This window comes from Lentisalinibacter orientalis, from assembly GCF_040706535.1.
Lineage (GTDB): Bacteria > Pseudomonadota > Gammaproteobacteria > Steroidobacterales > Woeseiaceae > Lentisalinibacter > Lentisalinibacter orientalis.
This window is the reverse complement of the sequence record NZ_JAPDRJ010000001.1, coordinates 1473441-1531111: the sequence shown is the minus strand read 5'-3', so window position 1 is coordinate 1531111 and position 57671 is coordinate 1473441. Positions and strand designations below refer to the sequence as shown.

41 protein-coding genes, 1 tRNA gene and 1 riboswitch (2 of these 43 cut by a window edge) are annotated in these 57671 nt (G+C 69.8%); of the genes, 12 read left to right on the top strand and 30 right to left on the bottom strand.

Features of this window, described 5'->3' with window-relative positions:
• Positions 1-1159, top strand: partial view of an RNA polymerase sigma factor RpoD gene (rpoD, locus tag ACJMK0_RS06755; RefSeq protein WP_405236736.1) — the 3' portion only. It extends 659 nt beyond the left edge of the window; the window shows 1159 of its 1818 coding nt (coding positions 660-1818); its start codon lies beyond the left edge, outside the window; it ends in the stop codon at positions 1157-1159.
• Between the two features lie 93 nt (positions 1160-1252).
• Here the strand turns inward: rpoD and ACJMK0_RS06750 are convergent, their stop codons facing one another.
• Both ACJMK0_RS06750 and ACJMK0_RS06745 read right to left on the bottom strand, forming a co-directional pair.
• The gene (locus ACJMK0_RS06750; protein ID WP_405236734.1) at positions 1253-2173 is read right to left on the bottom strand and encodes an endonuclease/exonuclease/phosphatase family protein; all 921 of its coding nucleotides are present in this window, start codon (positions 2171-2173) and stop codon (positions 1253-1255) included.
• Positions 2174-2193: 20 nt separating this feature from the next.
• Positions 2194-2550, bottom strand: coding sequence for a YqcC family protein (locus tag ACJMK0_RS06745; RefSeq protein ID WP_405236732.1), 357 nt, complete (start codon positions 2548-2550; stop codon positions 2194-2196).
• Between the two features lie 122 nt (positions 2551-2672).
• Here ACJMK0_RS06745 and ACJMK0_RS06740 point away from each other — a divergent pair.
• A tRNA-Ile gene (locus ACJMK0_RS06740) sits at positions 2673-2749 on the top strand.
• Between the two features lie 21 nt (positions 2750-2770).
• Here the strand turns inward: ACJMK0_RS06740 and ACJMK0_RS06735 are convergent.
• The 6 genes from ACJMK0_RS06735 to ACJMK0_RS06710 all read right to left on the bottom strand — a co-directional run bounded on the left by ACJMK0_RS06735 (position 2771) and on the right by ACJMK0_RS06710 (position 7896).
• Positions 2771-3106 (bottom strand): hypothetical protein, encoded by a 336-nt coding sequence (locus ACJMK0_RS06735; protein ID WP_405236730.1) that lies wholly within the window; start codon positions 3104-3106, stop codon positions 2771-2773.
• A complete protein-coding gene (locus ACJMK0_RS06730; RefSeq protein ID WP_405236728.1) occupies positions 3103-4362 on the bottom strand; it encodes an MgtC/SapB family protein in 1260 nt (419 codons plus the stop codon). Before ACJMK0_RS06730 ends, ACJMK0_RS06735 begins: the two co-directional genes overlap by 4 nt.
• Positions 4363-4435: 73 nt before the next feature.
• A complete protein-coding gene (locus tag ACJMK0_RS06725) occupies positions 4436-5806 on the bottom strand; it encodes an SLC13 family permease (RefSeq protein WP_405236726.1) in 1371 nt (456 codons plus the stop codon).
• Positions 5807-5822: 16 nt separating this feature from the next.
• Positions 5823-6584 (bottom strand): hypothetical protein, encoded by a 762-nt coding sequence (locus ACJMK0_RS06720; protein ID WP_405236724.1) that lies wholly within the window; start codon positions 6582-6584, stop codon positions 5823-5825.
• Positions 6585-6598: 14 nt separating this feature from the next.
• On the bottom strand, positions 6599-7204 hold the full coding sequence (locus tag ACJMK0_RS06715; RefSeq protein WP_405236722.1) for a superoxide dismutase family protein: 606 nt from the start codon (positions 7202-7204) through the stop codon (positions 6599-6601).
• 65 nt (positions 7205-7269) lie between these two features.
• Entirely contained in the window at positions 7270-7896 is a 627-nt protein-coding gene (locus ACJMK0_RS06710; protein ID WP_405236720.1) for a rhomboid family intramembrane serine protease, read from the bottom strand.
• A gap of 180 nt (positions 7897-8076) precedes the next feature.
• Here ACJMK0_RS06710 and uvrA point away from each other — a divergent pair, with 180 nt between their 5' ends.
• The 3 genes from uvrA to ACJMK0_RS06695 all read left to right on the top strand — a co-directional run bounded on the left by uvrA (position 8077) and on the right by ACJMK0_RS06695 (position 16301).
• Positions 8077-13536 (top strand): excinuclease ABC subunit UvrA, encoded by a 5460-nt coding sequence (gene uvrA, locus ACJMK0_RS06705; protein WP_405236719.1) that lies wholly within the window; start codon positions 8077-8079, stop codon positions 13534-13536.
• Positions 13537-13643: 107 nt separating this feature from the next.
• The gene (locus ACJMK0_RS06700; protein WP_405236717.1) at positions 13644-14669 is read left to right on the top strand and encodes a MerR family transcriptional regulator; all 1026 of its coding nucleotides are present in this window, start codon (positions 13644-13646) and stop codon (positions 14667-14669) included.
• Between the two features lie 6 nt (positions 14670-14675).
• Positions 14676-16301, top strand: coding sequence for a hypothetical protein (locus tag ACJMK0_RS06695; RefSeq protein ID WP_405236715.1), 1626 nt, complete (start codon positions 14676-14678; stop codon positions 16299-16301).
• On the opposite strand, the gene ACJMK0_RS06690 is transcribed toward ACJMK0_RS06695, so the two are convergent.
• The 7 genes from ACJMK0_RS06690 to ACJMK0_RS06660 all read right to left on the bottom strand — a co-directional run bounded on the left by ACJMK0_RS06690 (position 16199) and on the right by ACJMK0_RS06660 (position 23553).
• Positions 16199-17365, bottom strand: coding sequence for a saccharopine dehydrogenase family protein (locus ACJMK0_RS06690; protein ID WP_405236713.1), 1167 nt, complete (start codon positions 17363-17365; stop codon positions 16199-16201). The two genes, ACJMK0_RS06695 and ACJMK0_RS06690, sit on opposite strands and share 103 nt — an antisense overlap.
• The gene (locus ACJMK0_RS06685) at positions 17358-17810 is read right to left on the bottom strand and encodes an MOSC domain-containing protein (protein WP_405236711.1); all 453 of its coding nucleotides are present in this window, start codon (positions 17808-17810) and stop codon (positions 17358-17360) included. Before ACJMK0_RS06685 ends, ACJMK0_RS06690 begins: the two co-directional genes overlap by 8 nt.
• Positions 17811-18051: 241 nt before the next feature.
• Positions 18052-19206, bottom strand: a complete 1155-nt coding sequence (locus ACJMK0_RS06680) for a DUF3570 domain-containing protein (RefSeq protein WP_405236709.1) — start codon at positions 19204-19206, stop codon at positions 18052-18054.
• A 10-nt stretch (positions 19207-19216) separates the two neighbouring features.
• Positions 19217-19450, bottom strand: a complete 234-nt coding sequence (locus ACJMK0_RS06675) for a DUF4266 domain-containing protein (RefSeq protein WP_405236708.1) — start codon at positions 19448-19450, stop codon at positions 19217-19219.
• A gap of 23 nt (positions 19451-19473) precedes the next feature.
• Positions 19474-20145 (bottom strand): outer membrane beta-barrel domain-containing protein, encoded by a 672-nt coding sequence (locus tag ACJMK0_RS06670; protein ID WP_405236706.1) that lies wholly within the window; start codon positions 20143-20145, stop codon positions 19474-19476.
• On the bottom strand, positions 20115-20858 hold the full coding sequence (locus tag ACJMK0_RS06665; protein ID WP_405236704.1) for an SH3 domain-containing protein: 744 nt from the start codon (positions 20856-20858) through the stop codon (positions 20115-20117). Before ACJMK0_RS06665 ends, ACJMK0_RS06670 begins: the two co-directional genes overlap by 31 nt.
• 4 nt (positions 20859-20862) lie before the next feature.
• Positions 20863-23553 carry an HzsA-related protein gene (locus ACJMK0_RS06660; RefSeq protein WP_405236702.1) on the bottom strand — a complete coding sequence of 897 codons (2691 nt, stop codon included), beginning with the start codon at positions 23551-23553 and terminating at the stop codon, positions 20863-20865.
• A 685-nt stretch (positions 23554-24238) separates the two neighbouring features.
• Positions 24239-24323, top strand: a riboswitch (cyclic di-GMP riboswitch).
• Positions 24324-24417: 94 nt separating this feature from the next.
• Between ACJMK0_RS06660 and ACJMK0_RS06655 the strand changes: the two genes are divergently transcribed.
• From ACJMK0_RS06655 to ACJMK0_RS06645, 3 genes are read left to right on the top strand one after another with little or no spacing between them, the layout of a single operon-like run.
• A complete protein-coding gene (locus ACJMK0_RS06655) occupies positions 24418-25626 on the top strand; it encodes a hypothetical protein (protein ID WP_405236700.1) in 1209 nt (402 codons plus the stop codon).
• Positions 25627-25640: 14 nt separating this feature from the next.
• Positions 25641-28109 (top strand): LamG domain-containing protein, encoded by a 2469-nt coding sequence (locus ACJMK0_RS06650; protein WP_405236699.1) that lies wholly within the window; start codon positions 25641-25643, stop codon positions 28107-28109.
• Between the two features lie 40 nt (positions 28110-28149).
• Positions 28150-29751 carry a hypothetical protein gene (locus ACJMK0_RS06645; protein WP_405236697.1) on the top strand — a complete coding sequence of 534 codons (1602 nt, stop codon included), beginning with the start codon at positions 28150-28152 and terminating at the stop codon, positions 29749-29751.
• A 68-nt stretch (positions 29752-29819) separates the two neighbouring features.
• Here the strand turns inward: ACJMK0_RS06645 and ACJMK0_RS06640 are convergent, their stop codons facing one another.
• Positions 29820-30743, bottom strand: a complete 924-nt coding sequence (locus tag ACJMK0_RS06640) for an alpha/beta hydrolase (RefSeq protein WP_405236695.1) — start codon at positions 30741-30743, stop codon at positions 29820-29822.
• A 34-nt stretch (positions 30744-30777) separates the two neighbouring features.
• Positions 30778-31599, bottom strand: a complete 822-nt coding sequence (locus tag ACJMK0_RS06635) for an SDR family NAD(P)-dependent oxidoreductase (RefSeq protein ID WP_405236693.1) — start codon at positions 31597-31599, stop codon at positions 30778-30780.
• A 53-nt stretch (positions 31600-31652) separates the two neighbouring features.
• Here ACJMK0_RS06635 and ACJMK0_RS06630 point away from each other — a divergent pair, with 53 nt between their 5' ends.
• The 3 genes from ACJMK0_RS06630 to ACJMK0_RS06620 all read left to right on the top strand — a co-directional run bounded on the left by ACJMK0_RS06630 (position 31653) and on the right by ACJMK0_RS06620 (position 34788).
• Positions 31653-32582: a peptidylprolyl isomerase gene (locus ACJMK0_RS06630; RefSeq protein ID WP_405236691.1), complete on the top strand. Its 930-nt coding sequence runs from the start codon at positions 31653-31655 to the stop codon at positions 32580-32582.
• Positions 32579-33781, top strand: a complete 1203-nt coding sequence (locus ACJMK0_RS06625; protein WP_405236689.1) for a HupE/UreJ family protein — start codon at positions 32579-32581, stop codon at positions 33779-33781. Before ACJMK0_RS06630 ends, ACJMK0_RS06625 begins: the two co-directional genes overlap by 4 nt.
• 95 nt (positions 33782-33876) lie before the next feature.
• Positions 33877-34788, top strand: a complete 912-nt coding sequence (locus ACJMK0_RS06620) for a haloalkane dehalogenase (RefSeq protein WP_405236687.1) — start codon at positions 33877-33879, stop codon at positions 34786-34788.
• Positions 34789-34794: 6 nt separating this feature from the next.
• On the opposite strand, the gene ACJMK0_RS06615 is transcribed toward ACJMK0_RS06620, so the two are convergent.
• The 8 genes from ACJMK0_RS06615 to ACJMK0_RS06580 all read right to left on the bottom strand — a co-directional run bounded on the left by ACJMK0_RS06615 (position 34795) and on the right by ACJMK0_RS06580 (position 47550).
• The gene (locus tag ACJMK0_RS06615; RefSeq protein ID WP_405236685.1) at positions 34795-35331 is read right to left on the bottom strand and encodes an SRPBCC family protein; all 537 of its coding nucleotides are present in this window, start codon (positions 35329-35331) and stop codon (positions 34795-34797) included.
• A 32-nt stretch (positions 35332-35363) separates the two neighbouring features.
• Positions 35364-36908 carry an acetolactate synthase large subunit gene (locus tag ACJMK0_RS06610; protein WP_405236683.1) on the bottom strand — a complete coding sequence of 515 codons (1545 nt, stop codon included), beginning with the start codon at positions 36906-36908 and terminating at the stop codon, positions 35364-35366.
• Between the two features lie 63 nt (positions 36909-36971).
• Positions 36972-40175 (bottom strand): efflux RND transporter permease subunit, encoded by a 3204-nt coding sequence (locus ACJMK0_RS06605; protein ID WP_405236681.1) that lies wholly within the window; start codon positions 40173-40175, stop codon positions 36972-36974.
• A gap of 4 nt (positions 40176-40179) precedes the next feature.
• Complete coding sequence (locus ACJMK0_RS06600) at positions 40180-41373, bottom strand: efflux RND transporter periplasmic adaptor subunit (RefSeq protein WP_405236679.1); 1194 nt, start codon at positions 41371-41373, stop codon at positions 40180-40182.
• Positions 41370-42800 carry an efflux transporter outer membrane subunit gene (locus ACJMK0_RS06595; protein WP_405236677.1) on the bottom strand — a complete coding sequence of 477 codons (1431 nt, stop codon included), beginning with the start codon at positions 42798-42800 and terminating at the stop codon, positions 41370-41372. The genes ACJMK0_RS06600 and ACJMK0_RS06595 overlap by 4 nt, the downstream gene beginning before the upstream one ends.
• Before the next feature lie 121 nt (positions 42801-42921).
• Positions 42922-44370: an energy transducer TonB gene (locus ACJMK0_RS06590; RefSeq protein WP_405236675.1), complete on the bottom strand. Its 1449-nt coding sequence runs from the start codon at positions 44368-44370 to the stop codon at positions 42922-42924.
• Positions 44371-44382: 12 nt separating this feature from the next.
• The gene (locus ACJMK0_RS06585; protein ID WP_405236673.1) at positions 44383-45708 is read right to left on the bottom strand and encodes a response regulator; all 1326 of its coding nucleotides are present in this window, start codon (positions 45706-45708) and stop codon (positions 44383-44385) included.
• A gap of 15 nt (positions 45709-45723) precedes the next feature.
• Positions 45724-47550, bottom strand: a complete 1827-nt coding sequence (locus ACJMK0_RS06580; RefSeq protein ID WP_405236671.1) for a sensor histidine kinase — start codon at positions 47548-47550, stop codon at positions 45724-45726.
• Between the two features lie 184 nt (positions 47551-47734).
• Between ACJMK0_RS06580 and ACJMK0_RS06575 the strand changes: the two genes are divergently transcribed.
• The gene (locus ACJMK0_RS06575; RefSeq protein ID WP_405236669.1) at positions 47735-48613 is read left to right on the top strand and encodes an NAD-dependent protein deacetylase; all 879 of its coding nucleotides are present in this window, start codon (positions 47735-47737) and stop codon (positions 48611-48613) included.
• A 103-nt stretch (positions 48614-48716) separates the two neighbouring features.
• Here ACJMK0_RS06575 and ACJMK0_RS06570 read toward each other — a convergent pair whose 3' ends face one another.
• From ACJMK0_RS06570 to ACJMK0_RS06550, 5 genes are all read right to left on the bottom strand, one after another.
• Positions 48717-51485, bottom strand: coding sequence for a TonB-dependent receptor domain-containing protein (locus tag ACJMK0_RS06570; protein WP_405236667.1), 2769 nt, complete (start codon positions 51483-51485; stop codon positions 48717-48719).
• Between the two features lie 133 nt (positions 51486-51618).
• Entirely contained in the window at positions 51619-53292 is a 1674-nt protein-coding gene (locus ACJMK0_RS06565) for a serine/threonine protein kinase (RefSeq protein ID WP_405236665.1), read from the bottom strand.
• Positions 53293-53565: 273 nt separating this feature from the next.
• On the bottom strand, positions 53566-54261 hold the full coding sequence (locus ACJMK0_RS06560; RefSeq protein ID WP_405236663.1) for a winged helix-turn-helix domain-containing protein: 696 nt from the start codon (positions 54259-54261) through the stop codon (positions 53566-53568).
• A gap of 86 nt (positions 54262-54347) precedes the next feature.
• Complete coding sequence (locus ACJMK0_RS06555; protein WP_405236661.1) at positions 54348-55859, bottom strand: efflux transporter outer membrane subunit; 1512 nt, start codon at positions 55857-55859, stop codon at positions 54348-54350.
• On the bottom strand, positions 55856-57671 hold the 3' portion of the coding sequence (locus ACJMK0_RS06550; protein WP_405236659.1) for an efflux RND transporter permease subunit. The gene runs 1334 nt beyond the window's last position; only the last 1816 of its 3150 coding nucleotides appear in the window; its start codon lies beyond the right edge, outside the window; it ends in the stop codon at positions 55856-55858. Before ACJMK0_RS06550 ends, ACJMK0_RS06555 begins: the two co-directional genes overlap by 4 nt.

Below are 57671 nucleotides of genomic sequence, written 5' to 3'. Positions count from 1 at the left end.
CAAGGTGATGACGGCGCTGGACAAGTACGGCAGCCGCGACAAGAAGACGAAGAAGGCCCGGGACGAGCTGACCGCCGAGCTGATGGAGCTGAAGCTCTCGCCGAAGCTGTTCGACTCGATGATCACCATCCTGCGCGACACGATCCAGACGATCCGCTCCCAGGAGAGGGCCGTCATGCAGATCTGCGTCAGGCAGGCCGGCATGCCGCGCAAGGACTTCATCGCGAGCTTCCCCAAGAACGAGACCAACCTGAAATGGGTGGAGAAGCACATCCGTGCCAAGCGCAAGCACTCCTCCACGCTGTCGAAGCTGAAGGAAGACATCCTGCGCGCCCAGCGCAAGCTGGTGCAGGTGGAAGAGGAGACCGGCCTCTCGATCGCCCAGATCAAGGAAATCAACCGCGCCATGTCCATCGGCGAGGCGCGGGCACGGCGGGCGAAGAAGGAGATGGTGGAGGCCAACCTGCGCCTGGTGATCTCCATTGCCAAGAAGTACACCAACCGGGGCCTGCAGTTTCTGGACCTGATCCAGGAGGGCAACATCGGCCTCATGAAGGCGGTGGACAAGTTCGAATACCGCCGCGGCTACAAGTTCTCGACCTACGCCACCTGGTGGATCCGGCAGGCCATCACCCGCTCCATCGCGGACCAGGCCCGCACCATCCGCATCCCGGTGCACATGATCGAGACCATCAACAAGCTGAACCGGATCTCCCGGCAGATGCTGCAGGAGATGGGCCGCGAGCCGACGCCGGAGGAACTGGCCGAGCGCATGGAGATGCCGGAAGACAAGGTGCGCAAGGTGCTGAAGATCGCCAAGGAGCCCATCTCCATGGAGACGCCCATCGGCGACGACGAGGACTCGCATCTCGGCGACTTCATCGAGGACGCCTCGGTGGAATCGCCCATCGACTCGGCGACCTCCGAGGGCCTGAAGGAGACCACCCACGGCGTGCTGGCGGGCCTCACGCCGCGGGAGGCGAAGGTGCTGCGCATGCGCTTCGGCATCGACATGAACACCGACCACACCCTCGAGGAGGTCGGCAAGCAGTTCGACGTCACCCGTGAGCGCATCCGCCAGATAGAGGCGAAGGCGCTCAGGAAGCTGCGCCACCCGAGCCGCTCGGATCAGCTCAGGAGCTTCCTGATCGAGGACTGATCCGGCCGGCCGGTGCAGAGAACGGAGGGCGGCATCCTGCGGGGTGCCGCCCTTTTTCGTGGGCGGCCGCGGCGTGCCGCTACGGAGAAGCCGTTACCAGCGGAACTCCGCCACCAGCGGGTAGTGATCGGAGCCCACATCGGGGCCGCTCTGCACCCGCACCGGCACGAGCCCGCCGCGGTAGACGCAGTGGTCGATGGGGACCCAGACCGGCAGCCAGCCGGCCGGGAAGGTGGCCGGGTAGCCCTGCCCGGCCGCGGCATTGGCCACGCCCGCACGCGCCTTGAAGGCGCGGAAGCTCGGCGAGAACGGCGTGTCGTTGAAATCCCCGCAGACCAGCGTCGCACCGCTCGACTCCCGGACGAGGTCGGCCACGGCGGCGAGCTGGGCGTTGCGCTCGTCCGTGTAGCCTGCCGAGATGGGCGAGCGGGGATGGATGCCCAGCACCCGCAGCTGCCGCCCTCCCGTGTCCAGCACGGCATCCAGCGCGGGACTGTCGATGCCGGCGGGCCGGATCACCCGGCCGGAGGCGATCGGGTGGCGGCTCAGCAGGGCGATGCCCCAGGCGCCGTCCCGGGGCGCTTCCAGGCGATGGGGATAGACCTCGGCCAGGGATTCCAATCGCCGCGCGGCGGCCGGCGTGTACTCGGGCAGCACGACGACGTCGGCCCGCACTTGCCGCAGCCAGGCCTCGGCGGCGCCGAGATCCGGGTTGCGCCAGTCGAGATTCAGGACCGCGGCGGTGAGGTCGGTGGGGGAAGCCTCCGCCGTGGCGAAACGGGGCAGTTGCTCGCGGGCCTGGAACAGGCATAGCGCCAGCACACCCGCGAACACCAGCGCCGGCACCCGCTGCCGGGCCGCCAGGGCGACGGTCAGGAGCAGCAGGCAGCCGGCGGCGATCTGCAGCGGGAAGTGCACCGGCAGGCCGAACACCCACCAGAGCGGCTCGGCGAGGGGCAGCGCGAGCAACGCCACGCTGCCCGCCGCCGCGGTGGTCAATACGCCTCTACTCATGTCGCCTGTTCACAGCCGCCTCAATGCCCGGGCCAGTCCCCGCCGGCCTCGCCCGCAGTGATCACCTCGTCGAACCGCCGGATCAGCGACAGCAGCTCGTCCGTGTCCCGCGGATCCTCCCGCAGGCACTCCTCGGCGTACGCGTGGATGCCGCTCTCGGACGGCATCCCGGCGCCGCCGGCAGCGAGTATGCGCTGCATCCGGGGCAGGAACAGCCATTGCAGCCACTGGTGAAAGCGCAGGGTGTCGAAACAGAACGGCTGGGCGCTGCCGAGGCGGCTGAGCGCCGGGCGTTCTTCCTCCCAGAGTTCGATGCGCCTCATTTCCGCCTCGATTCCATCGACGATTTCAGCCACTGTCTGCTGGAATCCGTCCATCCCTGCATTCTGGCATAACGGGGCGCCGGCGACGCGGGAGCGGTTCGCAGAACGGGGCGGGACGGGCCGGCCGTGGCCGTGATGACGAGACCGGTCTTCGTGGCTATACTGGCCCGCCCGACGGGCCCTTAGCTCAGTTGGTTAGAGCAGCGGACTCATAATCCGTAGGTCCCAGGTTCAAGTCCTGGAGGGCCCACCATCTCTCTCGCCGCCGCCGCCGCTATCGCCGCTTCCGCGCACCCAGCGCCACCCGATCCAGCCACCAGCCGCTGCGGAACGTGAGGTAGGCGAGCATCGCCATGTCCGCGACGGTGATCGCGAGCTTGTGAGAGATGCCCTCTGCCACGTCGATCACGTGCAGCAACAGCACGGCGATCACCGCCTGGACGATGATGAAGCGGAACCGCTCGATGGCGTCGCCGCCCAGGGTCTCGCTGAGGAGATTCCGCCGCCTGCGATAGCCGGCGATCAGATCCATGTAGAGACTGCGCAGGAACACCGCCGCGAACGCGGCGTGCACGGCCCAGAAGACGACGGGGTCGGTGTCGAGAGTCATGCCGGCCAGAGGAAGACGATCGCCGTGCCGAACAGGATCGACACGCCCATCGTCGCCAGCGCATAGGCGCCCAGCCGCCGTCCGCCGAGGACCACCGCGGCGCCGATCTTGAACGCCAGATTCGACAGGGTCGCGATCAGGATCGCGCGCCATGCCGCGTCGCCGGACAGCCGGCCCTGGGAGTACAACTCCGCCGTGGACAGCGTGAGGGCGTCCACGTCCGTCAGCCCGGAGATCACGGCCACGCCGTAGATGGCGGCGTCCTGGCCGAACTCCTCGCGCACGGCCGTCACCAGCAGCAGTATCACGGCGTACAGGACACCGAACACGATGGCGGTGCGGATCTGGGCCGGGTTTTCGAGATTCGGCGGCTGCATGTCGCGCGAATCGATCTTCAGCAGCAGGCCGACGCAGAGCAGCGCCATGAAGGCCATCATGACGGCCAGCGGCGCCGCGGCCTGGCGCAGAAGGTCCGGGGCGACCGCCCCCAGCTCGATGCCCACCCGTACGTAGACGATGGTGGAGGCGATCAGCACCACCAGCGCGGCGGCGGGGGCGGCGGCGGGGTTGCCGGCGCACTGCCGGGCGTAACTCACGGTGGTCGCGGTGCTCGAGATGAGGCCGCCCAGCACGCCGCCGGCCAGCGAACCGCCGCGCACGCCCAGCACCCGATAGGCCAGGTAGGCGGCCAGGCTGATGCCGACGATGAGGGTGACCATGAGCCACAGCGTGAAGGGGTTGAGGACGTCGTAAGGCCCGATGGTCTGGTCCGGCACCACGGGCAGGATCACGAGCGCCACCAGGACGAACTGCATCATGGCCGCGAACTCGCGTTCGCCGATGGCGCCGATCAGCCCGTGCAGCTTGGTCTTCCACTGCAGCAGCACGGCGGCCACGCCGGCCAGAGCGACCGCCGGCGCCTCGATGCCGCTGGTGAGCATCGCGCCCACGCCGAACATCAGCAGGCCGGCGACCTCGGTGGTGAGGCCGAAATGCTCCGGGTTGGTGCCCTCGCCGCGGGCGCGGAGGAGATTGCCGAGGATGAACAGGGCGGTGATGCCGAGCAGGCCGGCGGCGATCATCCAGCCGCCATAGTCCCGGGCCAGGATGCCACAGACGGCCCCGACCAGCGTGATGAGCGCAAAGGTGCGCACGCCGGCGATGCGGCGGTGTTCCTCGTCGCGCTCGCGCTGGCTGCCGACGAGCAGGCCCAGACCGAGCGCGATGGCCAGCGGTTCGAAGATGCCGAAATCCATGGATCCGTCGCCTGTCTGCTCGCTTCGAGGGTAACCCAGGCTCCCGGCGGCGGCGAGCCGGGACATGCCGCAGTCAGGCGAACAGCAGGTAGCAGCCGCCGGTGACGACCGCGGCGCCGATCAGGTTGAGGGCGAAGCCCTCCCTCGCCATCTGCCTCACCGTCAGCTCGCCGGAGCTGAAGATCACCGCGTTAGGGCCGGTAGCCACGGGCAGCATGAAGGCGAAGCTCGCGCTCATCGCCGCCGGCACCATGATGAGCCGATGGTCGAAGCCCGCGGTGGTGGCGGCCGCGGCGAGGATGGGCATGAGCAGCGTCGTGGTCGCGGTATTGCTGGTGACCTCGGTGAGGAAGGTCACGGTCAGGCAGGTCAGCAGGATCATGACCAGCACGGGCAGCACGTCGAGCGCGGCCACCATCTCGCCCAGCGAGGTACTGAGCCCGGAGCTCACGAACGCCTTGGCGATGGTGATGCCGGCGCCGAACAGGATCAGGATGCCCCATGGGATGCGCACGGCGGTATCCCAGTCGAGCAGGCGCCCGCCGCGTCCGTTCGGCACCAGGAACATCACGACCACCGCCAGCAGCGCCACGCTGGCGTCGTTGGCGCCGGGCAGGTCCAGCCACGCGCTCCAGCCGCCGAAGGGCTCGCGCCGGGTCATCCACAACACCGCGGTGACGGCGAAGACGATCAGCGTGCGCACCTCCTCGCTGCGCCAGGCCGCCACCGGCGGCATCGTGATGGCCCGCGCGTGGGACAGGCCGCGGGTGAGCCACAGCGCCGTCAGCGGAATCATCACCGCCACCACCGGCAGCGCCCAGGACATCCAGCCGAAGAAGGTCACCTCCCGGCCGGTGTTCTCCTGGTAGACCTCCATGAAGATCAGGTTGGGCGGCGTGCCGATGGGCGTGCCCACGCCGCCGACGCTGGCCGCATAGGCCACGCCCAGCAGCAGGCTCACCTTCAGCCGGTTGTCCTCGACCCGCTCCAGCACCGCCAGCACGATCGGCAGCAGCATCAGCGTGGTCGCCGTATTGGAGATCCACATGCTGAGGAAGGCGGCCGCCGCCATGAAGCCGAACACGAGGCTGCGCCCGCTCCTGCCACCGAAGGCGCTCACCATGCCCAGCGCGATGCGCCGGTGGGCGCCGCTCTTCTCCATGGCCGTCGACAGGATGAAACCACCCAGCAGCAGCAGGATCAGCGGGTTGCCGTAGGCCTCGCCCACCTGGGCGGGCGTCAGCACCCCGATCAGGGGGAAGACCGCGATGGGCACCAGGGAGGTGGCCGGGATGGGGATCGGCTCGAAGATCCACCAGACGGCACAGAGCGTGGTGACCGCCGCCGTCCAGGCCACATCGGCGGAGGCGCCGCGCGCCTGCAGCAGGAGGAAGACGGCGAGGGCGGCAAGCGGCCCGGCATACAGCGCGATCCGGCGCACCATGGTCGGGTCCGGGCCCTCAGTCTTCGGCGGGCAGCACGAAGACCTCTTCCGCCACCGGCTCGTTCACGCGGAACGCCTGCCAGTGGATCTCGTTCTGCTTGACGCCGTCGTAATACAGGCGCACCAGGCGAGGCTGGCGCCAGCCGGTGTCCTCGTCGGTGACGAAGTCGGAGTAGTAACGGTGATGCCAGCCCTTCGGTGTGTCGAAGCCCACCATGCGCACCGCGTAGTCGTCCCGGTCGATGCCGAAGATCGTCTCGGAACCGGCGGGGTCGCTCACGCGCACGAAGAAGGCGGGATGGCCTTCCACCGTATCGTCGGGCAGCCGCGTCAGGGTGAAGCCCTCGTCGAGGGCATAGCGGATGATCCCGAAGCCGAACGAGTTCTTCCACTGGGGGCTGGCCGCGCCGCCGGGGATCGGGCCGTCCGCGTTGTAGGCGGTCTCGCCGTCGAAGGCGATCCGGAACATGGTCGTGTCGCCCGTGAAGCTGTCGATGCGCACCTTGCCGTTGGCGAGATGGGCATCGGCGCTCTCGGGGGCATACTCGCGCCACATGCGGTAGCGGTCGGCCAGCACGCGGCTGTCTTCGGTCCCGTCCGGCCAGAAGACCCCGTAACCCTCGAGATACAGCGTCTGCGGCCGCCGCCACGTCTCGCCTCCGTTCGCCTCGTACACCGCGGCGATGATCTCCTCCGCCGACAGGCCGTCGGCGTCGGCCGCCGCGGCCGGCAGCGCCAGCGCCAGGCCGGCGCAGGCGGCCGCCAGGGCCGCGACCACTCGCGGCGCCGCGGTCACTGCAGGAGCTCGATCACTCCGCAGGCGATGCGTGCGCCGGCGGCGCCGGTGGGCTGGGTCTCGAAGTCGTCGGGCTCGGCATGGACGATCACCGAACGGCCGACGATGCCGGTCTCGCCCTCGAAGGTGAGCCCGTCGCCGAGCACCCGGTCGAAGCGGGCCTGGCCATGCTCGTCGAAGGTGATATTGCCGAGGTCGCCGGCGTGGTGCTGGCCGTCGGGGTCGTCGGGCGAGCCGTGCGGAGCGCCGGCGGGGTTGAAGTGCGGCCCGGCCGACGTGCCGTCCGGAGCGCTGCAGTCACCCACCTCGTGGATGTGGATGGCGTTGGTACCCGGCTCGCCGCCGTCCAGCACGCCGCCCATCACCATGGGCCCCTCGAAGGCGGTGAAGACCACGGCGCCGCTCACGGAGGAACCGGATTTCGGCTCCATGCGGGCGATCGCCCTGAGGCTGCTGCCCGTCGCCTGACTGGCCCGGGGCTGTTCCGCGGCCGGCTCCGCGGCCGACTTCTGTTCCAACGGCGGCGGAGACTCGCCGCCGCAGGCAGCCAGCAGGACGGCGCAGGCCGCTGCCGCCGCCAGACCCTTCCGATACTCTCCCATGGATCGCTCCCTGTCGATTGAGATATTGATTCTATTGATGAATTCCGGCCGGCGACGTCGCCGCCTCAGCGCGCCCGGCGCCAGTATTGTATCAGCAGGAAGCCGAACAGCATGCCGCCGAGATGGGCGAAGTGGGCCACGCCGGGCTGCATGCCGGTGACGCCGTACGTCAGCTCCAGCACGCCGAACAGGATCACCAGGTATTTCGCCTTCATCGGTATCGGCGGTATCAGCAGCAGTATCTGCCGGTTCGGGAACATCAGGCCGTAGGCCAGCAGGATGCCGAAGACGCCGCCGGAGGCCCCGATGGTGGGATAGATCTCGGGCTGGAAGCTCGCCACCACCAGCTGCACGATGCCCGCGCCCACGACGCAGACCAGATAGTAGATCGCGAAATAGCGCGGGCCCCAGAAACGCTCGATATCGCGGCCGAACATCCACAGCGTGAACATGTTGAACAGCAGGTGGGTCAGGTCGCCGTGCAGGAAGCCGTAGGTGACGAACTGCCAGGGCGCGAAATACTCGGAGCCGGCCGGCCACAGCGCCAGCGACCCGAGCAGGGTCACGAACATCTCCCGGGAGGCGTTCTGGGCGGCGAAGGCCAGGCCGTTCGCTACCAGCAGCGTGAAGATGACCGTGGGGATGAGACTGTTGTTGCCGGGGGGTTGCGGCCGGATCCTGTAGGCACCCATGCCGACGTTATACAGGAAAGCCGGGGGCCGGGTCAGGCAGGGCCGGGCCGGGGACGAGCCGCGCCGGCCGCTGTCCCGCTCCTGTCCAACCGCGGTTGCGGTAACATCTCACCCAGCCCGGCGGGCCGCCATCGCGTTCGCGGCCCGCCCGTCCCCCACCCCACCCGGAACCCGGAGCTTATGGCTGCCGACAGCATCGTCATCCGCGGCGCACGACAGAACAACCTGCGCGACCTGGACCTGGAGATCCCGCTGAACGAGCTCGTCGTCGTCACCGGCGTGAGCGGATCGGGCAAGTCGTCGCTGGCCTTCGACACGATCTACGCGGAGGGCCAGCGCCGCTACGTGGAGACCTTCTCGCCCTACGCCCGGCAGTTCCTGGACCGCATGGACAAGCCGGCGGCCGAACGCATCGAGGGCATACCGCCGGCGATCGCCATCGATCAGACCAACCCGGTGCGCACCTCGCGCTCCACCGTTGGCACGATGACGGAGCTGAACGACCATCTGAAGCTCCTCTACGCCCGCGCCGCCACGCTGTACTGCAGCGGCTGCGGCCGGCCCGTGCGCCGTGACCATCCGGAGTCGGTCTGGGCGGAGCTGGGCGAGGCGTGGTCCGGGCACCGGGCGGTCATCACCTTTCCGGTGGAGCGCCCGGAGAACTTCAGCGAGGCCGAGATCCGCAGCTATCTCGAGGCGCAGGGCTATCTGCGGGTGCAGGAGACCGAGGGGCGCACCCTCTACGTGGTCGCCGACCGCCTGCGGGTGACGGACGACAACCGCAGCCGCTTCATCGAGAGCGTCGAGTCGGCAATGCGCCGGGGCGACGGCCACGTGCGCGTCTACGACCACGACGCCGCCGGCGTGCAACGCCGCTTCTCCGACCGGCTCCACTGCGCCGACTGCGACCTCGATTACCGCGACCCCCTGCCGAGCCTGTTCTCCTTCAACTCCCCGGTCGGCGCCTGCGAGACCTGCCGCGGTTTCGGCCGGACCATGGGCATCGACCGTGACCTGGTCGTGCCCGACGGCTCGCTCACCCTCGCCGAAGGCGCCATCAAGCCCTGGCAGAGCAAGAGCTACCGGGAATGTCAGCGTGACCTGGAGCAGCACGCGCGCCGGGCCGGCGTGCCGCTGGACGTGCCCTGGAACGAACTGACGGCGGCCCAGCGCCGCTGGGTGTTCGAGGGCGAAGGCAGCTGGGACGACGGCGTCTGGTACGGGGTGGACCGCTTCTTCGACTGGCTCGAGAGCCGCGCCTACCGCATGCACGTGCGCGTGCTGCTGTCCCGCTACCGGAGCTACGACCTCTGCAATGCCTGCGGCGGCGCCCGGCTGAAACCCGAGGCCCTGCTCTGGCGGCTCGGCGGCGATAACGTCGAGGCCGGCGCCTCCGGCGCACCGGGTCTGAACGTCCACGAACTGACCTGCCTGCCCATCGAGCGCACGGTGGCGTTCTTCGCCGGGCTGGCATTGCCCGCTCCGCTGGACGAGGCCACCGACCTCCTGCTGGCGGAGATCCGCACCCGCCTCGGCTACCTGCTGGAGGTGGGCCTGGGCTACCTGACGCTGGACCGCCAGTCGCGGACTCTGTCCGGCGGCGAGGTGCAGCGCATCAACCTCACGACGGCGCTGGGCACCTCCCTGGTGAACACGCTGTTCGTGCTGGACGAGCCGTCCATCGGCCTGCACCCCCGGGACATCGACCGCATCAACGGCGTGCTGCGCCGCCTGCGCGACGCCGGCAATTCGCTGCTGGTGGTCGAGCACGACCCCCAGATCATCCGCGCCGCCGACCGGGTTCTGGACATGGGCCCCGGGCCCGGCGAACGGGGCGGCGAGGTGGTGTTCTTCGGCACGGCGAAGCAACTCGCCCGCTCCCGGCGCTCGCTGACGGCGCAGTATCTGCGCGGCGAGCGGCTCGTGAACGCGGATCGCGCGGGGCGTCCCGTCGGCGACGATATCCCCATCCTGCGGGTGCGCGGCGCCCGCGCCCACAACCTGAAAGGAGTCGACGCCGCCTTCCCGCTGGGTCGGCTGGTGTGCGTGACCGGCGTGAGCGGCTCCGGCAAGTCCACCCTGGTGGAGGACGTGCTGTGGCGCGCACTGCAGCGCCAGCGCGGCAAGGCGGGCGACGCGCCCGGCGAGCACGATGCGATCGAGGGCGGCGAGGACCTGGGCGACGTGGTGATGGTGGACCAGTCTCCCATCGGCAAGACCACCCGCTCGAACCCGGCCAGTTTCGTCGGGGCGCTGGCCCCCATCCGCAAGCTCTTCGCCGACGCGCCGCTGGCCGTCGAGCGCGGCTACACGGCCGGCACCTTCAGCTTCAATTCCGGCGACGGCCGCTGCCCGGAGTGCGGCGGCAACGGCTTCGAGCACGTGGAGATGCAGTTCCTCTCCGACGTCTACCTGCGCTGCCCGGCCTGCGACGGCCGCCGCTATCGCTCGGAGGTGCTGGAGGTGCGCATCGGCGGCGACGCCGGCGAGCGTTCCCGCTCCATCGCCGATGTTCTCGAGATGACCGTGGCCGAGGCGATCGCCTTCTTCGCCGGCGAACCCGCCGTGCTGCGCGGGCTGGAACCCCTGGCCGCCGTCGGCCTGGACTACCTCGCCCTCGGCCAGCCGGTGCCGACCCTGTCCGGCGGCGAGTCCCAGCGGCTGAAGCTGGCCGCGCACCTGGCCGAGGCCCGGGGCCGGCGCTCGCCCGGCGAGCGCAAGCTGTTCCTGTTCGACGAGCCCACCACCGGGCTGCACTTCCAGGACATCGCCACCCTGCTGGACGCCCTGCAGGAACTCATCGCCGACGGCCACTCCGTGATCGTGATCGAGCACAACCTGGACGTGATCGACGCCGCGGACTGGATCGTGGATCTCGGGCCCGAGGGCGGCGAGGGCGGCGGCGAGGTCGTGTTCGAGGGCACGCCGGACGCGCTCGCAAAACGCCGCGGCAACCACACGGGCAGGGCGCTGGCGGCCTATCGCCGGGAACGGGGCGGCCCGGCCGCGGCGACCGCGAAGAGCGCGCGGCGCGAGCAGCCGGCACGCGCCGACCGCGACATCCGCATCCACCACGCCCGGGAACACAACCTGCGCAACGTGGACATCCGCATCCCGCGGGACCGCTTCACCGTCATCACCGGCGTCTCCGGCAGCGGCAAGAGCACCGTGGCCTTCGACATCCTCTTCAACGAGGGCCAGCGCCGCTATCTCGAATCCCTGAACGCCTACGCCCGCCAGTTCGTGCAGCCGGCCAGCCGCCCGGACGTGGACGCGGTGTTCGGCATACCGCCCACCGTGGCCATCGAACAGCGCACCAGCCGGGGCGGGCGCAAGAGCACGGTGGCGACGATGACCGAGGTCTACCACTTCCTGCGCCTGCTGTTCGTGAAGCTGGGCACCCAGTACTGCCCGGACTGCGACGTGGCCATCGAACCCCAGAGCGAGGAGCAGATGCTGGGCCGCCTGCTCGAGACGCGCCGGGGCGAGCGCATCGCCCTGCTCGCGCCGCTGGTGGTCGGCCGCAAGGGCTATTACACGGATCTCGCGAAGTGGGCGGCGAAGAAGGGCTACGACCGCCTGCGGGTCGACGGCGACTACCTGCCCACCGGGGACTGGCCGCGGCTGGACCGGTTCCGCGAACACGACATCGACCTGCCGGTGGGCGAGATCCGGGTGGCCCCCGGCTCGCGCGGCGAGCTGGCCGGCCTGCTCGGGCGCGCGCTCGACCTGGGCGGCGGCGTGGTCCGGGTGGTGGCGGACGACGGCGAGAGCCTGCTCTCAGCGCGCCGGGCCTGCCCGTCCTGCAGCCGCAGCTTCGACGAGCCGGACCCGCGGCTCTTCTCCTACAACTCGGCCCGGGGCTGGTGCGAGGGCTGCGCCGGTACCGGCCTCGCGGCCGCGGCCGAAGACGAGGACGACGGCGCCGGCGGCGATCGGGAGCCCTGCCCCGTCTGCGACGGCGCGCGGCTGAATCCGGTGGCACTGAACGTGCGCTTCCGCGGGCGCAGCATCGCCGACTACGCTGCGCTGCCGGTGGAGCAGGCGGAGGCCTGGTTCCGCACCCTGGAGCTGACCGGCCGCCACGCCGAGCTGGCCCGCGACGTGCTGGCGGAACTCTGCGCCCGGCTCGAGTTCCTGCAGAAGGTCGGACTCGGTTATCTCACCCTCGACCGGGCCGCCCCGACGCTGTCCGGCGGCGAGGCGCAGCGCATCCGGCTCGCTTCGCAGCTCGGCTCCAACCTGCAGGGCGTGTGCTACATCCTGGACGAGCCCACCATCGGACTGCACGCCCGCGACAACCGCCGGCTGCTGGATACGCTGAAGGGGCTCGAGGCGCGGGGCAACACCGTCGTGGTCGTGGAGCACGACGAGGACACCATCCGCGCGGCCGAACACGTGGTGGACCTGGGGCCGGGTGCCGGCACCCACGGCGGCCGGGTTGTCGCCGAAGGCTCGGTGGCGGCGATGATGCGCAGCAAGGATTCCCTGACCGGCCGCATGCTCGCTCACCCCCTCGCCCACCCGCTGATGGAGCGGCGACGGGAAGTGAACCCGCGGCGTCGGGACGTGGCCTCCATCCGCATCGCCGGCGCGGAGCTGAACAACCTGAAGGGCTTCACGGTCAATCTGCCGCTGCATGCGCTGGTGGCCGTCACCGGCGTGTCCGGCAGCGGCAAGTCCACGCTGGTGCGCGACATCCTGCACGACAACCTCCGCGCACTGCTGGCGGCCCGGCGCTCACGCGGCAGGAAGGCGCCCGCGCCGGCGGGCTGCGCCGGGCTCACCGGCTGGGAAGCCGTCGACCGGGTACTGGAGGTGGACCAGACGCCCATCGGCAAAACGCCGCGCTCCTGCCCCGCCACCTACATCGGCTTCTGGGACGAGATCCGGCAGTTGTTCGCCCGCACGCCCGAGGCGCGCATGCGCGGCTACGAGCCGTCCCGGTTCTCGTTCAACGTGAAAGGCGGGCGCTGCGAGGAATGCGAGGGCCAGGGCGTGCGCCGCATCGAGATGAACTTCCTGCCCGACGTGCGGGTGGACTGCGAGGCCTGCGGCGGGCAGCGCTTCTCGCGCGAGACGCTGGCCATCCGCTACCGGGACCGCAGCATCGGCGAGGTGCTGGCGATGAGCGTGGAGGAGGCGCGGGAGTTCTTCCACGCCCATACGCGCGTCCATCACGCCCTCGACCTGCTGGTGCAGGTGGGCCTCGGCTACCTCACGCTGGGCCAGCCGAGCCCGACGCTGTCCGGCGGCGAGGCGCAGCGCATCAAGCTGGTCACGGAGCTGGCGAAGGCGGGCCCGGATCTGCCCGACAACGAAGGCGGCGGCAAACGCCGCAGCCGGGACCACACGCTGTACGTCCTGGACGAGCCGACCGTCGGGCTGCACATGGCGGACGTCGAGAAGCTGATCCGGGTACTGCACCGTCTGGTCGAGGCGGGCAACAGCGTGGTGATCATCGAACACAACCTCGACATCGTCGCGGAGGCGGACTGGGTGGTCGATCTCGGTCCCGAGGGCGGCGACGACGGCGGCCGCATCGTGGCTCGCGGCAAGCCGGAGGACCTGCTCCGGCGGCCGGGGCGCTCCCACACGGCCGCGGCGTTGCAGGAATTCCTGGCAGATCGCAGCCCCTGATGCCTGCCGACGATTGTTGACGATTGTCGACGAAGGCGGATGGCTGGATTTCTTGACGAGCTTGTGTAGAATCTTACCCATAGACACAAAGTAGACGGGAGAGAGACATGGGACAGACACGGGCCGGACAAGGGAATGACGGCAGGAGCGGCAACGACTACGCCATCGGCGCCGTCTCACGGCTGACCGGCATATCCACGCACACGCTGCGCATCTGGGAGCGGCGCTACGGTGCCGTGGTCGCGGAGCGCACGGAGAGCGGGCGGCGGATCTATTCGCGCCGGGACGTGGAGAAGCTCGGGCTGCTGAAAATCCTCGTGGACCGGGGCTTCTCCATCGGCCAGATCGCCAATCTCGATCTCGAGGAACTGCGCGCCCGCCGGGAAGAGGTCGTGCGCCAGGCCAACGACCTGCAGCTGGCCCGGGCCGACCAGCCCATCCGGGTGGCGGCCCTGGGACGCTTCGCACTGCAGGGGCTCGGCCGCAGCGGCGTACTGCCGGAACAGGTGGAGCTCACCGCTCTCGAGAGCGATCCGCGGCGCTTCCGGGCCGATATCCGCCGGCTGCGGCCCGACGTGCTCCTGATCGAGGTGCCGGTGGTCGACGAACGTACCGCCGAGCGCATCGCGGGGCTGCGGGACCTCTGCGGCGCCGGGCGCGTCATGGTGCTGTACAACTTCGGCCGCAGCGAGGACGTGAACCGGCTCGCCGCCGCCCAGTTCGAGCTGTTCCGGGCGCCCACCACGGCCCTGACGCTGGTCGACGCCCTGCTGCGCGGCCCGCGGGTCACCAATACCGCCCCGCGGCCGGCCCGTTCCGAGCAGCAGCGCGCCGCCGGCGACGCGCCCGAGGTGCCGGTGCTCACCGAAGAGCTGCCGCCGCGTCGTTTCGACGACGTCCAGCTGACGACACTGGCGGGTATCCGCACGGACGTCGATTGCGAGTGCCCGCACCATCTCGCCGACCTGGTGCAGAGCCTGACGGCCTTCGAGGTCTACAGTGACCAGTGCGAATCACGCAACAGCGAGGACGCCGCCCTGCACGCTTACCTGCACGCGATGACGGCACGGGCCCGCGCCCTCATGGAAGAGTCGCTGGCCACGCTGGCCCGCGTCGAGAAGCTGGAGTACTGACGCCCCGTGATTCGCGCCGCCGGCATCGTCACGGCAGCACTGCTGGTGCTCGGCGGCACGGCGGCGCCGGCCGCGGCGGCGCCGGGCTTCGGCGTGCGCATCTCGCCGGTCGCCAATCTGGTCTACCACCTGGATTGCCTGAGCGGCTACCGGCGCTGCACCCGGGCCGCCTTCGACGAGCTCTGGCAGCGCCTCGACTGGAGCGGGGAGGACGAACGCCGCCTCCTCCGGTGGCGGGAGCTGCAGGAGCGTTACCGGCTGTACGCGGACTTCACCGCGTCGGCGCCGGACACGCCCTACCCCTACACCTTCCCCTACCTGCAGGCCCGGGGCGTCGACATCGGCGAGAAGCTGCGTCTGGCCAGCCTGCAAGCCCACGATCTCGCCGACTACGGCGAGCGGCTGCGTCTGCTGCTGCAGCCGCGCGATGCCCGCGAGGCCCTGGCCATCGCGCGGCACTTCGAGCCCCGCTTCGACGCCTGGTGGCGAGACGGCGCCGCCGGCGACCTGGAGCGTCTCGCCGCCGGCTACCAGGGCACCGCGCGGCGCGCGCAGCTCGACGCCCTGCTCGCCCGCGTCGGCGGTTTGTTCGACCTGCGGCTGGAGGAAGTGGCCGACCTCGAGGTGAACCTGGTGGCCCTGCCGGAGGGGGCGAGGGCCTCCCGGGCGACGCTGATCGAGAACCAGGCCATCGTCGAGAGCCGGCGCGGGGAAGCGCCGGCCGACCGCATCGGCGTGATCGTGCACGAATTCGTCCACTATCTGTACGCGCTCAGTCCGCGTGCACGCCACGAGGCGCTGCTGGCAGCCTTCCTGGCGAGCGAGCGGCCCTGGAGCCTGCGGGCCTACAACCTGATCAACGAGGCGGTCGCAAGCGCCATCGGCAACGGCATAGTCGAGCGGCGGCTGCAGTCCGAGGCGGAATACCAGCGCTACCACGCGCTGCCCGATTCCTTCTACGCGGATTTCTACGTCGACACGCTGGCCAAGGCCCTGGTGCCGGTGCTGGACCGCCGCCTGGACGACGGCCGTCCGCTGGATGCCGCCTTCGCGGTGGAATACCTGGACACCGCCGCCCGGGCGCTCGAGGGCCGGCTGGACGATCTGGCGCTGCAGCTGGTCTCCTCCGCGGTGGTCGCCACCGACCCGGCGCTGGCCGACCTGGCCCGCCTGCCCGCCTCGGCACTGACGACTTTCTCGCTGTTCACCCACGTCACCGCCGAACCCGGCATCCCTGCCACCGCGCTTACGCGCTACCCGGAACTCTCCGGCATCGTGCTGGTGCGCGCCGGCGACCTGCCCCGGCTGGCCGGTTTCGCCGACGAGTCGGTGATCGAGCTGATGCAGGGACTGTCCGCACGGCTGGGCGCGTTCGTCTACGGCCAGCCGCGCAGCCCGCAGGCCACGGTCTACTACGTGTGCGGCAACGACGAGGCAGGCGTGGAAAAGGCGCTCGAGCACCTGCTGTCCCGCAGCGCGAGCTTCACCGGGCTGAGCCTGCCGCCGGGAACGGCGGTGCGCTATTCGGACTATTCCGGCTCGTCGGACAGGATCTCGAAGCGGATGCCGATGGCGCGCAATCTGGCCAGCAACGCATCTCCCATCGCCTCCGCGGGCGTCAGCACGCCGTAGCGCGGCGGCAGCGAGTCCGCATCCAGGGACAGGCACAGCGCCGCCTCGGCCAGCATGCGGGAGGTTTCCGCGTAGCCGGGTTCGCCGCCGGAGGCCTCGCCGATCAGGCGCCGGCCGTCGCCGCGGGCGACGAAGGTCACGCGGAACGAGCCGGTGGCACGGGTCTGCTCGTCGGGGCCGGAACCCGAAGGCTTCAGCCCGCCGAGCCAGCGGCGTATGGGTCCCACCTGCGCCAGTCCGGTGACCGCGGCGATGCCCGAGGACAGGGCGATCAGTTTAGGCAGCGAGCCGACACGGATGTAATGCGCATAGGTGAACTCGCGCCCATAGGCCGGCAGCGCCGTGGCCGAACGGATGATGATCTGCCGGTCGATGGCGGGGAACGGCATCACCCAGCCGTTGACCAGCTCCTCGTAATGGGCGCCGCGCCGGTTCACTTTCACCCGCCGCTCGCCGCTCACGCCCTGCTCCATGCGCGCCGCCACGCGCCGGGTCTCGCCGAGATTGCCCAGTGCCTCCAGCGCGGAGTTCCAGGTGCCTCCCGAGATGCCGCCCTTCGCGGAGACGAAGCCCTCGAGCTGGACGCTGGCGTCCTCGGGCAGTGCGTTGACCATCATCCAGGCGCCGAGGTCGTGGGGGATGCTGTCGAAACCGCAGCAGTTGACCACCCGCACCTGCTGCTCCCGCGCGCTGGTGCCGCAATGGTCCATCACCTGATCCACGAAGGCCGGCTCGCCGGTCAGATCCGCGTAACTCGTGCCCGCCTCGACGCAGGCCATCACCACCGCCTCGCCGTAGCGGATGTACGGGCCCACCGTGGTGGCGAGCACGCGGGTGCGACGCGCCATCTGCAGCAGCGTGTCGTAGTCGCCGACGTCCGCGCGAATCACGCCCGGGCTGCCGCCCAGTTCCGCGGCCAGCGCCGCGAGCTTGTCCGCATCCCGGCCGGCGATGGCCCAGCGGAAATCCTCGTCGGTCTTCTGCGCCAGATAGGCCGCGGTCAGCCGGCCGGTGTATCCCGTCGCCCCGAACAGGACGACGTCGTATTCCCGGTTGTCAGCCATGAGCATCCTCCAGGCGCACCGTGTCTCCCACCCCGATCTCACCGCCGGCGAGCACCCGGCAGGTCACGCCGCCGCGCCAGTCCGGCTCGAGGGCCTGCCGCAGTCCCTCGCCGGCCTCCTCCATCCGCGAGCACGGATCCAGCTCACCCGTGATCTCCAGCACCAGCTTGCCGATCACGAGCCTTCGGCCGGCGGTCTCGGCGAGCGGGATGCCATCGATCAGGAGGTTGGCCCGGCGCGCCGTCCAGGGCAGCTCGCGCCCGAGCTCGTTACAGGCGTCGCTCCAGCCCGGGGCCGTCAGCACCGTCACCTGCCGCCGGCCGGCTCGGCCCCGGAAGTCGCCGGCCACGCCGCTGTCGGTGTCGACCCGCGCGCGCTCCAGTACCTCCATGGGCGCGCGCTTGCGCTCCCGCCGTGCGATCCCGATCAGCCTGCCCTCCCTCATGGAGCAGATGGTAGCAGGTAGGAGGGCCTTCAGGCCCGATCCCCCGTTCTCTTGGCGTTGACCCGCCATCGGCCGGACCGGGCTGGCGCTTGCTTCACGCCACCGCGAGCACGGCCGTCATGCGGGGATATCCATCGCCGCGACCTTTTGTCGGGAGCAAGATGGATACCCCCGCAGGGCGGCCACAATAGAAGGGGATCTGGCAGGAAGAGTCGGGCCTGAAGGCCCTCCTACGCAGAGGTCAGAACCAGAACGAGACGAACAGCTGCACCACGTCGGCATCGAAGCCGTACAGGGGTTCCTCGCCGGGGGCGGCGCCGCTCACCCTGAGGTCGCGGAAGTTCTCGTAGTCGAAGCGGATGCGGTCCCAGAACAGATTCAGCGAGCCTTTCTCGACCACGCTCCAGCCGTCGCTGACGAACTCCCAGCTCACGCCGGCGCGGATGGTCGCGCTCTCGAAGGTGCTGAGTTCCTTGTCCCGCCCCATGAAATTCTGCGCGCCGGAACGCGGGAACAGGTCGGCGTAGAAGTCGGCCTGCTCCTGGGTGTAGTAGCGATAGCGCGTGGAGAACGTCAGGCCGTGCTTCCAGGGGTGGACGTAGCCGATCTCCCCGGTGTGCGACTCGATGCCCCAGGTGTCGGAGAAGTAGCGGTAGCTGCCGTGCAGCGCCGCCCGCCAGGGCATGCGGTAGCGCGCGGTGATGGAGCCTGCGCCGCTCGTGCGCGTGTTCGGGTAGATCTCGGGCTCGAACTGGTACCCGGCCGGCTGATCCGCGGCCAGGTAGCGCACGGAGCGATACGGGTTGTTCAGGAAGCCCTCGTCGGTGATGGCGTCGAAGGCGAAGCTCATGATCAGGCTGCGGGTGACGATCTGCGTGACCGCCAGGCTGTACTGCTGGCGGTCGACCTCGCGGCGGAAATCCGGATCGTTGGACTTGCCCACCTCGTCCCAGCCGAGGGCGTAGCCCAGCGTCACCGTGGTCATCTGGCCGAACAGGTCCTGGCTCACGCTGAAGTTCAGGCTGTTGGCGGCGTAGTCGCTCTCGTCGCTGCGCGTGTAGCCCACGTTCATGAGCGTGTTGCCGTACAGGTAGGTCGCGCCCAGCGAGCCCTGCTTGCGCTCCTCGGTGTAGGGGCTCGCCGTGGTCACCACGTCGATGGAGGCGCTGGAGACCATGTCGAGATAGTAGTTGGCCGACAGCGACAAGCTCTTGCCGACCTGCTTGCGCAGCAGCACCGACGGGCCGTCGATGGTCACGCCGCCGCCCTCGTAGCGGTGGTAGAGCACGTCCGCCCGGTCTTCCGGCAGCACGGTGGCGAGCACCGCGCCCGGCAGCAGTGCGAGCAGGACGAGCAGCCTTGCGAGGTGGCGGGCGATCATCGTCGCGCGATTCATGGCGCGGTGCTCAGTTGCAGCCGCAGCCGCCGCCGGCGCCGCCCGTGCCGCCGCGGGCGCCCTCGCGGGCATCCCAGACGTGCATCTCGTAGGCGGTGGCCACCGGATGCATGTCCAGCGCCATGATCGGATCCGCCAGGTGGTCCCGCTCGTAGGGCTTCACCCAGGGCTCGATGCTGGAGCAGCCGGCGGTCGCCACGAGTACCGCGCAGGCCGCCGCCGTTCGGATCAGTGTCTTTTTCATCGTCCTTACCCCGCTCCCCCGCATCAGAAGAAGATCGTGAAACCGATATGCCCCTCGATGTTGTGGGCGGTCTTCTCCTCGCCGAGGATGTCGATGTCGAACAGGTGGTCCCGCACGTCGGCATGCAGCGCGATCACGTCGTTCAGCAGCAGCCGGTAGCCGAAACCGAAATTCACCGTGAAGCGGTCGTCGCCCGCGAACTCCGTGCTGCCTATCCCGGCGATGAGGTACAGCGCCTGGGAGAAGGCCAGGTTGCGGCCGACGAAAGCCTCGCCCGGTAACACGTTGTACCCGATGGAGGCGTTGTAGTATGTGAACTCGCGCTCATCGTCGGTCAGAATCTCCGCCGCGCCGCTCAGCCGCTCGAAGCTGGTCTCCTCGGTATCGGTGCGACCGTAGGCGCCCTCGACGAACAGCCCTTCGGTGATGTGATAGGCCAGCCGCACCCCGTAGACCGGGTTCACGCCGAAGTCCTCGACGCTCATCAGCCCGGCAAAGGCTCCGATCTCGAAGTTCTCGGTGTCGATCTTCGGCGGCTCCACGTCGCGGCGCTCCACCTCGGGCTCGATCACCTGCTCCGGTACTTCGGCCACGGCATCGCCCGGCTCGTCGCCGCCGATGAACGGCAGGCTGCCGCAGCCCGTCAGGGCGAAAGCGAGCCCGGTCAGAAAAAGAACCCGAATCCGACTTTCCATTCTTCGATTTCCTCATTCTCGTCGCGGCTGGTGAATACGACATAACTCTTGTATTCGGCGCGAAAAATAAAGCGTCTCGTCACCCAGGCCCGTACGCCGACGCCCACGTGGGCGGTCTGGTCGGTGCGGTCGATGGGCTGCACCAGGGTGGCCACCGGCTCGATGCGCAACACGCCGGTGCCGAGGGTGAAAAACGGCGAGACCCGCCAGTGCGGCCAGGTCTGGTGCACGATGCTCACGTTGGCCATCCAGCCGTCGGAGAAATTGCCGAGCAACTGCGTGCCCCACAGCTCCAGCGACAGATTCGGCGTGAACGAGTAGCCGAGGTAGCCGCTGATGACGTTGGCACCGCCGAAGTCGCCGGTAAGTCCGCCGGACTCCCAGCGCCGCACCAGGTATTCCTCCCGGCCCGTGGTCTCGAACTCGGCCGGCGTGCCCGCCTCGTCCAGCGTCATCAGCATCTCGCGCTCGTGCACCCAGCCCTCGCGGCCGCGGGCATCGCGCACCTTGAACCATTCGGTGCGCCGCTTGAGCAGTTCGACCGCATCGCCGCGCTCGACCACGTTGAACACGGGATAGCCGCGCCCCGGCCCGGTGTGCATCTCGAGATACGGCTCGGCCACCGTGACCCGGCGGTATTGCTCCTCCGCCTGCGCGCCCGTGGCGAGCGCGCAGCAGAGAAACAGTGAGAGCAATGCCGCCAGCGGTCTCATGGCATCAGTTTTCCGGCGCGTCGAACGGGTTGTTGTAGTACTGGCCGCCGACGTCCAGCCACTCGGACAACAGCTTCAGCTCGGCAGGCGTGAGCCAGCCGGCGTGGCTGCCGCCGGGGGCGAAGCGGTCGAAGAAGCGACCGGAGGCGTTGGCACCGGCGGTGCGCATGCTGGGCGGCACGGTCACCGGCTCGAGGATGGGATCGCCGGTCTCGGGGTCGATGCCCACCTCCACCAGGCGGTCCACCAGGGCGCCCATGTCGAGTATTTGCTCGTTGTCCGCGGCCAGCAGCTCGCGGTAGGCATTGAAGTGATCGGGCTCGTCGGGAGATGCGCCGTCCGTCAGCTCGAGCTGGCCGTCGGGCACCTTCAGCTGCCCCATCGCGTCGGTGCGGGTGTGGCAGGTAATGCAGGTGTTGTCGGCCTCGGGGATGCCGTCCTCGTCCACGTCCACGATTCGAGGTTTCGACCACAGCGGATGGATGTGGGCCTCGTAGTTGATGACCGCGCGGCAGGTCGCGCTCCAGTCGCCGATGCAGTCGGGCGTGGTGGGCGCCAGGGTCTCCAGGCCGGACTCGCCGGGCACCACGGTGGGGCCGTAGCGCCAGGCGAACGACTCGTCCCTGGCCCGACCGGCGGCGGCCTCGTCGGTCCAGACGTCTTCGTAGACGATGTCCAGTGACGGCTCGATGGCGGCGCAATCGGTGGAGCAGCTGGTGCGCGCCCGCACCTCTGCCATCGTCTCGCCCACGTCGGCGAACAGCGCCGGGTCGGTGTTCGGGAATGGCTGGCCGGTCACCTCGGCGCCCTCGTTCAGCACGGGGTACGCGTCCGCGCGCCCGTGGGACTCGCCGCTGCCCGGGTCGTGGCAGCCGGAGCACTCCATCAGCTGGCCGGGCCTGAGCTGCAGCCAGTTGTTGTGCCGCGGCCCGATGCGCCGGCCCTGGCCGTCCAGCACGCTGACGCCGAGGGCTACGTTGGCAGGCACCTTCATCATCACCGAGCCGTCGGGCTCCACTTCCGCGTAGCCCACGATCTCGCGCATGCCCTGGGCCGCCGACACACCGAAGGCGCTGTTGTCGAAGTCACGCACGTCCTCGTCCGGGATGGAGACCGCCTTCACCACCCGCAGGAAGCGCGCGGGCCGATCGGCCGCGGTGGTCTGCGCGGGGTCAGCGAGCACGTCGATGCCGACGCCGGAGACGTCCTGCCCGGCGATGTCGTAGACGCTGCGGATGTGGATCACCGCCGCACCCTCCGCCGCGATGTCCGGATCCAGGGTGAAGGGCTCCGAGTCGTCGAAGATCACCGGCGGCGTGCCGGTGCCCGGTTCCGCGGCGACGATGTCCGTGTACATGAAGCCCTCTTCGGGCGCGACGACCGGCTGCTGGGTGTCCTCGCTGCGGTCGTAGATCCAGATGCCGTAGAGCGGCGGCGCCTCGACGAGGGCGGGGTCCGCCAGATTGTCGTCGGTGCACGGGACGATCCTGAGATCGACCGGATCCTGCAGACGGCACTGGCTCCAGCTCACCAGCAGGCGCTCGGTGCCGTCGCGCAGCGGGAACACGGAGTTGTAGCGTCCGCCCGGCGAAGGCACGTCGTCGTCGATCAGCACCTCGTTGATGGTGGCCGCGGTCTGCGCCGGACCGGACAGCACGCCGATGTTGTCCCGGTTCGGCTGGGTGTTCTCGATGTAGTTGGCGATGTCGATCTCGATGATGTCGCCGCCGCCCCCGGCGCCGTCGAAGGGGCGCAGCAGCGCCATGACGTTACCGTTCGGCAGCTCCCGGGGGCGCAGGAACTGCACGGGCTCGCCGCCGCTGCCGGTGTCGTGGCTGTTGGCGCCGTACAGCAGCTCGAGCGCGGCGCCGTCCGGGTTCATGCGGTACAGATGGATACCGTCGTTACCCGGCGCGTTGTCCCAACGGCTGAACACCACCTGCCCGTTCGAGAGCATGGCGGGATCGAGGTCGTGACTCTGATTGAAACTCACCTGGCGGATATCGGTGCCGTCTTCGTTCATGACGTGCAGCACCAGCGCCGGCACGTTGCGGTCCTCGTCCAGTGCCGCGAACTGGGGCTTGCCCTCGTCCAGCAGCACGGCACCGGACTGGCGCTGGCGCGTGGAGGAGAAGATGATGCGACCGTCCGGCAGATAGGCCGGCGCCAGGTCGTGACCGGACTCCGCGACGATGTCCGAGGCGATGATCCGCCGCAGCGTGTCGCCGGCGATGTCGTATTCCCAGACGTTCCAGGTCGGCTGGTCCTCCTCGTCGGCGCCTTCGATGAACTGCGCCCGCATCGCAAACAGCACCTTCGTGCCGTCGCGCGATACCTCCAGGTCGCGGATGTCACCGAGGCCTTCGGTGATCTCTCCGGTGACGTTGACGTCGGCGGTGCTGGGCGAGGCCCGGTCGCGCACGTAGAGATCGGCGCCGATGTCGAAGGTCACCGGCTCGCGCACGTCGAAGTCGGTCGGGTCGCCGTTGTCGTCGACCGGGACCGGCCGCTTCACGTAGGCGATGGGGAAGTCGAGCACGACGGGGTCGGGATCCTGCCCGCTGCCGAAGCCGATGCGGCCTTCGCCGCTGCCGCCGCCACCGCAGCCCGCGGCGGCCACCACCGAGCAGGCGACGGCAACGAGAGCCGCCCTTGCCGGCGCCCTCCGGGTAACTGTCTGCATCGTGCTGTTCATGGGACATCCTCTTTCCTGCAGCCGTCACGCGACGCACTCCTGCGATCACTGCGGGAATGCTGCAGGCGCCCTGCACCGCCGGTCTTCCGACGCGCGACTGGAAAGCTCGCGGCCGGCCGTGACCAATGGTGGACAGGGGCCTCACTGCATTCTGTTAACAAGATCACAAATCCATGGAGATCGTTGCGCGCGCGTCCTGGTAGTTGATGAGCGGCGGAGTATAGGGACGCCTCCGGGACGCGCGTAATGTGGAATTTCGCCGACAGCGAGACCGTGCCCGGGGCCTTGCATCGACTGGCTCAAGGTGACGGCTGCCGTGTCACACGGACGCGCGCTGTCGTAGTTCGGCGACAAGCCGAAACGCCCACCGAATCAGGGAGTTGCCTTGCGGGCGTCGGCAAAGTGTCGATTTCTGCCGACAAGCGGTTGACATATGCCGACCCGGCGCCACTGCCCGGATCACGCGCAACCTCTTGTTCTGTATTCGGAAAGGCTTTTCCAGCCATCCAAGTCGTGATCTGGCACGCGGCTTGCACTCCCCTTGCTCGCAACAGTAGCCGGCCGCGGGGGAGCACACGTGACGGGAGTCCCGGGAAACCACGGGACTTGTGAATGGAGTCACGGTGGCCCTGTCGGCGATCTGCGAGCATCGGACGCTTCGAATAGCGCGACGCGCACGCAGGGCTTCTGAAAAGGGCAAACCCGGCGAAAGGCGGGGACGCAAAGCCACCGGTCTACGGATTCACGTCCAGGACGGCGAAGCTGCCAGGAGCGACAGCTGACGATCAGCAGGGATGATCCCGCAGGGACGTCCTCCGCTCCCGACGGTCTTCGCCCCCTGGCAGGAAGGGAAGACGGAAACGTATGAGCAGGATCGTCATGAACGCACCCATGAACGTACAGAAGCAGTTCGCGCACGCGCTTCCGCGCCGCGCCCTCCTTGCCATCGCCTGCCTTGTGCTCGCGCTGGCTGCCACGGCCGAAGCGGGTCCGCGGGAACAGGCCAAGCGGCTGCACGACCGTCTCGCCGGCGTACCGCCCACCGAGCAGGTGCTGGCCGGCATGGAAGCCGACATTCTCGCCGGCAACCCCATTGCGGCGGCGGAGACGGCCATGGAGAACAGCGCCTTCTATAACGTGACGCTGAAGAACTTCGTGACGCCCTGGACCAACCGGGAGCAGACGGTCTTCGCGCCGCTGAACGACTACACCGCCACGGTCATCGGCATGATCCGCGACGACGTGCCGTTCAATACCGTGCTCTCCGCTGACATTCTCTACGTCGGCGACAGCGGTCTCGGGCTGCCCCCCTACTCCATGTCCGACAACGCTCATTACGAGGCCATGGAGCAACAGGGCATCGACCTGAAGACCGCGCTGGTACAGACCAGCCAGTCCGCGGTGACCGACCTGCCGGCCTCCGCCACCGCCGGCGTGGTCACCAGCCGCGCCGCCGCCGAGGCCTTCTTCATCGCCGGCACCAACCGGGCGATGTTCCGTTTCACGCTGATGAATCACATGTGCAACGACCTGGAGCAGGTGAAGGACGGCTCGCGCTCGCCGGACCGCATCCGCCAGGACGTCTCGCGCAGCCCGGGCGGCGACAGCCGCGTCTTCCTGAACAACTGCGTGGAGTGCCACGCGGGCATGGATCCGCTGGCGCAGGCTTATGCCTACTACAACTTCAACCCGGACACCGGCCGCATCGAGTACACCGAGGGCCAGGTGCATCCCAAGTACTTCAATAACGACGCCAACTTCCCGTTCGGCTTCCGCACCCCCGACGACCGCTGGGACAACTACTGGCGGCAGGGGCGTAACGCCGGGCTCGGCTGGGATCCGTCGCTGCCGGGCAGCGGCAACGGCGCCAAGTCACTGGGCCGGGAGTTCGGCGCGAGCGACGTCTTCGCCGAATGTCAGGTGAAGAAAGTGTTCGAAGCCGTGTGCTTCCGCCAGCCCCAGGACGCGTCCGACCGGGCTGCCCTGGACAGGATCACCGGCGTATTCCGCGCCGATCAGTACCGCATGAAGACGGTGTTCGCCGAGACCGCCGTGCACTGCATGGGCGAATGAGGAGTTCGGCAATCATGGATAGGAACAATATGATCTCTCTGCCTGCCCGCACTCATCTCGTCGTCGCCCTGATGGCGGCTGCCGCGCTGGCCGGCTGCTCCAGCGGCGCCGACGTCGAGGAGAATCCGGTAACGAGCGTCGCGCCGTCGCCGGACTACACGGGTCCGGCGCCCGCCACCGACGACGTGCAGTCGTTCAAGATCGAGGTGTGGGACAACGTACGGCCGGACAACCGCTGCGGCGCCTGCCACGGCACCGGCGGCCAGGCACCGACCTTCGCGCGCACCGACGACGTCAACCTGGCCTACGAGGAGGCGAACGCCATCGTCGACCTGACCTCCCCGGCCGACTCGCGCATGGTGACCAAGGTGGCCGGCGGTCATAACTGCTGGGAGTCCAGCGACGCGGTCTGCGGCGAGATCCTGACGACCTGGGTCACCAACTGGGCCGGCGACGCTGCCGGCGGCGGCAAAAACATCGACCTGGAAGCGCCGGTGGACAAGCAGCCGGGCGCCAGCAAGAGCTTCCCGGACGACGGTGGCGCCCTGTTCGGGCAGACCGTGCATCCGGTCCTCACCGAGTACTGCGCCGGTTGTCACACCGGCGCCGCGGCCACGTCCCAGTCGCCGTTCTTCGCCGAAGCGGACGTGGCGGCCGCCTACGATGCCGCGAAGTCGAAGATCAACCTGGACGACCCTGCGGCGTCGCGCTTCGTCGTGCGCCTGGCCAGCGAGTTCCACAACTGCTGGAGCGACTGCAGCGCCAACGCCGCAGAGATGCAGTCGGCCGTGGAGGCCTTCGCCAATCAGGTGACCCCCACCGAGGTGGATCCCGCTCTGGTCCTGAGCCGCGCGCTCGCGCTGACCGACGGCATCGTCGCCTCCGGCGGCAACCGCTACGAGCGCAACGTGATCGCGCTGTGGGAGTTCAAGACCGGTCAGGGCGATACCGCCTTCGACACCAGCGGCGTCGAACCGGCGCTGAATCTCACCATCAGCGGCGACTACAACTGGGTCGGCGGCTGGGGCATCGCGCTGCGCGAGGGCAAGGCCCAGGGCACGACCACGGCCAGCCGCAAGCTGCACGACCTGATCAAGGGCACCGGCGAGTACGCCATCGAGGCCTGGGTGGTACCCGCCAACGTGGTGCAGGAGGAGTCCCGGATCGTCAGTTATTCCGCCGGCACCACGGCGCGCAACTTCACGCTGGGCCAGACGCTGTACAGCTACGACTTCTTCAACCGCTCGGATGCCACCGACGGCAACGGCGACCCGGTGCTGACCACCTCCGCCGCCGACGAGGATCTGCAGGCGACCCTGCAGCACGTGGTGGCGAACTTCGACCCGGTGGAGGGCCGCAGCATCTACGTGAACGGCGTGCACACCGACGACATGGACCCGCTCGGCACGGGCGGCAGCATCGCCGACTGGGACGACACCTTCGCCTTCGTCCTCGGCAACGAGGTCTCCGGCGACCGGCAGTTCGCCGGCACGTTCCGCATGGTGGCCATCCACAACCGGACGCTGACGCCGGAGCAGATCGTGCAGAACTTCGACGTCGGCGTCGGCGAGAAATTCTTCCTGCTGTTCGGTGTGAGCCATCTGATCGACGTGCCGGAGGCCTATGTCCTGTTCGAAGTGGCGCAGTTCGACAGCTACTCCTATCTGTTCACCAAGCCCCACTTCCTGAGCCTGGATGACACGGCCACCTGGAGCGGCATCGCGCTCGAAGGCATGCGCATCGGACTGAACGGCGGCGAACCGGTCGCCGGGCAGGCGTACAAGACGGTATCGGCGACGCTGTCGAGCGACGCGGCCACCGCCGACCTCGGCCAGCCGCTGGCGGACGTGGGTACGATCATCGAGCTGCAGAAGGGTCCCGAGTCGGACGAGTTCTTCCTGACCTTCGAGGTGCTCGGTGCCAATACCAACGTGCGCACGGAGCCGACACCGCTCACGCCGGCACCGACCGACCGCGAGCCGTCGCCGGACGTGGGCGTGCGCGTCTTCGACGAGCTGAACGCCTCGATGTCCCAGATCACCGGCGTGCCCATGACCCACCCGGACGTGGCGCAGACCTTCGAGACCGTGAAGCAGCAGCTGCCCACGGTGGAGAGCTTCGGCGCGTTCTCGTCGTCCCAGCAGGTGGGCGTGTCCCAGCTCGCCATCGAGTACTGCAACGCGCTGGTCGAGGACACCGGGCTGCGCGCGCAGGTATTCCCGGGCTTCAATTTCGACGCGGCGGTGACGACGGCCTACGGCACGCTGGCCGCGCGCGATACGCTGCTGGACCCGCTGATCACGCGGATCAACAACACCAATGTCGTGAGCCAGCCGCACCCGGACGACGTGAAGGCCGAGCTGAACAGCCTGATCGATCGGCTGACCGTCTGCGGCGGCAGCTGCGAGCCGGGCCGCACGGCAACGGTCGCCAAGGCGACCTGTGCCGCGCTCATCGGCAGCGCGACCCTGACCGTCCAGTGATCGACGAGTCACAGACAACGCATCAATCGAGGCAATGACCATGTCAAACAAGTTCGCCACCACCAATCCCGATGCGCCGCTCTGCCATCCGGATCACCCGCGGCCCATCACCCGTCGCCAGCTGCTCTCCCAGGGCTTCATCGCCGGCACCGGGAGTCTGATGGGAGCGGGCGTGATGAGCCTGTTCGCCAACCCGCGGGCCGCCTATGCGGCGCTGAGTCCCGACCTGCAGGCCCTGGCGCAGTCCTGCGGCATCGCCGTGCAGGGCGCGGGCAAGATCCCGTTCATCTCCTTCGACCTGGCGGGCGGCGCCAGCATGGCCGGCTCGAACGTGCTGGTGGGCAAGGAAGGCGGCCAGATGGACTTCCTGTCCACCGAAGGCTACGCCAAGCTCGGGCTGCCCGGCGACATGATCCCGCCGGTCACCAACCCGCAGACCGGCACCAACGATTTCATCAACACCGACCTGGGACTCGCCTTCCACTCCGACAGCGCGTTCCTGCGGGGCATGATGATGCACCTGTCGCCGACCACCATGGCCAACATCAACGGCTGCGTGATCCCGGCGCGCTCGGAGAACGACACCGGCAATAACCCGCACAACCCGATGTACGGCATCGCCCGCGCGGGCGCCGACGGCGAGCTGCTCACGCTGATCGGCTCGCGCTCGTCGGATTCCGGCGGCAACTCCATGGCGCCCGCCATGCTGATGGATCAGTCGATCCGCCCCACCAAGGTGGATCGGGCGAGCGACGTGACGGGCCTCGTGGACACCGGCAAGCTGGTGGGCCTGCTGGCCCAGGAGGACGCCGTCGCGGTGATGGAGTCCATCCAGCGCATCAGCGACATGAAACTCGGCCGGGTGGACACGAAGCTCGAGATCACCGCAGACGACGTGCTGAAGGACCTGGTGAACTGCGGCTACGTGAAGGCGGCCGATCTGGCCGACCGCTTCGGCGAGCCCGGCATCCTGGATCCGGACGCGGACCTCGATATCGTCGGCGACGATCTCGCGAGCATCTTCACCCAGGCGGATTACCAGGACGAGCGGGAATTCCGCAAGACCGCCGCCGTCATGAAGATGGTGGTGAACGGCTTCGCCGGCGCCGGCACGGTGGCCATGGGCGGCTACGACTATCACGGCGGCGCGCGGCGCACCGGCGAGGTGCGTGACTTCCGCGCCGGCCGCTGCATGGGCGCCTGCCTGGAGTACGCCGCGCGCAAGGGCCTGCCGCTGATGCTCTACGTGTTCAGCGACGGCTCGTTGTCCGCCAACGGCACCGTCGACAACTCCGAGGAAGGCCGCGGCAAGTTCGAGTGGGTCAGCGACAACCAGTCGACGGCCGCCTCGTTCTTCCTGGTCTACAACCCCGCCGGCAGACCGCAGCTGCTGGATACCAACGGCGGGCCCGAACGCCATCAGCAGATCGGCTGGTTCCAGGCGGACGGCTCCGTGCAGAACGCCTCGACCCCGGCGGCGAACAACGTCAACCTGCTGGTCGAGACGGTGATCCTGAACTACATGGCGCTGCACGGCGAGCAGGGTCTGTTCCCGAACGTGTTCCCCGGCCACGGCCTGGGCAACAACCAGCTGCGGGACAGCCTCACCGCCTTCGCGCCGATCGTGAACGGCACGATCTAGACGCTCTCTCCCTGACCGGCCCGACCCTGCCGGCAAGCCACGGGGACAGTTAACCCGATTCGTGCGGGTTAGCTGTCCCCGGCACTTCTTCGGCCCGCGGCCATGCGCGCCTCCATGAAGGCGGCCATCTCCAGGATGGCCTGCTTCGCCTCGGGCATGCGGCCCACGAAGAAGTGCCAGACATGCCACATGCCGGGCCACACCCGCAGCGTGACGTCCACGCCCGCCTCCCGCGCCTTCTCCGCCACCCGGGTCGAGTCGTTCAGCAGTATCTCGTGGTCGCCCACCTGCAGCATCAGCGGCGGCAGCCCCTCCAGCGAGGCGTACAGCGGCGATAGCAGCGGATGGCGGGGGTCCGTGTCCTGGTGGTACTGCCGCGCCATCGGTGCGATCTCGTCGGCATCGAACCAGGGATCCTTGTCGTTACGACTCTTCAGCGAGGAGCCGGTCGCGGCGAGGTCGGTCCAGGCCGAAATGAGCGAGGCTGCGCCGGGCAGCGGCGTCCCCTCGTCCCGGGCCGCCACCATCACGGCCAGCGCGAGCCCGCCGCCGGCCGAGTCGCCGGCCAGGATCACCTTGCGCGGATTCGCGCCCCGTACCAGCAGCCACCGGTAGGCGGCGAGCCCGTCCTCCAGGGCGGCGGGGAAAGGATGCTCCGGTGCCAACCGGTACTCGGGCATGAGCAGCCGTATACCCGCGGCCCGGGCGATGTGGGAGACCGCATTGCGGTGGCTCGCGCAGGAGCCTGCCGTGTAAGCGCCCCCGTGGAGGTAGAGCACCACCTCGTCCTCGCCGGCACCTTCCGGGACGAGCCACTCGGCGTACAGGCCGTCGACCTGCTCCGGGACGATCCGCACGCCGTCCGCCGCGGCGATGGCGCCGCCCATTCGGTCCAGGCGCGCGCGTCGCTCGGGCATCGGTGCGTCCGGCTTGCGGAACCGCATGCGCAGTCGCAGCAGCGCCCGCGTCAGTCTCGCTCTCAGGCTGATCATCTAACTCCCGTCACAATACCCTTGGCCGTGCCGGTCAGCCGGGCTCGCCGGCGGCCCGGGTACGCTCCTCGAATCGCCGGCCGAACCACAGCACGAGCCGGGGGAAGAAACGCTGCAGCAGATGCAGCCGGCGCGCCATGGGGTCCGGGAACACATACTCGCGGTCTTCGCGGATGCCCTTCAGTATCGCGCGGACGACGTCCGCGGGCTCCGTGACGATGTCGTCGGGCACCTTGCGCGGCGGGTCGTCGCCGAACTGTATCGAGTCCAGGATGGGCGTGCGGCTGAAGAACGGGAACACGGTGGTCACGCGGACCCCGGTCTCCTCCAGGTCCCGGGTGAGGCTGTCGCCGAAGCCCCGCACGCCGAACTTGGAAGCGGAGTAGACGGACATGCCCCCCGCGGCCACCCAGCCCGCGATGGAGGAGACGTTGACGATGTGGCCCGAGTCGCGCTCCAGCATGGATGGCAGAAACAGCGCGGTGAGGCGCATCACCGACAGCAGGTTCACCTGCATCAGCGTCTCCCATTGCTGCCAGGGGATCCGGTCGATACGCCCGCTCATGCCGATGCCGGCGTTGTTCACCAGGATGTCGGGCGCGGCGACCGCCATGACCTTGTCGCACAGCCGCTCGCAGCCGTCCCGCGCAGAGAGGTCCGCCTCCGGCACCGCAAGAATCTCGCCTCGCCCCCCGACCTCCGCCTGGATGGACCGGGCCGCCTCCGCCAGCGCCGCGGCATCCCGGTCCGTCACGATCAGCCGGCTGCCCGCCGCCAGGAACTGGCGCATCATCTGCCGGCCGAAACCGCCGGATGCGCCGGTCACTAGCACCGTCGCACCGTCGAGGATGGTCATAGCGCATACTCCGCCGTCGTCCAGCGGCGTAATGTACCGGAGCCGGCCCTATAATGCCCACGGTGAGCGACCCGAGCGACAACCCGCAAGACAAGCCGGCGGACCGCCGCCGGCCCCGGAACGTAACCCGGGGCAGTCCCCGGAATATAACAATCCTCGCCGCCGGCGCCTGCGCCGGCATCGCGCTCGCCGTCTACGGCCTGCTCGCCAGCGACGCGCCGCGGGACCTGCCGGCCGACGCGGCGGCGCGGGTGAACGATCGCCTCATCGGCAATACGGAACTCGCGGACGCCCTCGCCGCCCTCGGCAGCGATTCCCGCGATGCCCTCGACCCCGCGGACCGGGACTGGATACTGCGCCGCCTGATCGAGGAGGAACTGCTCGTGCAGCGCGCGCTGGAACTCGACCTCGGGCACACCGACCGCGCGGCGCGGGACGCGCTGGTGGACGCGATGATCCGGCGCATCACCCGGGACGCCGCGGCCCGCCTGCCTGCCGAAGACGAGCTGCGCGCCTGGTATGCGGACAACCGCTCCCTTTTCGCCGGCGCGCCGCGGCTGCGGGTGCAGGCCCGTGCGGCGCCCGACGAGGCCGCGGCGCGCGCCCTGCGGGAACGGCTCGCGAGACACGACGACGGCGACGAGGCGGCTGCCGCGGCGGGCGAGCCGGTGGCCGGCCTGCCCGATGCCCTGCTGCCGCCGGCGAAACTGCGCGACTACCTCGGCCCCCGGGTCACCGCCGCCCTGAGCAATGCGCCGAGGGGCGAATGGCTGGCGCCGCTGCCCTATGCCGGACGCTGGATCGTCGCGCGGGTGGCCGGGCGCAGCGAAGCCGCGGCGCCGCCCTACGGCGAGATCCGTGACCGGGTCGAGGCCGCCTGGCGGCGCGCGCAGATGGATACCGCCCTCGCCCGCTATCTCGACGAGCTGCGGTCCCGGGCGGATATCGAGATGGCAGAGACGGCGGAGACCACAGAGCGGTGAGCCGGGCCGCAGGCACGCTCCTGCTGCTGTGCCTGTTCGCCGGCGCCGCGGCGGCCCACACCCGCAGCGAGTCCTGGTCGGAATGGCACACCGGTGCACGCAGCGCCACGGGCATCGTGACGGTGCCCGCGCGGGAGGTCACCCGCCTGCCGGAGGTCGCCCGGGACGGCCGCCCCCTCGGCCGGGTCTTCGCCGACTATCTGGCGGAGCGCGTCGTCGTCCGCTCGGCGGACGGCGCCTGCACACTGGCCGCCGCGGAGCCGCTGACGGCCCGGGCGGGCTACGTCAGGGTGGAACTGCGCTACGACTGCGAAGGCCCGCCCGAGAGCGTGCGGGCGGGCGTGCTGTTCGACCGGGTACAGGGCCATACCCATTTCGCGCGCCAGGCCGGCACCCTCACCGAATCCATCATCCGCGAGGGTGACCCGGAGTTCCGCCTCGACAGTGGCGGCGACACGCCGTCGGGCGACCGCGCGAGCTTCAGCAATTATCTGCAGCTCGGCGTCACTCACATACTGAGCGGGCCGGACCACATCGCGTTCCTGCTCGCCCTGCTGCTCGCCGCCGCGCGCTGGCGCAACGTGGTCATCGCCGTCACCGGCTTCACCATCGGCCACAGTGTGACGCTGACGCTCGCCGTGACCGGGCTGGTGCAGGCGTCGCCGCCCCGGGTGGAGGCCTTCATCGGCTATACCATCGCCCTCGTGGCAGCGGAGACCGTTGCCCTGAGAGACGGCTACTGGCGCCGGCTCGCCGTCGCCGCCGCGCTCGTCGCCGGCGTCGCCGGCCTCGTCGCCTGGGCGTTCGCAGAACTGCCGCCCCGGGGCCTGGCCGCCTATACCGGCCTCGCGCTCTTCTCCGGCTGCTACCTTGCGCTGGCCGGGGAGTTCGACGACCGCACGCGGCGCAGCGGTTTCCTCGGCGCCGTCGCCGTCCTGTTCGGCCTCATCCACGGCCTGGGCTTCGCCGGCTTCCTGCTCGAGACGGGCCTGCCCGAAGACGCGGTCGCGCTGCCGCTGGTGGCCTTCAACGTCGGCGTCGAGCTCGGCCAGCTGGCCCTGGTGGCCGCCGTGCTGGTCGCGGTGGCGGTCGCGGGCCGGCTGTTCCGGGTGACGCGCGCCGAACCGGCCCAGACCCTGCTGGCCGCCGTCCTCTGCGGCCTGGGGCTGGCCTGGTTCGCGGGCCGCAGCCTTGGCTGAAAGCCTCGTCCGGGAGCCGGGCCCCGAAACCCGGGCGCTTGCGTCCCGGGCCGGCGGGACCGGAGAATGACGGCCAGCCAGCAGGGGGAGCCGCCATGAAAGTCCTGAAGACACCGCCGGAGCGATTCCGGGATCTGCCCGACTACCCGTTTGCCGAGCACTGGTGCGAGGTCGAGGGGCTCGAGCTGCACTACGTGGACGAGGGACCGCGGGAAGGCCGGCCGGTGCTGCTGCTGCACGGCGAGCCGAGCTGGTCCTATCTGTACCGTCACATGATCCCGGTCATCGTCGACGCCGGCCATCGTGCCGTGGCGCCGGACCTGATCGGCTTCGGCAAGTCGGACAAGCCGGCGGCGGTGGCCGACTACAGCTACCAGCGTCACATGGACTGGCTCACCGCCTTCCTGCTGGAGCTGGACCTCTCGGACGTGACCCTGGTCTGCCAGGACTGGGGCTCGCTGCTCGGTCTCAGGCTCGCCGCCGAGAACCCGCAGCGTTTCAGCGGCATCGTGCTGGCCAACGGCGGCCTGCCCACCGGTGACCAGCAGCTGCCGGGCGCGTTCAAGGTATGGCAGCTGTTCGCGCGCTGGAGCCCCTGGTTCCCCATCGGCCGCATCGTCGACCAGGGCACCACCACGCCACTCTCCCCGGAGGTGATCGCCGCCTACGACGCGCCGTTCCCGTCGGCGCGTTACAAGGCGGCCGCGCGGGCCTTTCCGCCGCTGGTGCCGACCCGGCCGGACGACCCGGCGGCGCCGGCGAACCGCAGGGCCTGGGAGGTGCTCGAGCGCTGGGAGAAGCCTTTCCTGACCGCCTTCAGCGACAAGGATCCGATCACCCGCGGCATGGACAAGGTGGCCCGGGCACGCATCCCCGGCGCGGCGGGACAGCCGCACACGACCATCCGCGGCGGCGGCCATTTCCTGCAGGAAGACCGCGGGCCCGAGCTGGCCCGGGTGGTGGTGGAGTTCATGCAGGGGACCGGCCCGGCCGCCGGCAGCGGCTGAGACGGATCAGGCTTCGCCGTCGTCCGGGGTGCCGGTCTCGATCAGTCTCTGCAGCCGCAGCAGCTGCTCGGTCAGCACCCGGTCCACCGCCGGTGCGATCTGGTCCAGACCACGGGGGTCGTAGCCGCCCACCGCGTAGTCCAGGGCGATGAGGGTGCGGCCTTCCTCCGCCACCAGACTCCAGGTCATGTTGCCGTTCACGCCCATCAGGCCGAGGGGGCCGAGCCCGCCGGTCAGGCGCAGCATGCGGCCGGGCTCGACGAAGGTGACGGTCATGTGCACCACCGCACCGTCCTCGCCCAGCTTCTCGCAGAAGCAGCCGTTCGGGCGGGTCTCGATATAGAGGTTGTGCGCCTCGCCGGAGTAGGTATGTGCGCCGTTCCACCACTCGCCCACGTGCGCGGTCAGCATGCGCCACGCCGTCTCCGGCGGCGCGTCCACGGCGGCCTCGGCATGCACCGCGAAACCGTGGGCCGCCGCTGCGGTCACCTCGGCGCCGGCGGGCGGCGCGGCCGCGAAGGCCAGCGCGAGGATCATGACCATGGATGGCAGCAGTCTCCGCAAGGCCCGCATCGTCACAGCACCAGCTCGATGAGGTTGGGACCGGGCTCGGGCACGAAGTCGGCCAGCGCCCGGTTGAACTCCTGGAGCGTCGTCGCGCGCCGGGCGGTGACGCCCATGCCCTCGGCCAGCGCCACCCAGTCCAGATCCGGGCGGCCGATGTCGAGCATGTCCCGCGCCTTGGGTCCCGGTTCGCCGGCGCCCACCCGCATGAACTCGATGTTCAGGATGCGGTACTGGCGGTTGGCGAAGATGACGTTGGTGACGTTCAGTCCTTCCCGCGCCTGCGTCCACAGGGACTGCAGGGTGTACATGCCGCCGCCGTCGGCCTGCAGCGCCAGCACCTTGCGGTCCGGGCAGGCAATCGCGGCGCCGGTGGCCACGGGCAGGCCCTGGCCGATGGAGCCGCCGGTGAGCATCAGCCAGTCGTGGGGCGGCGCGTTCGCCGTGGCCGGCAGAAGCGCGCCGCCGCTGGTGGCGGATTCGTCGGAGACGATGGCGTTCTCCGGCAGCACCGCGGCGATGGCGAGTGCCAGCGTCTCGGCGCCGAGGTCCCCGGTGGGCGGCCCGGGCTGGCGGGCCGGCGCCAGTTCGGCCCGGTCCGCGCCGGCGCCGAGTTCGTCGGCGAGCGCCTCCAGCGCGGCGACGCCGTCCTCGCCCGGTTCGGCCAGGCTCGCGATCTGGCAGCCCTCCGGCGCTATGCGGCTCGGCACGCCCGGATAGGCGAAGAACGTGACCGGCTCGCGGGTGTTGACCAGCACCAGGTGGCGGATGCCGGCCAGCGTCTCCCGGGCCTCCTCGGCGAAATAGGGCAGGCGGCCGATGACGGCGCGGCCCGCGCCGCGCTCCTGGCGGCCGACGAAGGTATCCGTCAGCAGCCGGGCGCCGCTGGCGTTGGCGACGCGGCTGGCCAGCTCCAGGCCGCGGCTGCGCAGCACGGGCCCGTTCACCAGGATGGCGGCCGGTTCGCCGCTCGCAAGCGCCCGGGCCACGGCCCGGATACGGTCGCCGTCGACCGGCGCGGGTGCGGCCGCCGGCAGGGCATCGCCGGGCGGCGGGCCGTCCTGCCAGGCAAGGTCCGCCGGCATGATCAGCGTGGCGATGCCGCCCGGCGGCGCCGTGGCGGCGGCCACCGCCTCGGCCGCATCACCGGCCAGCGCGGTGCCGTCCTCGCAGGTGCGCACCCAGTCCGAGACCGGCCGGGAAACCCCTTCGATGTCGGAGGTGAGCGGCGCGTCCAGCTCGCGGTGCCAGGTGGCGTGTTCGCCGATGATGTTGACGATGGGCGTGTGGGCGCGCCGGGCGTTGTGGAAATTGGCGAACGCGTTGCCCATGCCGGGGCCGAGATGCAGCAGCGTGGCGGCCGGCACGCCGCGCATGCGCCCGTAGCCGTCCGCCGCACCGGAGACCACGCCCTCGAACAGGGCCAGCACGCTGCGCATGCCGTCCACCCGATCGAGCGCGGCGACGAACTGCATCTCCGAGGTGCCGGGGTTGGTGAAGCACACCTCGACCCCGGCGGCGAGCAGCGTCCGCAATAGTGATTCGGCACCGTTCATGGCGCCGATATTAGCAGACCGCGGCGGCGAGTCAGACGCACGCGGAGCGGCGCCCGGGCCGCCTCAGGCCGAATGCTGCGGCAGCCGCGCCGCGCGCCGGCCGGCGACCCAGCGCTGGACGTCGGTCATGGCCAGATAGCTCGCCGGCACCAGCAGCAGCGCGATGGCCGTGACGAACAGAACGCCGAAGCCGAGGCTGATGGCCATGGGGATCAGGAAGCGGGCCTGCAGCGAGGTCTCGAAGATGATCGGCGTCAGGCCGAAGAAGGTGGTCAGGGAGGTGAGCACCACCGGCCGCACCCGGCGCACGGTGCCGGAGATGACCGCGTCCTGCAGTTCCACCCCCTCCTTGCGGAAGTCGTTGATGGCGGTGATCAGCACCAGCGAGCCGTTGATGACCACGCCGGACAGCGCCACCAGGCCGAGCACGCTGACGAAGCTCATCGTGTAGCCCATGATGGCGTGACCGAGCACGGCGCCGATCAGGCCGAAGGGGACGGCGAACAACACCAGCAGCGGCTGCACGTAGCTGCGGAAAGCGACGGCCATGAGCGCGTACATGGCGAGCAGCGCCAGCACCATGCCCCGCATCAGGCCGCCGATGGACTCCGCCTGCGCCTCCTGCTCGCCGGACAGGCTCCAGGTGAGCCCCGGCAGCTCCTGCTGCATGCGCGGCAGCACCTCGCCCGTCAGCGCGGCGGTGATCTGCCCGGCGTTGGCGACGTTCTCGTCCACGTCGGAACTGACCTCGATCACCCGCTTGCCGTCCTCGCGCCGGATCTCCGTGAACGAGCGCCCCTCGGTCACCCGGGCGGCCTGCCCCAGCGGGACCTCGCCGCCGCCCGGCGTGCGCACGATGAAAGTCTCAACGGAATAGAGCGTTTCGCGCTCGGACTCGGGCAGCCGCACGTACACGCGCAACTCGTCGCGCCCGCGCTGCTGGCGCAGGGCCTCGGCGCCGAAGAAGGCGGCGCGGATCTGGTTGGCGAGATCGCTCTCGGTGATGCCGAGGCTGCGGGCCGCCGGCTTCAGCTCCAGGTCGAGCTGGGGCTTGCCCTGCTCGAGGCCGCTGTCCACGTCGAACACCCCCGCGTAATCCGACAGCTCCCCGGCGAGCCGGGCGGCGGCGTGCTCCAGGGTAAGCACGTCCCGATGCGAGAGCTGGATGGCCACCTTGGCGCCGGCGGCAGGGCCCACCGAATAGTTGTAGGTCATGCGCTCGGCTGCCGGCGGCTCGCCCACCTTGCGGCGCCAGCGGTTGGCGAACTCTTCTGCGCTCACCTCCCGGTCGCCGGCCGGCGCCAGGTAGACGGTCACCAGCGCCCGGTGGCCGCCGGTCTGCGTGCCGATGCTGATGTCGCCGCCGCCGGTATTGGGCTGGCTCTTGCCGATCTCCGAGTAGATGCCGGTGACCAGTGGCCCGTCGCCGCTGACCACCTCCTCGCCGCCGAGCTCTTCCTCCACTTCCCGGGCGGCGGCGATCATGTGCTCCATGACGCCGCGGGTCTCGTGCACCGGCGCGCCGAAGGGCAGCTCGACGCCCGCCGAGACGAAGTCGGCCTCCACCCGCGGGAAGAAGGTCAGCGGCACGCGGCCGCTGGCCAGCGTGGCCCAGGCGACCATGAGCACGCTGAGCGAGATGGCCAGGGCCAGATAGCGGCGCTCGGCCACTCGCTCTGCCATCGGCCGGAAGCGATTCTCGATCCAGTTCTCCAGGCCGTTGGAGAACTGCTTCTGCCAGCGATAGATCGGCCGCATCACCGGGTTCGGCCGGAACTGGCCGGAGCGGCGCACGTGGGCGAGATGGGCCGGCAGGATCAGCAGACACTCGACCAGCGAGAGCAGCAGTATCGGGATGACGATCATCGGGATGTTGATGAAGAACTTGCCGATGATGCCGGGCACGAACAGCAGCGGCATGAAGGCCAGCACGGTGGTGAGGACGGCGAACACCACCGGGGTCAGCACCTCCCGGGTGCCGGCTACCGCGGAGGTGAGCGGATCGTTGTAGCGGCTGCGGTTGGCGAACACGGCCTCGCCCACCACCACCGCATCGTCGACGACGATGCCCAGCGTCAGGATGAAGGCGAACAGGGAGATGATGTTGATGGAGATGTCCGCCATCGGCATGAACAGGAATACGCCGAGGAAGGAGATGGGCATGCCGAGCGTCACCCAGAAGGCGAGGCGCGGCTGCAGGAAGATGCCCAGCACGATCAGCACCAGCAGGGCGCCGAGACGGCCGTTCTCGATCAGCAGGCCGATGCGGTCGCGGAAGGCCTCCGAGGAATCGTCCGTGACCACCAGATTCACGGTGGCGGGCAGGTCGCCCTGGCGGGCGTCGATGAACTCGTGCACGGCATCGGCGACGGTCAGCGGCGACTCGTCGCCCACGCGGAACACTTTCAACCGCACGGCCGGATGGCCGTCGTAGAACGCTTCGGTGTCGGTGTCGCGGTAGCCGTCGACGATGGTCGCCATCTCGCCCAGGGTCACGCGGGAGCCGTCCGGATTGCTGATGACGGCGATGTCCTCGAACTCGTCGCCGAACTCGCGCCGCTCGGTGGTGCGCACCAGCACGTCGCCACCGGCCGTCTTCACCGTGCCGCCCGGCAGGTCGATGGAGGCGGCGCGCACCCGCCCGGCGATCTCCGGCAGCGTGAGGCCGTAGCGGCGGAGCTGCTCCTGGGGCACCTCGATGCTGACCTCGGGCGGCGGCAGGCCGTCCACCTCGATGAGCGTGATGCGCGGGTCGTCCAGGAGCTCGCCGCGCAGCTGCTCCGCCAGCCCGTCCAGCTCGCGAAGCTCAAGGTCGCCGTAGACGATCAGGTTCAGTACCTGCTCCCGGTTGGTCGCCAGGGAGATGACCGGCCGCTCCGCGTCCTCGGGGAAGGAGGTGATGCGGTCCACGGCGCTCTTGACGTCGTTCAGCGCCTGGTCGGCATCGGTGTCGAGCAGCAGCTCGGCCAGCACGACGCCGCGGCCCTCGTTCACGACCGAGCTGACCTCCTTGATGCCGTCGACGCCGCGCACGGCCTCCTCGACCGCGAGCACCACGCCTTCCTCCACCTCCTCCGGGCTCGCGCCCGGGTAGGACACGCTCACGGTGATGATGTCGAGATCGATCTCCGGGAAGACCTCCTGGCGCACCTGCTGGGCGAACAGCAGCCCGCCGACGATGAGCAGCAGCATCAGCAGGTTCGCCGCGACGGCGTTGCGGGCCATCCAGGCGATGGGGCCCCGCATGGCTGTGGGGTCGGCGCTCATACCCTCACGGGTTCCCGGCAGCTCGTTCCGCGCCGACCGGGAGTTCGTCCTGCAGTCTGAGTTTCATGCCCGGCACCGGCGAGGCGAGCGGGCTGGTCACCACCAGCTCGCCGGACTCCAGGCCGCCGGTGATCATCACCTGGTCCGGCTTGCGCCAGCCCACCTCCACCCGGCGGATGTCGAGCCGGCCGTCCTCGCCGTAGACGTAGACCCGGTCGCCGGCGTGCAGCCAGGCGCGCTCGAGCGCCACCACCTCGGTGACCCGGTCGCTCTCGATCTCCACGTCGACGTAGCTTTCGAACAGCAGCGGCAGGCCGCCCGTCTCCAGCGCCAGCGGATCGTCGATGCCGACCAGCACCCGGGCGAGCCGGCCGGCCGGGTCCAGGTCTCCCAGCAGCCGGAGCAGCCGGCCCCGGCGCACGACGGTCTCGGCGCCGCTGTCGTAGCGGACCTCGACCGTCGAGCCGCCGCGACCCTGCGCGTCCGGCAGCTCGAGAGCGCCGAGCCGGTCCACGGGCACGGCGGCGCGCACCCACGCCCGGTCGGTGCCGACGAGGGTGGCCGCCTGGCTCTGCGGCGACAGGGTCTGCCCCAGGTCCACGTTCTCCGTCAGGACCAGCGCATTGAACGGCGCCGTGACCCGGGTACGCTGCAGGTTCAGCTCGGCCTGGCGGAGCTGCGCCCTGGCCGCCGCCACCGCAGCTTCGGCCACGGCCAGCTGGGGCTCGCGCAGCGCCAGCGAGGGGTCGGCGGCTTCGTCCCGCTCGTCGGCGAACAGCCGCCACTCGCGCTCGGCGACCCGCCGGCGGCCCTGCTCGAGGGCGAGCCTGGCCCCGGCATCCGCCAGCCGGGTGCGGGCCGTCTCCACCGCCAGCTCGTAGTCGTCAGGCTCTACGCGGAACAGCAGCTCGCCGGCCTCCACGAGCCCGCCGGGCACCAGCGCATCGTTGAGTTCCACCACACGGCCGCCCACCTGGGGCTGCAGCACCACGCGGAGCGACGGTGTCACGACGCCCTGCGCCGGTACCGTGAAGCGCTCGGTGCGGCTCTCGGCGGGCCAGGTCTCCACCAGCGTGCCCCGATCCACCCGGGGCGCCTTCTGGGGCTCCGTGCGGGTGGCCAGCAGTACGGCCGACAGCGCGATGCCGCCGACCAGCACCACGACCGCCGCGAGGGCCTGCCGACGGCCGCGGCTCATGCGCCCTCCTGGCGCAGCAGCGAGACGCCCAGTGCCCGGCACAGCTGGATGCGGCCGCTGTACTGGTCGCGCCGGGCACCGACCAGCGATTGCTCCAGGCTCTGCTTCGATTGCAGCGCGAGCAGCACGTCGAGGAAATCCACCTGCCCTTCCTGATACGCGGTGCGCGTCAGCGTCAGCACCCGCTCCGCCTCCGCCAGCTGGCGGCGCAGGCTCGTTACCAGGTCGTCCCGGGCCCGGGTCTGCGCCAGAGAGACGGCCACTTCGGTCCAGGCATCCAGCAGCGCGCCGGCGTACCCGGTCAGCGCCTCCTCCGCCTCGGCGTCGCGCAGGTCGATGTTGGCGCGGCGCTGGCCGAAGTCGAACAGGTTGGTGGTGACCTCCGCGCCCGCCTGCCACAGCGTGTCGCTGAAGAGATCCTCCAGCATGGTCTCCACGGAAATCAGGCTGCCGCTCAGCGACAGGGACGGCAGCCGCTGCGCGATGCTGGCGGCCAGCCGGCGGTCGCTGGCGGCGAGCGCCAGGCGGGCGGCGCGGACGTCGGGACGGGCCTCCGGCAGGGCGGCCGGCAGGCCGGGGTCCGGCAGTGGCGGCACAGCCGGCAGCCCCCGGTCGTCCGGCAGGGGGACGGTATCCGGCGGGCTGCCGAGCAGGACGGCGAGCTGATGCTCCAGCACCCTGCGCTGCCCGCGCGCCACGCCGAGCTGGCCGTCCAGCCGCTGCAGCTGCTGGCGCTGGCGCCCCACGTCGGCCGCGCCGCTCTGCCCCAGCCCGAAGCGCAGCCGGGTGAGTTCGAGGAACTTCTGCGAGGTGGCCACCTGCTCTTCCAGCAGCGCCACCAGTTCCCGCTGCGCAAGCAACGACGCCCAGGTATCCGCCAGCTGGGCGCCGAGGGTCACCTCGAGCGCCGCCAGCGACTCCGCGGCCGCCTCGGCCTGCAGTGCCGCGGCCCGGTACTCGTTGCGCACGCGGCCCCACACGTCCACCTCGTAGCTCGCCGCAAGGGAGCCCTGATACTGCTCCGACACGCCGCCGGCGGGAAAACCCGGCGGCAGCGCGTCACCGGGGATCTGCGCGGCGAGGAAACCCGCTCCCACCGCGTCGCCCCGACTGCCCTCGATGGCGAGATCCAGACGCGGCAGCAGCGGCGAGCGGGCGCCCCGGGCCAGGGCCTCGGCCTGGCGCAGCCGCGCCACCGCCCCGCGCAGCTCGAGGCTGTCCGCGGCCAGGCGCGATTCGAGCGCAGCGAGGGATTCGCCGCCGAGGTCCCGGCAGACCGCCTCGGCCGGTGCGCCGGCTGCCGGGGAGTCCGGCCAGGCTGACGGCACGGGCAGGACGTCTTCTGCGCCTTCCGGCGCATAGCGGGGAGTCGAGCAGGCCGCCATACCCAGGATGACGGCCATGATTCCGAGGAGGCGCAGGGACATGATCAGCTTCGGCCAAGAGGGATGCCAATGATAACGCAGGCGTCTACGCCGGACCCGCGCAGACAGGGTATTCGGGATGTCCCGCCGCCCGGATGCGGCGGCGGGAACGGCCGCGGCAAGACTAGTCTTGCAGCTGGAAGTTGATGCGGGTGGAAACCCGCTGGTCGATGGGCCGGCCGCGATAGACGCGGGGCCGGAACCGCCACTGCTCGACGGCGCGCAGACTGGCCCGCTCGAACACCCGCTCGGGCTGCGCCTCGATCACCTCCGGATCGGCGGTGCTGCCGTCGGCGAGCACCGTGAACTCCACGTCCACCCAGCCCTCCTGCTCACGGCGGATCGCCGCCCGCGGATAGACGGGCGGGACGATATCCGTGGCCAGCATCTCGCTGCCCGGGATCACGCGGGCGGACTCGCGCCGGATGAAGGCACGATCCACCTCGTCCTGCAGCGCGGCCACCGTGGGTGCGGCCTCCGCCACGGTCTCCAGTTTCAGCACGAGCTGCTCGGCGTCCTCGAGGGCACCCGCATCGATGCGGTCGCGGATGGCCACGGAGAGGGCGCTCACCAGACTGTCGCGGAAACCGGCGACGCCCGGATCCTCCGGCATCGTGGCTTCGGCCTCCGCCAGCCACGCCAGCGCGTTGTCGTCCTGCGGTGCCACCAGGCGGCCGGCCGCGAGGCTTTCACGGCCCAGCGCCAGTGCGTCCGGCTCGGGCGGCCGTGCCGGTTCTCCGGCATCCGTATCCGCAACTTCACCGGCGGCGGACTCCGCCGGGGCGCCGGCGGTGGCCTCCTCGCTCTCCTCCGCGGCCGCCGCTGCAGCCGCCGCGGCGGCTTGCTCGCGCGCGCGCCTGGCGGCGGCCTGACGGCGGCGCTCGGCCTCCCGGGCGGCGGCGGCGCGTTCGGCCCGGATGGTGCCGATCTGCTCCCGCGCCGTCTCCACGAGCGCATCGTGCACCTGGGGCAGCGCCTCGGCGGCCGCCAGGCGGGTTGCCGCCGTGCCGTCGTCACCGTCGCGGGCCGCCTGCACGGCCTCCATGACCAGCCGCTGCTGCCGTGCGATCAGGGTCTCCTGCACCTCGACGATGACCGGATGGCCGGGCGTGACGCTGGCCAGCTTGCTGGCCAGCCGTGCCGCCTCGGTGAATTCGCCGGCTTCCATGAGAGAGCGCACGCGGCCGGCCACCTCGCCGGCCACCTCGGTCAGCTCGCTCGCTGCCTCGGCATGCTCGGGCTCGGCATCCAGGACCAGGGAGTAGAAATACAGGGCGTTCTGCCCCGCCGGCTCCACCAGCATGCCGGCACTCGCCGCCATCCGGGCCTTGCCCAGATTGACGTCCGTGGCCTCGCCCGCGGCGGCTCTGACGGAGAGGCCGGGAGCCGCGCTCTCGGCGGACGACGACACCGCCGGCAGCGGCGCCTCGAACAGTTGCTCCTCCTCGCCGCCGAGCCGGTCCGCCAGGAACCAGGCCGCCGCCAGGCCGGCCACCACGAAACCCGCCACCACCAGCAGGATGTCGGCGGTGCGCCGGTGGCCGCCTGAGCCGGAATCCCCGCGCCCTGTCACTGCATCATTCATTCAGCTACGCACCCACAGTCTGCGCATCCCGCGGATGCGGCTCACGAATTGCGCCAGCATCGCCGCGCCGTGGCGTGGCGGCCGGTCGGGCACGACGGAGTGGCGCTGTACGAGCTCGGGATTCTCCAGCAGCTGGATGTGGCGCAATATGGCGGCGTTCACGTTCTGCACCAGCCGTGCCTCGTCCATCGGCTTCGACATGTAGCGGAACACCTGGCCATGATTGATCAGCGAGATCATCTCGGCGGCATCCCGCTCGTCGCTGACGACGATCGTAATGAGCTCCGGCAGATAACGCTTCAGCGTCGACAGCATGTTGCGCAGCATCGCGCCGTCGGTGCAGAAGTCCGTGACCAGCACGCCGGCCCCGGCATCGGACAGCATCTCAGTGACCTGCACCAGCGTGGATGCGCGGGTGACCCGATAGCGTTCGCCGAGCGTGCGCTCGACGCTGTCCGCGAACGTGGCATCGCTGGTGAACAGCGCCACGCCGACGTTGTCCATGTCCTCGCAGGCGCCGCCCCGCCGCGAGCCCGGCGCCTCGTCGCCGCCGATCACGATGGTGTCGACGAACTCCGTCCCGGAATCCCCGGACAGCACGATCTCGGTCTCCACCGGTGCTTCCTCCGCCGGCTTTTCCTCTGCCACGCCGGCGGTCGCCTCGGAACGCGGCGGCTCCTCCCTCTCCAGCTCCAGGGCCAGGTTCGGGACCGTCGCCGCATGATCCTCCGCCGGGACCGCACGAGGTGCCGGCTCCTCGGCCGCCGGCGGCACCGTCCCGGGCCGCGGCTCCGGTTCGGATTCGGGCGCGAGTTCATACTGGGGAGCGGCCTCGGGCTCGGACGCCCGTTCCGGCTGCGGCGGCGCAGGAGCCGCCTCCAGGACGGTCGCCGCACGCACGGCGGCCCCCGACTGGCGCGCAGCCTGTACCGCCTCCGCCAGGGTCTCGCGCAGCTCCTGCGGCGGGCAGGGCTTCGACAGGAAACGGAACACCTCGCCGATGTTGATGGAGCCCTCGATGGCGTCCAGGTCCGCGTAGCCCGTCAGCAGGATGCGCACGGCAGAGGGCGCGCGACGACGCACCTCTCCGAGCACCTCCACGCCGGAGAGACCGGGCATGCGCTGATCGGCGATGATCACGTCCACGCTTTCCTGCTCGGCGATGCGGATCGCCTCGGCGCCGTCGGTGGTGAGATGCAACTCGTAATCCCGGCGGAACAGCGCCCGCATGGAGTTGAGCACGCGCTTCTCGTCGTCGACGAACAGGACCTTCGGCTTGCCTCCGGGTTCGTCGTCGGGCGTGTCGATGCGTGCGGTCTGGGCCATCCCTTGCCGACCTCCCTACATCGCCGCGGCGCGTGGTGGCGCCGTGGCCTGGTCCGTGGATTCGTTCGCGGCGTCGGCGTCTCCCATCGCCTCCACCGGCAGCTTCACCGTGAACACGGAGCCCCGCCCGGGCTCCGACTCGATCACCAGCTCGCCCAGGTGGGCGGTGATGATCTTGTCGACGATGGACAGTCCGAGACCGGTGCCCTGGCCCACTTCCTTGGTGGTGAAGAACGGGTCGCGGATCTTCGCCATGACGTCCTCGGGAATGCCGCTGCCCGTATCCGCGATGCTGACCAGCACACGTCCGTCCTCGTGGCGGGTCGAGAGCGTGATCGTCCCCTCGCCCTCGATGGCGTCGGCCGCGTTCTTGATGAGATTCAGGAACACCTGGTTGATCTGGGACGGCGCGCAGCGCACCGTCGGCACCTCGCCGTAGTCCTTCTCCACGGTGACCTTGTGCTTCAGCACGTTCTTCGCGATCAGCAGGGACTTGTCGAGACCCTCGTTGACGTTGAACTCGCCGACCGTGGCACGGTCCAGGCGGCTGAAATCCTTGAGGCTCTGCGCCATCTCGGCGAGCTGCTCCAGGCCCTCGATGCTGTCGCCGACGAGGTCGACGGACTCCTCCAGATCGTCCCGGAGGCCGTCCTGGTTGAGCTGGCGATCCATGGCGCGCAGGCTGGCGACGAAGGCTTCCCGGTCCTGGCGGCCGTTGCGCAGCTGCTCCAGCAGGCGGCCCGCCTCCGCCGCGAACTGGTCGAAGTGCTCCAGCCGCTCCTTCAGCAGGGTGGCGTTGCTGAGCAGGTACCACAGCGGCGTGTTGATCTCGTGGCTGATGCCCGCCACCAGCTCGCCCAGCGACGACATCTTCTCCGCGTGCACCAGCTGGGCCTGGGACTCCTTCAGCTCCTCGTAGGCCTTCGTCAGCTGCTCGGTGCGGGCCTCCACCCGCTCCTCGAGGGAGGCATTCAGCACTTCCAGCTCGGCGTTGGCGCTGTTCAGCACCCGATAGCTCTGGTGCAGACGCCAGCCGACGAACGCGATGCTGGCCAGCAGCAGCAGGCTCAGCACGGCCAGCATCAGGCGGGCACGGTCCGCCCGGCCGACCACGGCGCGATCGTGGGCGCGCAGTGCGGCGAACAGGGCCTGGGCACGGTCGCCGGCCTGCGTCTCACCGAGGGCGGCCAGCGCGGCACCGGCCGGATCGCGCACCTCCGTCAGCGTGCGTGCCGCCTCGGCGAGGCGGTCCAGCTTGCCGGGCACCCGGTCCATGGCGGCCGGGTCCGACTCCAGTTCGGCGAGACGGGTGCGGATTGTCTCCGCGGTCGTCTCGCTGCCGCCGCCGGCGAAATCCAGCGCGGCGACCGCCAGGGAGAACACCTCCTGGGACAACTCCTCCAGCCCGAAGCTGCGCAGATCGCGCACCAGCGGCGGGGATTCGCTGCGGATGACCGCTGCCGCCTCCGCCAGCCGCGCCTGGCCGTCGAGGAAGCGTCGAGCCGCCGCCAGCGACTCATCGAGTGAAGAGGTGTAGTCCGACAATGTCGAGGCGATAGCCGCACTATCCGCCGAGACCGTGGCCGGCAATTCGTCGCGCCGGGCCTCCAGCCGCTCGAGCAGGCCGGCGGTGGCTGCCGGCACGGGACGCCCCTCGCGGAAGGCCGTCTGCAGCCCTTCCTGGAGGGTCGCGAGTTCGTTCTGGCTCTGGCGCAGCAGGTTTACGCTGTTGCCATAGGTCACATAGTATTCGGAGTCGACTGCGCGGGACTGGACCACCAGGATCGCGAGCACCCCCACGAGAGCGAGCGCGGCGACGGCGGCAAGAGCGTTTCTGAGCATCGCAGGGGCTCCCCTTACATAATGCGCGCAAGACTATCCCGGCAGCCGGACGGGCGCCGTGATGCCTATCACAGCGTGGCCATTGCGCCGACGGCGGTCTGCGCGACGGCCCGCCCGGGCCGGCAGCGCAACCAGCCGGGCACGATCCATGGTAGGGAGCGCACGGAGACGCGGAAAACCGACAATGTCTCGTTTCAGGCAAGAAACCCGGCAGAAAGGGCCGCGGGAGGACTCCGGCACGGAGGCGCTGGCGCGGTTCCTGGAGCGCCACCCCCGGCTGTTCGTACTCACAGGCGCCGGCTGCAGCACCGCTTCGGGCATCCCCGACTATCGCGATCCGGCCGGCGAATGGAAGCACGCCCGCCCGGTGCAGTACGCGGACTTCATGGCGCGGCACTCGGTCCGCCAGCGCTACTGGGCGCGCAGCATGGTGGGCTGGCCGCGCATGGCGGCGGCACGGCCGAATGCGGCCCACCACGCTATCACCGGCCTGCAGGAACGGGGTCAACTCGAGCGCCTGGTCACCCAGAACGTGGACGGTCTGCACCAGAAGGCCGGTACGGCGGACGTGATCGATCTGCACGGACGCATCGACACGGTCGTCTGCATGGCATGCGGGGCCGAACTGTCACGCACGGACTGGCAGGCCGAAGTGGCTGCCCTGAATCCGGACTGGGAGCGGCGCATCGGCGCCGCCTCGGACCGCCCCGACGGGGACGTGGATCTCGCGAACGCCGACTATGCCGGCTTCGTCGTGCCGCCCTGCCCCCGCTGCGACGGCGTGGTGAAACCCCACGTCGTCTTCTTCGGCGAGGCCGTGCCGCCCGGCCGGGTCGCCGACGCCCGCGCCGCGCTCGGCCGCGCGGATGCGCTGCTCGTCGTGGGCTCGTCGCTCATGGTCTTCTCGGGCTTCCGCTTCGCCCGCTACGCCGCGGAGGCCGGCAAGGCCGTGGCCATCGTCAACCGGGGGCGTACGCGGGCGGACGAACTGGCGACGTTGAAAGTCGATGGGGATTGTGGGGAGGTATTGGGGGCCGTGGTGGAGCGGAGGGGTCGGGCCTGAAGGCCGTCCTGCGGCGCGGAGGGGTCGGGCCTGAAGGCCCTCCTACCGTGGGAAGAGAAAGGCCGCCCCATCCCGCGGGGCGGCCTTGCGGTCCGGGGACCTGTCAGAGGCGGTACTGGAAGCTGATCGCGAAGGTCGAGCCCGGGTCCTCCTCGAAGGTCAGGACGCCCTCGCGCTCGATCTCGATCTTCTCCTGCAGGATGTTCTGCACCTTGGCCTTCACCGTGATGGTGTCGGTGGGGTACCAGGAGTAGACGAAGTCCAGCGAGTGGAAGGGCTGCTCGTAGCCGTCCGGCGCGCCGTTGCGGCCCGCGACGTAGAGCCGCTCGCCGAACACGTTGTAGCCGATCGACGCCGTGTGCTGACCGTTGGGCGAATCGTAGCCCAGCGACAGGTTGGCGACGTACTCCGACGCGCCCGTGAGCGGACGCACGTTGTTGGTGGGCGCGTCAGCCTCCGGACCGGCGACGAGCTCGGAGTCCTGCAGCGTGACGTTGCCCTGGACGAAGAACGAGGACATGAAGTCGCCGAGGAAGCCGAGCTCCTTCAGCCCCTCGAACTCGACGCCGTAGACCTCCGCCGACTCCGCGTTGACGATCTCGCGGGCAGTCGTGGTGTCACTGGCCGCCGACTCGAAGAACTCGATGGGGTTATCGATGTCCTTGTAGAACAGCGTCACGGTCAGATTGTCGCCGCCGCCGAAGAACCATTCACCGCGAACGTCGTAGTTGGTGACATCGGCCGGTGTTACGCCCGGGTTGCCGTCCACCAGGTCGCCGGTGCGCGGGTCCACGTAACTGGCATCCGTGATCTCACGGAGATCGGGCCGCACCGAGGTCTCGCTGAAACCGAAGCGCAGCTGGAAGGTCTCCGCCCACCAGGAGCCCATGTAGGTAACCGCCACCGACGGGAATATCTCGTCCTTCTGGAACGCCGCGTCGCGCAGCCGGTCGGGGTCCGTCGTGACCTGCGGGTTGTCGATGGAATAGCTGAGCGGGTTCCAGTCGACGGCCACCTGCTTGTAGTCCTCCCAGCGCAGTCCGCCGGCGAAGCGCCAGGTGTCGTTCCAGGTCCAGTCCAGCTTGCCGTAGAACGCCTCGGTCATGGTCGCGGCGATGTAGCTCTGGTTGTTCGTGCCCTGGATGGCGAAGACGAAGTCGTTCGCGGGATCGAGCAGATTGTCATTCGAGAAGATACCGCCCAGGTCTTCGGGGCCGCCCTGGAGCACATCGAAATCGTCGATGCCGCTGCCGGGGCCGACGCTGAACTGGCGCTGATCGTAGGTACGCGCCTTCTGGTCGTGCTCGTAGCCGACGCCGACGTCCACGTAGGAATTGCCGAAAGCGAGCGGGTAAGTGAAGCCCCAGCCGTAATTCTCGACCCGGTCGTCCAGGTCGGTAAAGCGATAGTCCGCCGCCCGGTTGTCCAGCGCCACTGCCGAAGACAGCACCTCGCCGGTGTCCGGGTCGGTGACCGTCTGCAGGTCGATGTCCACCTGGTTCGGGATGTCGGTGCGGGCACGGGAATCCGACCAGAACCAGGAAAACTCCGCCTCGGTCGGCACCCAGCCGACGAAGCTCACCAGACCCTCGGGCAGGATGTCACGAGTGTCGTCGCCGATGCGGTGGGTGCCGCGCAGCTGGTTCACCGCCATGTTCCGCTCCTCGAACTGGTAGCGGACGTTCTGAAAGCCGAGGCCGTCGGACTTCTCCCGGTTCTCGTTGAAGAAGTTACGGATGGCGGTCTCGTCGTCCGTGTTCCTGAGATACAGGGTCGTGGCCGAGAGTTCGTGGTCGCCGGTGAAACGCAGGCCGAGGTTGAGATTGCCCGTGATGCTCACGTTGCGGGTGGTCTCGTTCTCGATGTCGGTGCGCTCCTCCGGGAACTGGAAGTTGCGGGAGATCGCCTCGGTCTCGCGCCATTTTGTCTCGTAGGCACCACCGACCAGGAAACCGAGTTCCCACAACTCGCTCAGGACCAGGTTGCTGCCGATACTGCCGCGGACGTCGATGTCCGGGAGTGGATCCTTGCGCTCGAGACCGACCTCGCGATTGAGCAAAGCCCCGAGTTCGCGGTTGATGCTCTGGGCCTGCTGGAATGCCTCGGCCGCTGACAGATCGGGATCCTCCGCCCGCAGGGTGCTGGCGATGCCCTGGACGTCGACGTTACCGGCGAAACGGGCGATCTGCTGCGACAACTCCGCGGGCAGGCTGCGAGCGCCGCTATCGGTGCCGAAGTCGTCGTCGCTCGAACCCGGATAGGTCAGCACGTCGCCGCTGACCTCGCTGTTGGTACCGGTGCCCACCTCGAACTCGACCGTGAAGGCGTCCGGAACCGTCTTGGTGCGGATGTCCACCGCGCCGCCGCCGAAGTCCGCCGGCAGTTCCGGCGACCAGGCCTTCTGCACCCGGATGGACTCCACGATGGACGTCGGGAAGATGTCCAGTGGGATGACGTTGCGGGTCAGGTCCGGCGAGGGGATCTGGCTGCCGTTCAGCGACGTGGACGAATAGCGCTCGCCGAGGCCACGCACGTAGATGAACTTGTCGTTCACCAGCGTGAGACCCGGGACGCGGCGCAGCGCGGCGGCCACCGTGGAGTCGCCGAGACGGCTCATGGCCTCGGCGCCGAGCAGGTCGACCACCACGGAGTCGTCCATACGTTCGTTGATGAGCTCCTCTGCTGAACTCAGGGAGCGGCCGACGGTCACGATCTCGTCGATGACGTCGTTGTCCGCCTGGGCATCGAGCTGCGGGCGCTGCACGCCCTCCTGGCCTTCCGCGTCCTGCGCGAACACTTGCCCCTGGGGGCCGGCCAGGATGAGCGATATGGCGAGCGCCAGCGGTGTCCTGGCGATTGCGGCTTTCTTCATGACTGTGCCTGTTGTCTGTTTTCCTGCAAATTGCTGCGTATGCGCAGCTGCGAGGCTGCCGGAACCCGGAAGGGGCGCCACCTCCCGTCAGGAAGTGGCGCCCCGGGTCCGACTCAAGCGGCGGAGGCGCCTGTCACTCGAACCACAGCGCCTGGGCGCGGTTGTCCGGATGGATGCCGTAGGTCCAGTTCTGGGTCCAGTCCGGGATACCCAGCGACACGGCGCCGACGAAATCGCCGCTCTGCGGGGCGCCGGTCGGCACCGCGCCGTCGACGGACATCGTGGCATAGGGGATCGAGTAGATCGGGATGCCGTTGGTGTCGCGCTCGAGCAGCTGCAGGTCCGGGTCGGCCGCCGCGGTGGCGTCTGTCGCGCCGGCGATCGTGGCGGAGACGCCGCCCTCGGCCGCGAAGAAGCTCTCCTCGGTGGTGGTGCCATCCGGGAAGGTCTGGCCGCGGAAGGGCTCCTGGAAGGCCATGATGACCGAGTTGAATTCCACGAAGCCGTCCAGGGCCGCCTGCTGGGTTCGGTTGTCGATGCGCATGCCGTAGTTGTCGTTGCTGCTCGTGGCGTCCGCCTCGACGAAGGAGCCGATCAGGAGGGCGTCGTTGATCTCGACGTAGATACCCTCGCGCAGACGCCAGCCGGCACCCGGGTCGTGGGTCGCGGTGGCCGCGCCGTTCGGCGAGACGATGCAGGTGAGGTTATTGATGGTCATGCGGGTATTGATGCCCTGCGTGATGATCTCCTCGACCCTCGTCGGATCCAGATCACTGAAGGACCCGATGCCGTCGGCCTCGATGCAGTGGTTGCCGTCGGTCTCGGACTGGATGACCAGCGCGTTGGTGATCGTACCCTGCCAGCCCTCGTCGACGTCGATGGAGTCGTCACGAACGTACAGCGCCACGAAGTTCTCGAAACTGACGGCGCCGCCGAACATCTCGATGCCGTCGTCGAAGGTCGAGTAGACCTGCAGGTTACGGACGATGGTGTTGCGGCCGACGCCGCCGAACGTGATGCCGTTCAGCTCGTCGCCGTTGCCGACGGTGGCGCCGGTGTGCTTGACCACCACGTATTCCAGGCGGCCCGAGCTGTCATCGTTGTTGTCGCCGCCGTACTGGGACTCGTCGAGGCCCGCGGCACCCTCCGCGTCGACGTGGCAGTCGGTGGTGGCCAGATCGCCGCCCGCGACGGTGCCCGTGTAGACACACTTGTTGGTGACGCCGAAGCCGTTGATGACCATGCCGCCCCACTGCTGCACATCCTCGGGTCCGACGGTGCCCAGCACGTCGGACTCGGAGGTGAACGTAATCGGCGCGTCCTCGCGACCGACGGCCAGAATGCGGGACCCGCGGTTGATGATCAGGAAGTTGGCGCTCGTCCGCCAGGCAAGGGTTGCACCCGCCTCGATGGTGAGCTCCGGCCCGTCGCCGCCCTCGGTGATGCCGGAGGCCGCCAGGTCGGCATCGTTGTCGAAGGTCTGGCCGATGAACAGGCTGCCTTCGAAGATATGCGCACCGCCATTCGGCAGCGCCGGGATGTTCAGGTCGACCAGCACGTTGTTGCCGGCGTCGGCGAACGAGGGCGAATAGGTGCAGTTGGTGCCGTCGTAGGTGCCCTGCAGCGTCTGACCGCCCGTGTTCTGGTAGGAGGCGCAGGGATTCGTATCACCGCCGCCGCCCGGGTTGGTCACGCTGTTGTCGACGCTGTTGTCGACGGTCTGCGGCGAGATGTTGATGTCTCCGCTGTCGCAGCCGGCAAGCGCGAAGCCGGCGAGGACTGTGGCAAACAAGACTTTACGATTCATCAGTTTTCTCCAGGCGTAGAGTTCGTTCGTGCGCTTCACTGCGCGTCGTGAGTTTCCGATGTGAGTCCGGGCCGGGTACGGCGCCGTTGTTCATCACTCTGCGTTGTTGTTCTCATCGGCGAAGCAGCGGACCGGGCCGCCGAGGGCCTGCAATCTACGCCCGGAATGCTCACGTTTTGTGACAGCTCTATTACAGATTGATGACGACTCCCGAGAGTCGATCGAGCACCGCCTCGTAATGTCTTGATCGGACAACACGAAGTCGTACCGGCGTCAGCTCTCGTGCAGTGAGAACCGGTAACCGCTGCCGCGCACGGTCTGGATGTAGTGAGCAATGCCGTAGGGCTCCAGAATCTTGCGCAGCCGGCGGATGTGGACGTCCACCGTGCGCGGGCCCACCTTGGTGTCCCGGTCCCAGACGTAGATCAGCAACTGGCTGCGGCTGTACACCCGGTCCTGGTTGGAGACCAGGAAGCTCATCAGCCGGTACTCCCGCGGCGCGAGCGCGGCGGGCTTGCCGGCCACGGTGACCCGGTGGCTCGTCTGGTCCACCAGGATCTCGCCGGCGCTGAGGACGTCGCTCGCGCCGGCGCTGGCCGGCCGGCGCAGGCAGGCGCCGATGCGGGCCATGATCTCCTCGATCACGTAGGGCTTGCCGACGAAGTCGTCGGCGCCGGACTCGAAGGCCCGGACCACGTCCCGGGAGGCCGGCGCGCGGGAGGTCATGAGGACGCGCAGGGGCCGCAGCCGGTCGTTGCGGCGGACGTCCTGCAGCACCTCGACGCCGTGGACGTCGGGCAGCAGCGACTCGAGCACCATGAGGTCCGGCAGGCGGTCGCGCACCTCGCGCACCGCCTGACCGGCCGTCTCGGCCTCGCTGACCTTGTGTCCGAGTTCGCGCAGGTGCCGGGCGAGTTCAGCGCGGCATGCGGCGTCATTGTCGACCAGGAGTATGGAGGCGGGGTCCATGGCAGCGCCGTCTTTGTTGCTTTTTTCCCGGCGCTAAGGAAATCACCCCGTTCTTAAAGTGACGTTAAGGATTCATTGCGGTTTTGTTACGGCGTTCCGCCCTGCCCGCCGGGCGCAATGCCGACACCCGCGCCTACACCCGTGCCGACACCCGTGCCGACACCAAGGGCCTTGTAGACACGCACCAGCGCGAGCAGCGCGCGGATCTCGGCGCGCACGCGTTCGTCGTCGGTCTCGGCCAGGCGGCGCTCGGCGTCCAGCACGGTCAGGAAATCGCCGAGCCCCTGCTCGTACAGCCGGGCGGCGATGTCCGCTGCCGCCGCAGCCGCCGCGGAAGCCTGCCTGAGTTCCGCGAGGGTGCCGCGCTCACCGGCCCAGGCAGCCAGGGCGGACTCGGCATCGGCCAGCGCGCGCAGCACGGCGCCCTCGTAGCGCGCCAGCGCCGCGTGCTCCCGCGCCTCGGCCGCCCGCAGCTCGGCCCGCAGCCTGCCTCCCTGGAAGACCGGCCAGCGCAGGAACGGCACGATGCCGAGCGTGCGGCTGTCGCCGGTGACGAGATTCGATACGTCGCCCGCCTCGAAACCGCCGCTGGCGCCGAGCACCAGACGGGGAAAGAACGCCGCGGTCGCCCCGCCCACCTCCGCCGTGGCGGCGGCGAGCTCCCGCTCTGCCGCGATCACGTCCGGACGGCGGCGCAGGATCTCGGCGCGCAGGCCGACCGGCAGGCTGGCCGGCGACTCGGGCAGCGCCAGCTCGCCCTCGAGTGCGGCGCGTACCTCGCCCGGGGTGCGTCCGGTGAGCACCGCGAGCCGGTCCGCGCTCGCGGCAGCCGCCGCCTGCAGGGCCGGCAGCCGGGCCCGCGTCGAGCGCAGCTCGGCCTCGGCCCGCAGGGCGTCCAGTTCCCGGGCCAGTCCGATCTCGACCTTGGAGCGCGTGAGCGCGAGCGTCTCGGCCTGGGCGTCGACGCTGCGGCGCGTGACCGCCAGGCGCTTGCGGGCGCCGCGGTATTCGATCCAGGCACTGACGGTCTCTGCCACCACGGAGAGCGCGGTGCCGGCGGCGGCGGCCGCCGCGGCGGCGCTGCCGGCATCCGCCGCCTCCAGCCGCCGGCGGGAGGCGCCGAACAGGTCCAGCTCCCAGCTCGCGTCCAGACGGGCGTTGTAGAACTCGCCGTCTCTCGGGGCCAGCCCGGCGCTGATGATCTGGGAGGCGGCACCGGGCGAGTTCAGGCTCTGCTCGTACCAGGTATAGCTGCCCTCGGCGTCCAGGCGGGGCCAGAGCGCGGCCGCGGCCACGCCGCGCAGCGCGCGCGCCTCCTCCACCCGGGCCACGGCCGCGCGCAGGTCCCGGTTCTCGGCCAGCGCCGCCTCCACATAGCCGCCGACCTCGGGCTGCTCCAGCAGCGACCACCATTCCGCCGGCAGGCTCTCCGTCGTGACGCCGTCGGGCGGGGCCAGCCATTGCCCGCCATCGCTCTCGGGCGGCTCGTAATCCGGTCCCACCGCACAGCCGGCGAGGCCCAGTGCGCCGGCCGCGGTGAGGACGGCCGGCGCGGCACGCCTCAGGCTGCCTTTGATCATGCCGATCACGCCGATCATGCCGGCACATTCCCGCCGGCCGCCGCCGCGGCCTCGGCACGGCGCCACCGGCGCCGGTGCAGCAGCCGGTAGATGGCCGGCGTGAAACCGAGCGACAGCGTGATGGAGAAGAACACGCCGCCGGCGATGACGATGGCGAGCGGCGGCCAGAAATCCCCGCCGGTGAAGACGAGCAGCGGCACGAAGCCGCCCACGGTGGTGAGCGTGGTGCTGGCGATGTGCCGGGTCGCGCCCACGGTCTCCTCCACGATGGCATCCGCGGCACCGGAGCGGGCGCGCGGATTGGCCCGGATGCCGGCCAGGACGACGATGGTGCCGTTGATGGCCACGCCTATAAGGCCGGCGCTGCCGATGATGGCGTTGAAGCCGCGCGCGTAGCCGCCGGCCCACAACGAGAGCATGCCCAGACCCACCGACAGCACCGCGACCACGCCGATGAGCGCCGCGAGCGTCACACTGCGGAAGGACAGGATGATGGTCGCGGCCATCAGCAGCAGGAGTACCGGCATGTAGGCGAGCAGTTCGCCGAAAGCCTCCGACTGCTCCTCGCTGTCGCCCGCCACGGCGAGCGTATAGCCTGGCGGCAGGGTGAAGCCGGCAGCCGCCATGCGCTCGCGCACGGCATTGGTGACGTCGATGGCGAGCGCGTCGCGACGGATGTAGCCGTAGACGTTGTTGACGCGGCGGCCGTCGCGGCGGCTGATGCTGGCGGCCTCGGGCACCAGCGTGATCTCGCCGACCGCGTCGGCGGGAATCCACTCGCCGTCCAGTGCGGGTGCCAGCAGCGAAAAGCCGGCGATCGCGGCCGTGGTCTCCTGGGCCTCCCGCGACAGCCGCACCCGCACGGGCAGCTCCTCCAGATCCTCCAGCACGGTGCCGCCGGTCGCGCCCTCGAGATTCGCCTGCATCTGCCCGGCCACGTCGCTGAGGCTGAGCCCGGCGAGCCGCACCGCGTACTCGTCGGCGCGGAAAGCGAGTTTCGGCTCGCCGCCGGTCACGCTGGCCCGGGTCTGCAGTATCCCCGGAATCGTGTGCATGATACGTCTCAGCTCGTCGCCTAGGCCTTTCAGCGTGGCGACGTCCGGGCCCGTAATGCGGAAGCCCACCGGCGCGGCCACCGGCGGCCCCTGGGCGAACGGGCTGACGATGATGGAGGCTTCCGGGAACCGGTCGGAGAGCGTGCGCGGCAGCTCCCGGGTCAGGCGCTTGGCGCTCGCCAGCGTGTCCGTGTAGACCATCGCGTGTGCGTAGGCGGCGTTACCGTCCTGGCGCATCACCCGGTTGTAGTAGATGGTCGGATAGCTGCCGCCGACCCGCCAGTCGACCCGCTCGACGCCGGGTTCGCGGCGCACCGCCGCCTCGATGCGGGCGGCCAGCCCGGCGGTGCGGGCTATCGCGGCATCCGGCGGCAGCCAGACTTCGATTTCGAAGTGGTCGCGGTCCGCCGGCGGGAAGAACTGCTGGCCGAGGGTGCCGGCCAGGACGAAGCCCGAGACGGGCAGCACGAGGCAGGCGCCGGCGGTGACCCAGGGCCGGGCCACGGCGGCGGTGAGCAGGCGCCGGTAGCGCGCCGCCAGCGGCCGGGACCGGAAGCCGGCATCCCACCAGTGATAGCGCTGCTCCTGCCGGCGCCGCCGCAGGTTGATGCCGGCGAGCACCGGGATGAAGGTGGTCGCGATCAGGAACGACGCGCTGAGCGCCAGCACCACGGCGATCGCGATCGGCCCGACGAAGTCCCCCATGGGGCCCGGCAGCAGGAAGACCGGCATGAAGCCCAGGATGGTGGTCAGCGTCGAGGCCAGCAGCGGCACG

Excerpts from the sequence above, each read along its gene's own strand:
- ACJMK0_RS06750 (WP_405236734.1), bottom strand. The coding sequence starts at position 2,173 with ATGAGTAGAGGCGTATTGACCACCGCGGCGGCGGGCAGCGTGGCGTTG.
- ACJMK0_RS06745 (WP_405236732.1), bottom strand. The coding sequence starts at position 2,550 with ATGGACGGATTCCAGCAGACAGTGGCTGAAATCGTCGATGGAATCGAG.
- ACJMK0_RS06735 (WP_405236730.1), bottom strand. The coding sequence starts at position 3,106 with ATGACTCTCGACACCGACCCCGTCGTCTTCTGGGCCGTGCACGCCGCG.
- ACJMK0_RS06730 (WP_405236728.1), bottom strand. The coding sequence starts at position 4,362 with ATGGATTTCGGCATCTTCGAACCGCTGGCCATCGCGCTCGGTCTGGGC.
- ACJMK0_RS06725 (WP_405236726.1), bottom strand. The coding sequence starts at position 5,806 with ATGGTGCGCCGGATCGCGCTGTATGCCGGGCCGCTTGCCGCCCTCGCC.
- ACJMK0_RS06715 (WP_405236722.1), bottom strand. The coding sequence starts at position 7,204 with ATGGGAGAGTATCGGAAGGGTCTGGCGGCGGCAGCGGCCTGCGCCGTC.
- ACJMK0_RS06710 (WP_405236720.1), bottom strand. The coding sequence starts at position 7,896 with ATGGGTGCCTACAGGATCCGGCCGCAACCCCCCGGCAACAACAGTCTC.
- uvrA (WP_405236719.1), top strand. The coding sequence starts at position 8,077 with ATGGCTGCCGACAGCATCGTCATCCGCGGCGCACGACAGAACAACCTG.
- ACJMK0_RS06700 (WP_405236717.1), top strand. The coding sequence starts at position 13,644 with ATGGGACAGACACGGGCCGGACAAGGGAATGACGGCAGGAGCGGCAAC.
- ACJMK0_RS06690 (WP_405236713.1), bottom strand. The coding sequence starts at position 17,365 with ATGGCTGACAACCGGGAATACGACGTCGTCCTGTTCGGGGCGACGGGA.
- ACJMK0_RS06685 (WP_405236711.1), bottom strand. The coding sequence starts at position 17,810 with ATGAGGGAGGGCAGGCTGATCGGGATCGCACGGCGGGAGCGCAAGCGC.
- ACJMK0_RS06680 (WP_405236709.1), bottom strand. The coding sequence starts at position 19,206 with ATGAATCGCGCGACGATGATCGCCCGCCACCTCGCAAGGCTGCTCGTC.
- ACJMK0_RS06675 (WP_405236708.1), bottom strand. The coding sequence starts at position 19,450 with ATGAAAAAGACACTGATCCGAACGGCGGCGGCCTGCGCGGTACTCGTG.
- ACJMK0_RS06670 (WP_405236706.1), bottom strand. The coding sequence starts at position 20,145 with ATGGAAAGTCGGATTCGGGTTCTTTTTCTGACCGGGCTCGCTTTCGCC.
- ACJMK0_RS06665 (WP_405236704.1), bottom strand. The coding sequence starts at position 20,858 with ATGAGACCGCTGGCGGCATTGCTCTCACTGTTTCTCTGCTGCGCGCTC.
- ACJMK0_RS06660 (WP_405236702.1), bottom strand. The coding sequence starts at position 23,553 with ATGAACAGCACGATGCAGACAGTTACCCGGAGGGCGCCGGCAAGGGCG.
- ACJMK0_RS06655 (WP_405236700.1), top strand. The coding sequence starts at position 24,418 with ATGAGCAGGATCGTCATGAACGCACCCATGAACGTACAGAAGCAGTTC.
- ACJMK0_RS06650 (WP_405236699.1), top strand. The coding sequence starts at position 25,641 with ATGGATAGGAACAATATGATCTCTCTGCCTGCCCGCACTCATCTCGTC.
- ACJMK0_RS06645 (WP_405236697.1), top strand. The coding sequence starts at position 28,150 with ATGTCAAACAAGTTCGCCACCACCAATCCCGATGCGCCGCTCTGCCAT.
- ACJMK0_RS06640 (WP_405236695.1), bottom strand. The coding sequence starts at position 30,743 with ATGATCAGCCTGAGAGCGAGACTGACGCGGGCGCTGCTGCGACTGCGC.
- ACJMK0_RS06635 (WP_405236693.1), bottom strand. The coding sequence starts at position 31,599 with ATGACCATCCTCGACGGTGCGACGGTGCTAGTGACCGGCGCATCCGGC.
- ACJMK0_RS06630 (WP_405236691.1), top strand. The coding sequence starts at position 31,653 with ATGCCCACGGTGAGCGACCCGAGCGACAACCCGCAAGACAAGCCGGCG.
- ACJMK0_RS06620 (WP_405236687.1), top strand. The coding sequence starts at position 33,877 with ATGAAAGTCCTGAAGACACCGCCGGAGCGATTCCGGGATCTGCCCGAC.
- ACJMK0_RS06615 (WP_405236685.1), bottom strand. The coding sequence starts at position 35,331 with ATGGTCATGATCCTCGCGCTGGCCTTCGCGGCCGCGCCGCCCGCCGGC.
- ACJMK0_RS06610 (WP_405236683.1), bottom strand. The coding sequence starts at position 36,908 with ATGAACGGTGCCGAATCACTATTGCGGACGCTGCTCGCCGCCGGGGTC.
- ACJMK0_RS06605 (WP_405236681.1), bottom strand. The coding sequence starts at position 40,175 with ATGAGCGCCGACCCCACAGCCATGCGGGGCCCCATCGCCTGGATGGCC.
- ACJMK0_RS06600 (WP_405236679.1), bottom strand. The coding sequence starts at position 41,373 with ATGAGCCGCGGCCGTCGGCAGGCCCTCGCGGCGGTCGTGGTGCTGGTC.
- ACJMK0_RS06595 (WP_405236677.1), bottom strand. The coding sequence starts at position 42,800 with ATGTCCCTGCGCCTCCTCGGAATCATGGCCGTCATCCTGGGTATGGCG.
- ACJMK0_RS06585 (WP_405236673.1), bottom strand. The coding sequence starts at position 45,708 with ATGGCCCAGACCGCACGCATCGACACGCCCGACGACGAACCCGGAGGC.
- ACJMK0_RS06580 (WP_405236671.1), bottom strand. The coding sequence starts at position 47,550 with ATGCTCAGAAACGCTCTTGCCGCCGTCGCCGCGCTCGCTCTCGTGGGG.
- ACJMK0_RS06575 (WP_405236669.1), top strand. The coding sequence starts at position 47,735 with ATGTCTCGTTTCAGGCAAGAAACCCGGCAGAAAGGGCCGCGGGAGGAC.
- ACJMK0_RS06570 (WP_405236667.1), bottom strand. The coding sequence starts at position 51,485 with ATGAAGAAAGCCGCAATCGCCAGGACACCGCTGGCGCTCGCCATATCG.
- ACJMK0_RS06565 (WP_405236665.1), bottom strand. The coding sequence starts at position 53,292 with ATGAATCGTAAAGTCTTGTTTGCCACAGTCCTCGCCGGCTTCGCGCTT.
- ACJMK0_RS06560 (WP_405236663.1), bottom strand. The coding sequence starts at position 54,261 with ATGGACCCCGCCTCCATACTCCTGGTCGACAATGACGCCGCATGCCGC.
- ACJMK0_RS06555 (WP_405236661.1), bottom strand. The coding sequence starts at position 55,859 with ATGATCGGCGTGATCGGCATGATCAAAGGCAGCCTGAGGCGTGCCGCG.